At 38.1% G+C, this 57,671-nt stretch carries 55 protein-coding genes and 1 tRNA gene (2 of these 56 cut by a window edge); 36 read left to right on the top strand and 20 right to left on the bottom strand.

Annotated features, from left to right (window positions below):
• A protein-coding gene (locus FEE95_RS21295) for a CHAT domain-containing protein (protein WP_138660066.1) crosses the window boundary here: on the top strand, positions 1-1,812 show its 3' portion. It extends 942 nt beyond the left edge of the window; the window shows 1,812 of its 2,754 coding nt (coding positions 943-2,754); its start codon lies off the left edge, out of view; it ends in the stop codon at positions 1,810-1,812.
• Here FEE95_RS21295 and FEE95_RS21290 read toward each other — a convergent pair.
• Together FEE95_RS21290 and FEE95_RS21285 are read right to left on the bottom strand one after the other, a co-directional pair.
• The gene (locus FEE95_RS21290) at positions 1,809-2,546 is read right to left on the bottom strand and encodes a tetratricopeptide repeat protein (protein WP_138660065.1); all 738 of its coding nucleotides are present in this window, start codon (positions 2,544-2,546) and stop codon (positions 1,809-1,811) included. The two genes, FEE95_RS21295 and FEE95_RS21290, sit on opposite strands and share 4 nt — an antisense overlap.
• A gap of 9 nt (positions 2,547-2,555) precedes the next feature.
• A complete protein-coding gene (locus FEE95_RS21285) occupies positions 2,556-3,119 on the bottom strand; it encodes an RNA polymerase sigma factor (protein WP_138660064.1) in 564 nt (187 codons plus the stop codon).
• Positions 3,120-3,337: 218 nt separating this feature from the next.
• Here FEE95_RS21285 and FEE95_RS21280 point away from each other — a divergent pair, with 218 nt between their 5' ends.
• The 5 genes from FEE95_RS21280 (at position 3,338) to FEE95_RS21260 (ending at position 6,302) form a co-directional block, all read left to right on the top strand.
• Positions 3,338-3,712, top strand: a complete 375-nt coding sequence (locus tag FEE95_RS21280; protein WP_138660063.1) for a hypothetical protein — start codon at positions 3,338-3,340, stop codon at positions 3,710-3,712.
• Positions 3,713-3,733: 21 nt separating this feature from the next.
• Positions 3,734-4,294 (top strand): hypothetical protein, encoded by a 561-nt coding sequence (locus FEE95_RS21275; protein ID WP_138660062.1) that lies wholly within the window; start codon positions 3,734-3,736, stop codon positions 4,292-4,294.
• 117 nt (positions 4,295-4,411) lie between these two features.
• The gene (locus FEE95_RS21270; protein WP_138660061.1) at positions 4,412-4,948 is read left to right on the top strand and encodes a hypothetical protein; all 537 of its coding nucleotides are present in this window, start codon (positions 4,412-4,414) and stop codon (positions 4,946-4,948) included.
• 166 nt (positions 4,949-5,114) lie between these two features.
• On the top strand, positions 5,115-5,666 hold the full coding sequence (locus tag FEE95_RS21265) for a hypothetical protein (RefSeq protein WP_138660060.1): 552 nt from the start codon (positions 5,115-5,117) through the stop codon (positions 5,664-5,666).
• Between the two features lie 132 nt (positions 5,667-5,798).
• The gene (locus FEE95_RS21260; protein WP_171037113.1) at positions 5,799-6,302 is read left to right on the top strand and encodes a hypothetical protein; all 504 of its coding nucleotides are present in this window, start codon (positions 5,799-5,801) and stop codon (positions 6,300-6,302) included.
• A 31-nt stretch (positions 6,303-6,333) separates the two neighbouring features.
• Here FEE95_RS21260 and lipB read toward each other — a convergent pair whose 3' ends face one another.
• Both lipB and FEE95_RS21250 read right to left on the bottom strand, forming a co-directional pair.
• On the bottom strand, positions 6,334-7,050 hold the full coding sequence (gene lipB / locus FEE95_RS21255; RefSeq protein ID WP_138660058.1) for a lipoyl(octanoyl) transferase LipB: 717 nt from the start codon (positions 7,048-7,050) through the stop codon (positions 6,334-6,336).
• Between the two features lie 222 nt (positions 7,051-7,272).
• On the bottom strand, positions 7,273-7,428 hold the full coding sequence (locus FEE95_RS21250; protein WP_138660057.1) for a YqaE/Pmp3 family membrane protein: 156 nt from the start codon (positions 7,426-7,428) through the stop codon (positions 7,273-7,275).
• Between the two features lie 97 nt (positions 7,429-7,525).
• Between FEE95_RS21250 and FEE95_RS22445 the strand changes: the two genes are divergently transcribed.
• The 9 genes from FEE95_RS22445 (at position 7,526) to FEE95_RS21205 (ending at position 19,896) form a co-directional block, all read left to right on the top strand.
• A complete protein-coding gene (locus tag FEE95_RS22445) occupies positions 7,526-8,578 on the top strand; it encodes a response regulator transcription factor (RefSeq protein WP_138660056.1) in 1,053 nt (350 codons plus the stop codon).
• A 105-nt stretch (positions 8,579-8,683) separates the two neighbouring features.
• Positions 8,684-9,244, top strand: a complete 561-nt coding sequence (locus tag FEE95_RS21240; protein WP_138660055.1) for a thioredoxin family protein — start codon at positions 8,684-8,686, stop codon at positions 9,242-9,244.
• A gap of 165 nt (positions 9,245-9,409) precedes the next feature.
• Entirely contained in the window at positions 9,410-11,098 is a 1,689-nt protein-coding gene (gene lysS / locus FEE95_RS21235) for a lysine--tRNA ligase (RefSeq protein WP_138660054.1), read from the top strand.
• 74 nt (positions 11,099-11,172) lie between these two features.
• Positions 11,173-13,905: a PSD1 and planctomycete cytochrome C domain-containing protein gene (locus FEE95_RS21230; RefSeq protein WP_138660053.1), complete on the top strand. Its 2,733-nt coding sequence runs from the start codon at positions 11,173-11,175 to the stop codon at positions 13,903-13,905.
• A gap of 1 nt (position 13,906) precedes the next feature.
• Positions 13,907-15,415, top strand: coding sequence for a DUF1501 domain-containing protein (locus FEE95_RS21225; protein WP_138660052.1), 1,509 nt, complete (start codon positions 13,907-13,909; stop codon positions 15,413-15,415).
• 230 nt (positions 15,416-15,645) lie between these two features.
• On the top strand, positions 15,646-16,524 hold the full coding sequence (locus FEE95_RS21220; protein ID WP_138660051.1) for a sugar phosphate isomerase/epimerase family protein: 879 nt from the start codon (positions 15,646-15,648) through the stop codon (positions 16,522-16,524).
• A gap of 23 nt (positions 16,525-16,547) precedes the next feature.
• The gene (locus FEE95_RS21215) at positions 16,548-17,942 is read left to right on the top strand and encodes a c-type cytochrome domain-containing protein (protein ID WP_138660050.1); all 1,395 of its coding nucleotides are present in this window, start codon (positions 16,548-16,550) and stop codon (positions 17,940-17,942) included.
• 10 nt (positions 17,943-17,952) lie between these two features.
• Complete coding sequence (locus tag FEE95_RS21210; RefSeq protein ID WP_171037112.1) at positions 17,953-18,414, top strand: DUF1801 domain-containing protein; 462 nt, start codon at positions 17,953-17,955, stop codon at positions 18,412-18,414.
• A gap of 51 nt (positions 18,415-18,465) precedes the next feature.
• A complete protein-coding gene (locus FEE95_RS21205) occupies positions 18,466-19,896 on the top strand; it encodes an SLC13 family permease (RefSeq protein ID WP_138660048.1) in 1,431 nt (476 codons plus the stop codon).
• 63 nt (positions 19,897-19,959) lie between these two features.
• Here FEE95_RS21205 and FEE95_RS21200 read toward each other — a convergent pair whose 3' ends face one another.
• Entirely contained in the window at positions 19,960-20,358 is a 399-nt protein-coding gene (locus FEE95_RS21200; RefSeq protein WP_138660047.1) for a hypothetical protein, read from the bottom strand.
• 635 nt (positions 20,359-20,993) lie between these two features.
• Between FEE95_RS21200 and FEE95_RS22205 the strand changes: the two genes are divergently transcribed.
• From FEE95_RS22205 to FEE95_RS21160, 9 genes are all read left to right on the top strand, one after another.
• Positions 20,994-21,146, top strand: coding sequence for a hypothetical protein (locus FEE95_RS22205; RefSeq protein WP_171037111.1), 153 nt, complete (start codon positions 20,994-20,996; stop codon positions 21,144-21,146).
• 192 nt (positions 21,147-21,338) lie between these two features.
• Positions 21,339-25,235 carry a thrombospondin type 3 repeat-containing protein gene (locus FEE95_RS21195; RefSeq protein WP_138660046.1) on the top strand — a complete coding sequence of 1,299 codons (3,897 nt, stop codon included), beginning with the start codon at positions 21,339-21,341 and terminating at the stop codon, positions 25,233-25,235.
• A 327-nt stretch (positions 25,236-25,562) separates the two neighbouring features.
• On the top strand, positions 25,563-25,715 hold the full coding sequence (locus tag FEE95_RS22200; RefSeq protein ID WP_171037110.1) for a hypothetical protein: 153 nt from the start codon (positions 25,563-25,565) through the stop codon (positions 25,713-25,715).
• Positions 25,716-25,932: 217 nt separating this feature from the next.
• Positions 25,933-26,364 (top strand): hypothetical protein, encoded by a 432-nt coding sequence (locus tag FEE95_RS21190; RefSeq protein WP_138660045.1) that lies wholly within the window; start codon positions 25,933-25,935, stop codon positions 26,362-26,364.
• A 1,183-nt stretch (positions 26,365-27,547) separates the two neighbouring features.
• Positions 27,548-28,081, top strand: a complete 534-nt coding sequence (locus tag FEE95_RS21180; RefSeq protein WP_138660044.1) for a hypothetical protein — start codon at positions 27,548-27,550, stop codon at positions 28,079-28,081.
• 104 nt (positions 28,082-28,185) lie between these two features.
• Complete coding sequence (locus tag FEE95_RS21175) at positions 28,186-28,812, top strand: CPCC family cysteine-rich protein (RefSeq protein WP_212748472.1); 627 nt, start codon at positions 28,186-28,188, stop codon at positions 28,810-28,812.
• A 127-nt stretch (positions 28,813-28,939) separates the two neighbouring features.
• Entirely contained in the window at positions 28,940-30,064 is a 1,125-nt protein-coding gene (locus FEE95_RS21170; RefSeq protein ID WP_138660043.1) for an FG-GAP repeat domain-containing protein, read from the top strand.
• A 26-nt stretch (positions 30,065-30,090) separates the two neighbouring features.
• Complete coding sequence (locus FEE95_RS21165; RefSeq protein WP_138660042.1) at positions 30,091-31,029, top strand: MBL fold metallo-hydrolase; 939 nt, start codon at positions 30,091-30,093, stop codon at positions 31,027-31,029.
• A 40-nt stretch (positions 31,030-31,069) separates the two neighbouring features.
• A complete protein-coding gene (locus FEE95_RS21160; RefSeq protein ID WP_138660041.1) occupies positions 31,070-31,963 on the top strand; it encodes an alpha/beta hydrolase fold domain-containing protein in 894 nt (297 codons plus the stop codon).
• On the opposite strand, the gene FEE95_RS21155 is transcribed toward FEE95_RS21160, so the two are convergent.
• The 5 genes from FEE95_RS21155 to FEE95_RS21135 form a co-directional block, all read right to left on the bottom strand.
• Positions 31,956-32,354, bottom strand: a complete 399-nt coding sequence (locus tag FEE95_RS21155; RefSeq protein ID WP_138660040.1) for a LytR/AlgR family response regulator transcription factor — start codon at positions 32,352-32,354, stop codon at positions 31,956-31,958. The genes FEE95_RS21160 and FEE95_RS21155 overlap by 8 nt on opposite strands.
• Before the next feature lie 153 nt (positions 32,355-32,507).
• Positions 32,508-33,785, bottom strand: a complete 1,278-nt coding sequence (gene hemL, locus FEE95_RS21150) for a glutamate-1-semialdehyde 2,1-aminomutase (protein ID WP_138660039.1) — start codon at positions 33,783-33,785, stop codon at positions 32,508-32,510.
• Between the two features lie 3 nt (positions 33,786-33,788).
• The gene (locus FEE95_RS21145) at positions 33,789-34,649 is read right to left on the bottom strand and encodes a glucosaminidase domain-containing protein (RefSeq protein WP_138660038.1); all 861 of its coding nucleotides are present in this window, start codon (positions 34,647-34,649) and stop codon (positions 33,789-33,791) included.
• Positions 34,646-35,551, bottom strand: coding sequence for a 1-aminocyclopropane-1-carboxylate deaminase/D-cysteine desulfhydrase (locus tag FEE95_RS21140; protein WP_138660037.1), 906 nt, complete (start codon positions 35,549-35,551; stop codon positions 34,646-34,648). Before FEE95_RS21140 ends, FEE95_RS21145 begins: the two co-directional genes overlap by 4 nt.
• 21 nt (positions 35,552-35,572) lie before the next feature.
• Positions 35,573-35,896, bottom strand: coding sequence for a hypothetical protein (locus FEE95_RS21135; protein WP_138660036.1), 324 nt, complete (start codon positions 35,894-35,896; stop codon positions 35,573-35,575).
• A gap of 233 nt (positions 35,897-36,129) precedes the next feature.
• Here FEE95_RS21135 and FEE95_RS22195 point away from each other — a divergent pair, with 233 nt between their 5' ends.
• The 3 genes from FEE95_RS22195 to FEE95_RS21125 all read left to right on the top strand — a co-directional run bounded on the left by FEE95_RS22195 (position 36,130) and on the right by FEE95_RS21125 (position 38,813).
• Positions 36,130-36,288: a DUF5522 domain-containing protein gene (locus FEE95_RS22195; RefSeq protein WP_171037109.1), complete on the top strand. Its 159-nt coding sequence runs from the start codon at positions 36,130-36,132 to the stop codon at positions 36,286-36,288.
• A gap of 79 nt (positions 36,289-36,367) precedes the next feature.
• Positions 36,368-36,955 carry a DUF4136 domain-containing protein gene (locus FEE95_RS21130; RefSeq protein ID WP_138660035.1) on the top strand — a complete coding sequence of 196 codons (588 nt, stop codon included), beginning with the start codon at positions 36,368-36,370 and terminating at the stop codon, positions 36,953-36,955.
• A 106-nt stretch (positions 36,956-37,061) separates the two neighbouring features.
• A complete protein-coding gene (locus FEE95_RS21125; protein ID WP_138660034.1) occupies positions 37,062-38,813 on the top strand; it encodes an aromatic amino acid hydroxylase in 1,752 nt (583 codons plus the stop codon).
• On the opposite strand, the gene FEE95_RS21120 is transcribed toward FEE95_RS21125, so the two are convergent.
• The 5 genes from FEE95_RS21120 to alaS form a co-directional block, all read right to left on the bottom strand.
• The gene (locus FEE95_RS21120) at positions 38,810-39,445 is read right to left on the bottom strand and encodes a mycothiol transferase (protein ID WP_138660033.1); all 636 of its coding nucleotides are present in this window, start codon (positions 39,443-39,445) and stop codon (positions 38,810-38,812) included. The two genes, FEE95_RS21125 and FEE95_RS21120, sit on opposite strands and share 4 nt — an antisense overlap.
• Positions 39,446-39,539: 94 nt before the next feature.
• Positions 39,540-40,154, bottom strand: coding sequence for a DUF4230 domain-containing protein (locus FEE95_RS21115; protein WP_138660032.1), 615 nt, complete (start codon positions 40,152-40,154; stop codon positions 39,540-39,542).
• Positions 40,155-40,219: 65 nt separating this feature from the next.
• On the bottom strand, positions 40,220-41,182 hold the full coding sequence (locus tag FEE95_RS21110; RefSeq protein WP_138660031.1) for a GSCFA domain-containing protein: 963 nt from the start codon (positions 41,180-41,182) through the stop codon (positions 40,220-40,222).
• 12 nt (positions 41,183-41,194) lie between these two features.
• The gene (locus FEE95_RS21105; RefSeq protein WP_138660030.1) at positions 41,195-42,241 is read right to left on the bottom strand and encodes a hypothetical protein; all 1,047 of its coding nucleotides are present in this window, start codon (positions 42,239-42,241) and stop codon (positions 41,195-41,197) included.
• 69 nt (positions 42,242-42,310) lie between these two features.
• Positions 42,311-44,929, bottom strand: coding sequence for an alanine--tRNA ligase (alaS, locus tag FEE95_RS21100; protein ID WP_138660029.1), 2,619 nt, complete (start codon positions 44,927-44,929; stop codon positions 42,311-42,313).
• A 99-nt stretch (positions 44,930-45,028) separates the two neighbouring features.
• Between alaS and FEE95_RS21095 the strand changes: the two genes are divergently transcribed.
• From FEE95_RS21095 to FEE95_RS21075, 5 genes are read left to right on the top strand one after another with little or no spacing between them, the layout of a single operon-like run.
• Positions 45,029-46,006, top strand: a complete 978-nt coding sequence (locus FEE95_RS21095; RefSeq protein ID WP_138660028.1) for a M23 family metallopeptidase — start codon at positions 45,029-45,031, stop codon at positions 46,004-46,006.
• Complete coding sequence (locus FEE95_RS21090; protein ID WP_138660027.1) at positions 46,006-46,335, top strand: MerR family transcriptional regulator; 330 nt, start codon at positions 46,006-46,008, stop codon at positions 46,333-46,335. The genes FEE95_RS21095 and FEE95_RS21090 overlap by 1 nt, the downstream gene beginning before the upstream one ends.
• Before the next feature lie 57 nt (positions 46,336-46,392).
• The gene (locus tag FEE95_RS21085) at positions 46,393-46,992 is read left to right on the top strand and encodes a LemA family protein (protein ID WP_138660026.1); all 600 of its coding nucleotides are present in this window, start codon (positions 46,393-46,395) and stop codon (positions 46,990-46,992) included.
• 9 nt (positions 46,993-47,001) lie between these two features.
• Complete coding sequence (locus FEE95_RS21080) at positions 47,002-47,439, top strand: TPM domain-containing protein (protein WP_138660025.1); 438 nt, start codon at positions 47,002-47,004, stop codon at positions 47,437-47,439.
• On the top strand, positions 47,420-48,217 hold the full coding sequence (locus FEE95_RS21075; RefSeq protein WP_138660024.1) for a TPM domain-containing protein: 798 nt from the start codon (positions 47,420-47,422) through the stop codon (positions 48,215-48,217). Before FEE95_RS21080 ends, FEE95_RS21075 begins: the two co-directional genes overlap by 20 nt.
• Before the next feature lie 2 nt (positions 48,218-48,219).
• Here FEE95_RS21075 and FEE95_RS21070 read toward each other — a convergent pair whose 3' ends face one another.
• The gene (locus FEE95_RS21070) at positions 48,220-48,717 is read right to left on the bottom strand and encodes a MarR family winged helix-turn-helix transcriptional regulator (protein WP_138660023.1); all 498 of its coding nucleotides are present in this window, start codon (positions 48,715-48,717) and stop codon (positions 48,220-48,222) included.
• Positions 48,718-48,829: 112 nt separating this feature from the next.
• Here FEE95_RS21070 and FEE95_RS21065 point away from each other — a divergent pair, with 112 nt between their 5' ends.
• A complete protein-coding gene (locus FEE95_RS21065) occupies positions 48,830-49,759 on the top strand; it encodes a hypothetical protein (protein WP_138660022.1) in 930 nt (309 codons plus the stop codon).
• A gap of 7 nt (positions 49,760-49,766) precedes the next feature.
• On the opposite strand, the gene der is transcribed toward FEE95_RS21065, so the two are convergent.
• The 3 genes from der to FEE95_RS21050 all read right to left on the bottom strand — a co-directional run bounded on the left by der (position 49,767) and on the right by FEE95_RS21050 (position 53,512).
• Positions 49,767-51,071, bottom strand: coding sequence for a ribosome biogenesis GTPase Der (gene der, locus FEE95_RS21060; RefSeq protein WP_138660021.1), 1,305 nt, complete (start codon positions 51,069-51,071; stop codon positions 49,767-49,769).
• Between the two features lie 205 nt (positions 51,072-51,276).
• Positions 51,277-52,161, bottom strand: coding sequence for a GTPase Era (gene era, locus FEE95_RS21055; RefSeq protein WP_138660020.1), 885 nt, complete (start codon positions 52,159-52,161; stop codon positions 51,277-51,279).
• Positions 52,148-53,512, bottom strand: a complete 1,365-nt coding sequence (locus FEE95_RS21050) for an alanine/glycine:cation symporter family protein (RefSeq protein ID WP_138660019.1) — start codon at positions 53,510-53,512, stop codon at positions 52,148-52,150. Before FEE95_RS21050 ends, era begins: the two co-directional genes overlap by 14 nt.
• Before the next feature lie 298 nt (positions 53,513-53,810).
• Here FEE95_RS21050 and FEE95_RS21045 point away from each other — a divergent pair.
• The 3 genes from FEE95_RS21045 to FEE95_RS21035 all read left to right on the top strand — a co-directional run bounded on the left by FEE95_RS21045 (position 53,811) and on the right by FEE95_RS21035 (position 56,158).
• Positions 53,811-53,883 (top strand) — tRNA-Met (locus FEE95_RS21045).
• A gap of 54 nt (positions 53,884-53,937) precedes the next feature.
• Positions 53,938-55,344 carry a tyrosine-type recombinase/integrase gene (locus FEE95_RS21040; RefSeq protein ID WP_138660018.1) on the top strand — a complete coding sequence of 469 codons (1,407 nt, stop codon included), beginning with the start codon at positions 53,938-53,940 and terminating at the stop codon, positions 55,342-55,344.
• Position 55,345: 1 nt separating this feature from the next.
• Positions 55,346-56,158, top strand: coding sequence for a hypothetical protein (locus FEE95_RS21035; protein WP_138660017.1), 813 nt, complete (start codon positions 55,346-55,348; stop codon positions 56,156-56,158).
• A 286-nt stretch (positions 56,159-56,444) separates the two neighbouring features.
• Here the strand turns inward: FEE95_RS21035 and FEE95_RS21030 are convergent, their stop codons facing one another.
• Positions 56,445-57,671, bottom strand: partial view of an SUMF1/EgtB/PvdO family nonheme iron enzyme gene (locus FEE95_RS21030; RefSeq protein WP_171037108.1) — the 3' portion only. 1,137 nt of this gene lie beyond the right edge of the window; only the last 1,227 of its 2,364 coding nucleotides appear in the window; the start codon falls outside the window, past its right edge; it ends in the stop codon at positions 56,445-56,447.

Raw genomic sequence — 57,671 nt, 5'->3', positions numbered from 1 at the left:
AACTCTGGAAATTCTGATGTCCGGAATGCTCACGATGAAAAAGGAACCATTTATATGCTCTTAGGTAATTATAAAAGAGCTTTACAAAGTTATGACCTCGGTGTAAAAGAGCTTAACAGAAAGGATAAATCGTTCATAAAACTTCTAAAAAACAAATCAATTACCCAAAATAAAATCGCTACCAAAGAAACTTTCATCTCTTCTATTAATTTAGTGAATGAAGGTGTTCAAGTTTTCAATGACATCAAATCAACTTTTAAAAGTCAGGAAGATAAGCTCGCTCTTATTGAAGATGTATTTCCCTTACTAGAGTCAGGAATAGAAGCCGCCTTCAAGATTTACGATACAACGAAGGAAGAAAAGTACAAAGAAATTGCATTCAATTACTTGGAAAATAGCAAATCAGTTTTACTATTGGAAGCTCTGTTAAGTACTAAAGCCACAGCGTTTGCAAATATTCCAAATAATCTGTTGGAAAAAGAACGTCAGCTCAAATCAGAAATTAATTATTTGAAAAAGCTGCTCAATAAAAAATCGGAAGATCCAAGTAACCAGGAGGAGCAACTCTTCGAATTTCAACAGGAGTATCGACAACTAATTACTCAATTTGAAACAAATTATAAAGGATATTACGACCTTAAATACAACACTAAAACACTTTCTCTTCTCGAAACACAAAAGCTATTAAAACAGGATGAAAAATTGATTTCCTATTTCTATGGAAATGATGCCATTTACGCTATTGCAGCAGGTAAGACCTCAAGACAATTCGAACGTATTCCTATAGATGCTGCCCTGGAGAATACGATTAAGCAAGTGCATAAAATGCTAGGGAATTCGAAATCAGATGTAAGCAAATTGAGTAAGGCTTCTTATAAACTCTACAAGAATTTAGTAGCCCCATTCGTAACATCGAATAAGAAAAAGAAGTTAATCATTATTGCAGATGGACTCCTAAATTACATTCCATTTGGTGCATTAAATACAGAAGAAAACGGCCTTTCTTACCTTATGGAAAGTCATGCTATCAGTTATGCCAATTCTGCAACTTTATATGCCCAGCTTAAGGATCGTAATAAAAAAGAAGGTAATTTGCTTGCTTTCGCCCCCAAGTTTTCAGGAGAACAAGTCCAAGTGGACCCTAGTAGGGACAAGCTGCTACCTCTTCCGCATAATACTCGTGAAGTTCAACAAATACTAAACTCCTTCCCGGGACAATCATATCTTAATGAAAATGCCTCCCTTCAAAACTTTACGTCCAAGCTTTCCGAATATGGAATGGTACATTTAGCAACCCATGCTGTTTTTGATGATACGGCCCCTGAGTACTCCTATTTAGCATTTTCAAATGCTGATAATCAAGAAAACTTACTCTATGTAAGCGATCTTTACAACCTGCAAATTGATGCAGATTTGGTCACTTTAAGTGCTTGTGAAAGTGGAGTTGGAGAACTAAAACGAGGAGAAGGATTTTTGAGTCTAGCACGTGGATTTTTCTACAGTGGTGCTTCTAGCCTCACCAGTACCTTATGGAAAATCAACGATGCTTCAACTACAACATTAATGGATTCTTTCTATAAAAATCTATCCAATGGAGATACTAAGGACGTTGCAATGCAGAAGTCACAAATATCTTTTTTAGAGTCCAACAGACAAAACGGCTTGGCCCACCCCTATTATTGGTCAGGTTTTATAGTTTCTGGAAATACAGAACCTTTATCCGCAACAAATTATTGGTTTTGGATAGAACTGGGAATTCTACTTTCAATAGTCGCAGGGTTTATGGTTTTCGGAAAGAAAAACAAAAATTAGTTCAGTTCCTTTAAAATGACTAAGGCTTTTTCCTTATTAAAATCATACCCTTCCGTGAGTTTTTTAAGCTCATGTTCCGCACCTTCCTTATCTTTTTCTTTTAGAGCGATCATGGCTAAATACCAATGCGATTCCCCTATGAAAGTATCTGCCTTTGTTATTGTCTTTTCGAAGTACTCCCTGGCTTTTTCATTTGTCCCGGAATTTAAATAAGACTGCGCAAGGTAGAAATCGACATAAGGCTGCCGTTCCTCTGAAGGCATTTGGTTGAATTTTTCAATCGCGAGAAAGTAATTTCCTGATTCATAAGCCACGAAAGCCTCTCTTTCCAATGACCCATTTGTATCACCACGTGTAATAGTGAAAACAGTATTTGGATATTCCCGAAAATTAGCGGCATACAAATCTTCATACTTGCTTGAAGACCCATCTTGGTAACCCATCCAAGCTAGTCCCATTAAGATAAGAACCGAAGCCGCAATGGCAAGGTAGCGATACGATTTTTTTGGAGTCGATTTGGGAATTTCCTTAACTATTTCCTTTTCAAAAGAAACTAATCTGGACTTTAAATCCTGGTTCTCTTTATTCTTAATGGCGCGCTTTAAATCTTGCTCAAAATCGAACTTTGCCTTAAAATCTACATCAGATTCCAATAGTTCATTGAATAGCTGCTCCTCGTCTTGTGTAAGACGATTAGAAAAATAATTTGTTAATAATACTTCCTTATCCATCATCAATCTATGTTAATTTGCTGCTATACGCTCTCTGAGGGTTTTCATGCAACGCGATTTTGCGGCCTTGACTACATTCTCACTATTATATTCGGCATACTCCATAATCTCATTTATTGTAAACCCTCGATAATAAAAGAGTTTTAAAAGTTCTTGGCATTGTTTTCCAAGCGTTCCAAAATATTTTTGCAACAACTCTTGCTCAGGGGTAAGACCATCTTCTTCGATTTCTAAAGTGCTTACCAATTCATCTTCTTCACCCACTAGGGCCAAATCAAATTCAGAGCTTATCTTTTTTTTGTTTTTCTTCATCTGATCGAATATCAAATATTTACCAATTCCGAAGAGATAGGTGGAAATACTACTGGTAAAACTTTCGACTTTTCCGTTCATTATGTTATTGTAAAAAATCACATAGGCATCTTGGTAGATATCAATGTTTTCTTCTTCCGATAAATGATACCGCCGTGCCCAGTTCAAAAACTTATCCCTGTTTTCTTCATATACCCTTCTAAGAATCTGATCAGATCCCTGTTTCAATTCTTCAAGGGTAATATCTAGTTGCTTCTCTTTCACTTTAATTGTTTGGAGGTTGAAAAGGTTAACACGGTTCATAGCTAATTTAACATTTTTTAAAAAAGGAAGGCTTTAAAATCCTCAAATACAGCTCAAAATCAAGCAATTGTAGGTTTCCCATTACAAGCACCTATTTATTAAAATACCCTTTCTGTTAACCTTCAGAATATCTATCCTATTAAGAAGTGTAAATCAATAAAATCCTAAATATCAGAAAAATGAAAACTATTAAAGTCACATTATTTGTTTTCCTATTCGGAATTCTAATCGGTCATTCACAAACTGATAACAAACCATCAAACCCTAAAAAGGAAAAAAAAGAAATGAATCTACTTGATGAGCAGACCAAAATTTTAGGTCAAATATTCGAACTAGGTGGAATGGAAGAAGAAAACCCAATCGGAGGTTCTAAAAATTACCTGGAGCTAATCGAAAAAAGCGAAATGCCACCTGAACAGAAAGAACAACTTCGAGAAATGTATAAAGTCTATGATTTGAGTCTTGACCCTAAGAAAAAAGACTCTCTAAAACTAATGGTAGACAAAATGCTGAAAAATGCCATAGAGAAGACTCAAAACGATTCAAAACAATAGAAATCCATAAAACAGATAATTATGAAAACTAAAAGAAGAACATTTAGACAATTTATAAAAGCGGCATTTATTGCTCTAGTTACATTCGGAATTCAAAGTTGTGAAACTGAGATTCCACCAGAGGATATAACACCGCCAGAATTCTCTTTTCAGATTAATGGAGATGGTTTTTACCATGTCTTTGATCAAGACTCAGATTACGACAATATAAGACTGGAGCTAAAGGCTGGAGCGACCTATGATTTTACCTACACTGTATTTGATGAAGGCGGTTTAGCAGGCGCATATTGGAGTAGAGAGGATGTTTGGAAAATCCGAACTACGTTTAGAGGGCAGCCTCTCTGGAGTAATTACTATGGCCATAATGGTATTTATGGCAGCATTAACTGGTCAGGAGATAGGTCTAATCCCGTTTCAGGCGCTACCGTAACCGGTTTTTTCGAGGTACGTGACGAAGGATATGATACAACTTCCTTTACGTTTAGTGCTGTTGATTTTGGAGGAGATGATGAAATGCTAAATCGTATTCAAAAAAGACTACGTGTTCGAATTTCAGATGGACCAACACGAATATTACGTTAACGGTCAACTTAAAACACGAGGCAGCAACCTTAGGTTTTTATACATGTATATTAACCTTTATTCCCTCATTAGAGATAAAATATAACAATCGAATCAATCCTTATAAAAACAAAAATTATGAAAAAAGCGATTCAATTTTCAATGATATTCCTATTGGTACTATTTACACAAAGTTGTGAAACTGAGATTCCGCCAGAGGATTCGACGCCACCAGAATTCTCATTTCAAATCACCGGTGACGGACTCGATCAGACCTTTAACCAAGATACTAACTTCAATAGTGTTGAACTAATGCTTAGACGCGGAACAACCTATGATTTCGTGTATACAGGTACTGACCAGGGCGGTATGGATCGAATCGCTTGGTATACATATCACAATGGTAGAGTGACAATCGAGACTACTGCGGAGAGCCCATGGAGATTTAGAAACGACGACCCCTGGAACAGTACTTTGGAATGGACAGGCGATAAAGACAACCCTTTAACAGGAAGTATCGCAACTGGAAGCATTACAACTCAAGGGTCTGGAACTGATGTTAATTTCCGGTTTTCAATTTCCGATTATGGTGGCGAATCGGAGATTCCTAATCGCATTTGGGAAGACCTAAGAGTTTATGTTGGCGCCCATACAAGCAGGGTAAGGAATCGTTAATTATCTAAAATCGTTAAAACAAGGTATGCCACGATAAGTCCTTGATAACTATTGATTAACTCACTAAAAACTGAGGCCATAGCTTCAGTTTTTTTGTCTTGATGTTAACCTTTTCTGTCAAACGACCATAAAAAAGAAAACAAGTGAAATCTTTAAAACTATAATTATGAAAACAAAAATAGTCAGGAAAATAATTCAATTTTCAATGCTCTTAGTATTTGTAGCATTTACGCAAAGTTGTGAAACCGAAATTCCACCGGAAGACCCAACTCCTCCAAAATTTTCATTTCAAATACATGGAGATGGTTTTTTCCACACCTTTAATCAGGATACTGATTTTGAGAATATCGAGTTACGTCTCAAAAGAGGTACTACCTATAATTTTACCCTCGCAGGAAGTGACGATGGCGGCTTAGAACGTATTCAATGGATTATTAGCAATAGTAGTCAAATATTTATCGATGTGGACATAACTAGCCCATGGACTTACACAAACACTTCTACAAGCTCACCGACCATAAGTTGGTTTGGTGACTCTGGGAATCCTTTAACCGGAAGCGTAATTACTGGCAATTTTAAGACTCCTCCTTCAACTGGGTTTTCAAACTTTCAGTTTAATGTTGCCGATTTTGGAGGAGAAGGAAGGGATCCGAATTATATTTTGAAAAGACTTAATATTTACACAGGGTCTCATCAGACTAGAATAATAAATCGCTAATCAACATAGTCAACCTATATATTAATAAACGTTAACCTTTTCAATCCTTTCACATAAAAAGGAAAACAAGTACAAATTCTAAAGATTATAATGATGAAAACAAAAACAGTTAGAAAAGCAATTCAATTTTCAATGCTAGTACTACTAGTGATATTTACGCAAAGTTGTGAAACTGAAATCCCACCTGAAGATCCTACGCCACCAGCATTATTATTTCGAATTGTTGGAGATGGGTTTGAGCACAATTTCGACCAAGATACCGATTTTGACAATTTGGTACTAAACCTAAATATCAATGCAACATATGAATTTACACTTATAGGAACCGATGCTGGTGGTGTAGAGAGAATCCAATGGTTTAACTATCCTATTTGGTCGGTAATAGTCAATACAGGAATACCTGCTGGATGGAGCGAAACCACATCCCATGGTTTTGAGTGGGTTGGAGATGCAAGCAACCCCCTTACAGGAAGTATTTTTACAGGAACTATGAGCGCAAGCGAAATGTCAAACGGTCCAGCTATGTTTCGTTTTATAGTTTCTGATTTTGGTGGCGACGGAAGAAGTCCAAATCGAATTTTAAAAGAGCTTAATATGTATATTGATGACCATCCTACAAGACTAATCGAACTCTAGTCTGCGTCAGAAGATAAATAACAACCTCGGTCTATACCGAGGTTTTTTGTTTTATAAGCTCAGCCTCAAAAAGCACTTCAAAATGCCGTAGTAATTTCTGTTTTACTTCTTCAATATCAATTTCTTGTTTTCCTAATTCCACATTCAAAGAAGTAACCGCCTTATCTTTTATTCCGCAGGGAATCATTAAATCAAAATATCCTAAATCGGAATTCACGTTAAACGCAAATCCATGCATCGTTACCCAGCGTGAAGCTCTGACACCCAAAGCACAAATTTTTCGAGCGAAGGGTGTTCCGACATCCAACCAAACCCCCGTTTCACCATCCGAACGTTGTGCTTTCAGTCCGTATTCAGACAAGGTTAAAATGACCATTTCCTCCAATAGCCTGAGGTATTTGTGTATATCGGTAAAGAAATTATCTAAATCTAAAATGGGGTAACCTACTATTTGCCCAGGACCGTGATAAGTAATATCTCCCCCACGATTTATTTTATAGAACTTCGCTCCCTTTTCTTCGAGTTGTTTTTCATCCACCAGAAGATTTGATAAATCGCCACTTTTGCCCAAGGTAAAGACGTGAGGGTGTTCAACAAATAAGAAATGATTAGGCGTTTCGAGATTCGCTTCTTCCCTTCGATTTCTTATCTTGAGATTTAAAGTTTCTTGAAAAAGTTGTTCTTGGTAATCCCAAGTTTCTTTATAGTCTTTTCTGCCTAAATCTTGTAAAACGACCTTCTTGTTCATCGTAGCAAAGGTAATAAATTACGAAGGTGCAAGATCCGGGCTTTGAAAGGATATTCATGTTTGTTTCAACACAAGCTCCAGAAAAATTAAAACCCTGCCTGCCTGCAGGCAGGCAGGGTTATCGAGTAAAATGAAAAAGGGTAAGACCTCCTCCAAAGTTCCCCCGAAAAGGAGAAAGTCAAACCCTAAAAAAACCATTATATTATTTAACTATGAAGATATCTAATTTGGATTGTTCAAAATAACCAATGCGGCAATGACTCCGGGAACCCATCCACAGAGAGTAAGCAATAGAACAATTAGAAATGAACCACATCCTTTACCGATTACTGAAAGGGGTGGAAAAATGATGGCAAGCAATACTCTTAAAAAACTCATATGATTTGGATTTTGATTGATGATGTACTTATATGTAGCAAATGTATCCATAATGTTACAAAATCTCCTATTTTAGAGGACTATAAGTGTAGATTTTATGACTCAAAAGCTAGTTTTCATTCTAATTTTCCTATTTGGCTTTATAAGTTATTCGCAATATAGTTTTGAAGGACAAATTGCAGATAATGTAGATGGAAAAACGGTTTACCTATCCATTATTGAAGACTATCGAAAGCTTTCGCGACCGTATCTTGAACAAATTATTAAAAAAACAAGTGTTGATTCTCTCGGATATTTCAGGTTTCAGGGTGATAATCTATCCATGGACAATCGCATTTATCGTATTCATGTGGATGAATGTTCCGAAACGACATTAGATTCGAATCATTTCTTAGGAAAGTGTGAAAACAGCAGGAGTATTCTCTTTATCGCAAATAATTCTGATACCATACGCTTTCCAACTTCCTTTGCCGATGAGGTTTTATGCGAGATTAGCTCAACGAATGATAAGTCGGAGGCCTTTCTCCAAATCGATGCTTTAAAAGAGGAGATGGCCTTTGATTTTTATGATTTTAGAAGTGAAGCGAATCGTAAATTAAATTCCAGAAAATGGTTTCAAACTTTGCAAGAATTTGGGCTGAAACTCGATGAACCTTTGGTAGAACTCTATATTTTTGATTTTCTATCGGATAAGCGAAACGAAACCTATTCCTATTATCTAAAGGATGTGGCGAAAAACGATTATTATGAAAATCTGAGCCAAAGGCTTGAAGAAAAATACCCAAATACAGTTTTTACGGAATTGTATCAAACCGAAATAGCCACAGACCAACAAATAGCGAATCAAAACAAATCTATCTACTCCAATTGGAAATGGATTCTAGGAGGCCTTTTAGCGCTTTCCATACTACTTAATATCTTCTTGCTTTTCAGGCATAAATCCCTCCAAAAGAATCACAAAAACAGCACTTTAGGGAAATTAACTGCCCAGGAACAAAAAATCGTCAATGAAATCCTGAAAGACAAAACGAACAAAGAAATTGCCTCAGATTTATTTATCAGTTTAAGTACGGTCAAAACACATATCAATAATCTCTACAAGAAATTGAATGTTTCTTCCCGCGAGGAAATCAAGTCCCTCTTTTCGTAAAACTAAATTTCCACCGGGGGTCTAGTCCCTATTTCCATCCCGTAAAACTCTATTTCGATTCTTATTTTGAACAACTTTCGGTCCTGAATTTTAAAACCGAAAATTATGAATCCGTTTATTTTAGTACTGCTACTAGCAACCCTTTCAACTTCAGTATCAGCCCAACAAATCAATCAAGAAATCAAAATCGAGGGCAATCAGCCCTATATGGTCGGTAAAATCGACCTCAACGGCCTCACCTCTAATTCCTATCAAAGTTGGTATGATACAAATCATAAAGCCTACGAAGTAGATACCAAAACCCTTTCATCCATCAAAAACGAACTGACCAAACATAAAGTCTTAGTATTCATGGGCACTTGGTGCGGCGATAGTAAAAGGGAAGTCCCTCGATTTATAAAAACTTTAGAGGCGGCAGATTTCCCCATGGAAAACCTAAAAATCGTTGCAGTTGACCGAAGAAAAGAGCATTATAAAAAGAGTCCCACCGGAGAAGAATGGGGACTAAGCATTAAACGCGTACCGACTTTTATTTTCTATAAGGATGGTAAAGAAACAAATCGAATTATTGAAAGTCCGATCGTATCTCTAGAGGAAGACATTAAAACCATAGTTACTGGTTCAGAATATATTCCAAATTATCCGAAGTCATTGCATTTTGATTAAATGTGGTTGGAGGCTCGATGCACGAAGCGCGAAGTTCTATTTCGAAATGGTTCTTAAATGGGAATCACCTTGCACCGTGCTTCGAGCACCCAACCTTTTTTCAAACCATTTCCCTTTTAATTTACCCTTCCGAAACCCTATATTTGCGCCTTAAATAAGAGCGCAATGCAATTGTCGGAACAAGAAATCATTAGAAGAGAGAAATTGGCCAAATTACGCGAGATGGGTATTGACCCTTATCCTGCGGCTTTATACCCTGTAGATGCTACATCAGAAAGTGTCAAACAGAACTATAAAGAGGGAAAAAAGGTCGTGGTTTCAGGTAGATTAATGTCACGACGAATTCAAGGGAAAGCTTCTTTTGCTGAATTGCAAGACAGTGCTGGTCGAATTCAAGTGTATTTCAATAGAGATGAAATCTGCACTGGTGAAGACAAAACGCTTTACAATGATGTCTATAAAAAGCTATTGGATATCGGAGATATCATCGGAATCGAAGGTGAGCTTTTCACTACGCAAGTAGGCGAAAAAACGATAATGGTAAAGAACTTTACCATTTTATGTAAAACGCTTCGTCCACTTCCCCTACCAAAGCAAGATGCCGATGGAAATGTCTACGATGAATTTAATGACCCTGAGCTGAGATACCGACAACGGTATGTTGATTTGGTGGTGAATCCGCATGTGAAAGAAACTTTTATTAAGCGTACGAAGATTACAAATAGTATCCGTCAGTTTTATAATGAACGTGGATATTTAGAAGTAGAAACTCCAATTCTTCAGCCTATACCAGGGGGAGCGGCAGCACGACCTTTTCTGACACATCACAACGCACTTAACATTCCATTGTACCTGCGAATTGCAAATGAGCTTTATTTAAAGAGATTGATTGTTGGCGGATTTGACGGTGTCTATGAATTCTCAAAAGATTTCAGAAACGAAGGAATGGACCGTACCCATAACCCAGAGTTCACCGTAATGGAGTTATATGTCGCCTATAAAGATTACAATTGGATGATGGATACGACCGAACAACTACTAGAAAAAGTAGCCATCGATGCGAATGGCACTTCAAAAGTTACTGTCGGAGAAAACGAGATTGAATTCAAGGCGCCCTATGCAAGAGTTCCTATTTTGGAAGCCATAAAGATACATACAGGAATAGATGTTGCCGGAATGGATGAAGTTGAGCTTCGTAAAACTGCCAAAAAACTCGGACTAGAAGTTGACGAAACCATGGGTGTCGGCAAACTAATCGATGAGATTTTCGGAGAGAAATGTGAGCACTTTTATATTCAACCTACTTTTATTACCGACTACCCGAAGGAAATGAGTCCGTTGACAAAAGAGCATCGTGATAACCCTGCTTTGACCGAACGTTTTGAGTTGATGGTTAATGGAAAAGAATTAGCGAATTGCTATTCAGAGTTGAACGACCCCATTGACCAACGTGAGCGTTTTGAAGAACAATTACGTCTTTCGGAGAAAGGGGATGACGAGGCCATGTTCATTGACCAAGACTTTATTCGTGCTTTGGAATATGGAATGCCGCCTACTTCGGGAATCGGAATCGGCATTGATCGTTTAGTCATGCTATTGACCAACAATTCGTCGATTCAAGAAGTCTTATTCTTCCCTCAAATGCGCCCTGAAAAGAAAGCTGTAGAGTTGACCGATGAGGAAAAAGTAATTCTTTCCATTTTAAAACCAGAAGGTTCGATGGAGTTGGCAGCACTCAAAACCCAGGCTGGACTCAGCGGTAAAAAATGGGATAAATCAATGAAATCACTTTCAAAACATGGACTTACCAAAGTCAACAAAACGGATGAAGGACTTTTTGTTGAGATGAACTAAATATTTATAGTCATTCCAAGTTGCAAGGAATCTCTTAAAAAGATTCCTATCTTTAATGGTCGATTGTCTTGACCATGAGGAAGTTCTATCAATACATATTTATATCAACCATTGTCTGGATTTTGTTGCTTTTAGGGAGTTGTACTTCTTCCGAAAAGGTAGATTTCAGTACGCAAATCAAGCCCATTCTTAACAATAAGTGCATTACCTGCCATGGCGGCATTAAAAAGAATGCTGGTTTTAGCCTACTCTTTGAAGACGAAGCTTTAGGAGACACCGAATCGGGTAGACCTGCCATTATTCCAGGAGATGCTTCAGGTAGTGAGTTGATTCGAAGACTTCATGAAGACGACCCTGAACTTCGAATGCCCTATGAAAAACCAAAACTATCAGAGGAAGAAATCGATTTATTGACCCGTTGGATAGACCAAGGTGCAGAATGGGGAGAACATTGGGCCTATTCGCTGCCTAAAAAGGTTGATGTTCCTGTATTGGCCCAAGAAGCAGGCTTCGCTTCTAATTCATCCTCAGATTTTATTAAAAATGGCATTGACAATTTTGTTGCCGCGCGATTGGAAAGTGAACAATTAGAACCAAATGTTCCCGCGGAAAAAAATACCATAGCTCGTAGAGTTGCCTTGGATGTAACAGGTCTACCCCCCAACGAAGAACTGTTCACCGCATTTTCTTCTGGCAACTTATCTTATGAAAGTTTGGTAGATAGTTTGTTATCCAGAGAAACCTATGGAGAAAAATGGGCAAGTTGGTGGTTGGATATGGCGCGTTATTCAGATACCAAAGGCTATGAAAAAGATATGGGGCGGAGTATACATGAATATCGTGATTGGATAATCAAATCACTTAACAAAGATATGCCCTATGATCAATTTACAGTTGAGCAATTAGCCGGCGATTTGCTTCCAGAACCCTCGGTAGATCAATTGATTGCTACTGCCTTTCATAGAAATACCATGAACAATGACGAAGGTGGAACTGATGATGAGGAGTATCGTGTGGCATCTGTCATCGACCGTGTAAATACCACTTTTGAAGTTTGGCAAAGTACGACCATAGGATGTGTGCAATGTCATAGTCATCCGTATGACCCCTTTAAGCATAAGGAATACTATAATTTAATGGCCTTCTTTGATAATACACGCGATGAAGATATGCCGAGTGAAGCGCCTGTCTTAAAGTTCTATTCTCCGGAAATACAGCAAAAAGTAGATAAAATCAATGCTTGGGTTGCTGAAAATGGAAGTGAAAAAACAGTGCGACAATATCAAGATTTCCTCTTGTATAACGAACCCGTTTACAACTCCCATCACTTAAAAGATATTCAAAACGGCTCATATGATGACCACGCTTCAACCGTTCTTTGGGACGATGGCTCTGCCAAATACGAAAACGTTTCTTCGAACGGGACTACGGCCTTATATTTTAAACACCGTTCTGGAATCAATGGAACTACTCTGACTTTCCGGAAGAATAATTCCAAAGGTGAAATTCTTGCGCAAACAAAAATCAATAAAACACAGGGAAGCATCATTCGCAAAATTCCGTTCAAAAATGTGGATGAGAAATTCGACCTCTATATCGAAACAAATAATAATGGAGTTGCCAAAGAGGTCAATATTCTGAATCTCTATTGGGTTGCGCTTCTGGATGATATTCCTGGGAAGGGAAAAAGTGGATATGCATCCATAAATAATACCTTGGTAGAAGTACTTAATACCGATACCCCTACCGTGCCTATCATGATTGAAAACCCAGAGCATATGAAACGAACCACTCAGGTTTTTGAACGTGGAAGTTGGTTGACCAAAACCGATACTGTCGAACCAAATACGCCTAAAACCCTCAACGAATGGAATGCAGATTGGCCAAAAAACCGATTAGGACTTTCGCAATGGATAGTGAGCAAACAAAATCCATTGACCGCACGGACTTTGGTGAATCGCGTCTGGCATCAAATCTTTGGGCGCGGATTGGTTTCCACGATTGAAGATATCGGTTCACAATCAGAACCGCCCTCCCACCCTGCCCTTTTGGACTGGTTGGCGTTGCGATTCATGAATGAACATAACTGGAGTATAAGATCGCTAGTTAAGGAAATCGTGATGTCGGGTACCTATCGACAAAATTCTGAAAACAGTCCTGAGCTCTATCAAAAAGACCCGAATAATGAATTGTATGCGCGAGGCCCAAGAATCCGTTTGAGCGCTGAACAAATTCGAGATCAAGCCTTAGCCGTTTCGGGGCTATTAAGTTCAAAAATGTACGGCCCTGGGGTAATGCCGCCTCAACCTGAAGGAATTTGGGAAACCGTGTATAGTGATGCAAAATGGATTGAAAGTAAAGGTGAAGACCGTTATCGTAGAGCTGTTTACACCTATATGAAACGTACTAGTCCGTATCCATCTTTTATGAGTTTTGATGGAGGTAGTAGAGAAGTTTGTTCGATACGCAGAACCGTTACCAATACCCCTTTACAGGCCTTGGTTACATTGAATGACCCTGTATATTTAGAAGCTTCCCATGAGTTGGCAAAAGCAATGCAAGTCTCGGTAAATCCCGAAGAAAACATCACTTTAGGGTTTGAAAAAGCAACATACAGCAAAATAACGCCTGCAAAATTAGAAGCACTGAAAGAACTGTATGAAAACTCATTATTAGAATTTGAGAATGATAAAGCAGCTGCAGAACCCTTCTTTCATTTACAGAAGAAACCAAGTGCAGAATTGGCAGCATTAACTATTGTGGCCAATGCGATTATGAATCTGGACGAGTTTTTAACCAAGGCATAATATGGATAATCTGGAAGGACTTATACAGGAATATTTGCAACGGGAAGCGCAGTCTAAAACTCGAAGGCACTTTATTAAAAACTGTGCCCAAGGTATGGGTGGGCTAGCCTTAAGTTCCATTTTTATGGGATGTGATCCGTTGGAAAGTCCGAAGAAAAAAGCTGCCATGACTTTTTCGGAACGGGATTTGAATCCACTGGCGACTTTGGCGCCTCCGTTTAGTCCGAAGGTAAAATCGGTAATTTATCTACATATGGCGGGTGCTCCTTCTCAGTTGGAAATGTTCGACCATAAGCCCGAGCTACTAAAATTAGACGGACAAGATTGTCCTCAGTCATTGCTGGAAGGCAAAAAATTTGCCTTTATAAAAGGGACTCCGAAATTGCTTGGACCTCAAGCAGAGTTCAAACAAGAAGGGGAATCCGGCAATTGGGTTTCTAATTTTATGCCCCATTTCAAAAAAGTAGTTGATGACGTTGCCTTTTTAAAAGCGGTACATACTGATCAATTTAATCATGGTCCTGCACAACTATTCATGCACACCGGAAGTGCTCGATTGGGAAGGCCAAGTATTGGCGCCTGGGCCACATACGGACTTGGTTCTGAAAACCAAAATCTTCCCGGTTTTGTAGTGCTGACTTCAGGTGGAAATACACCAGATGCTGGAAAAAGTGTTTGGGGAAGTGGATTCTTACCATCCGTCTACCAAGGCGTGCAATGTCGTTCAAAAGGTGACCCGGTACTTTATCTAGAAGACCCAGATGGTGTTTCCCGAAACTTGAAAAAGAGCACTATTGACGCCATCAATAAAATCAACAAGGAGGAATACGCGAAATACGCTGATCCGGAGATTCTGGCACGTATCAATCAATACGAAATGGCATATCGCATGCAGATTGCTGTTCCGGAAGTAATGAATATCAATGATGAGCCCGAGAATATCAAGCAAATGTATGGGGTCAAACCTGGCGAGGAATCCTTTGCAAACAACTGCCTTTTAGCAAGAAAATTGGTTGAGGACGGTGTCCGTTTTGTGCAGCTTTTTGATTGGGGTTGGGATACACATGGAAACATTCGTGAAGGCTCAATTGATTTAGGGTTACGAAATAAATGCCGTGAAATTGACCGCCCAATCACCGCTTTGATTATGGATTTAAAACAACGCGGGTTATTGGATGAAACCCTTATCGTTTGGGGTGGGGAATTCGGTAGAACGCCAATGCAGGAAAATAGAGGTAACAAAAAAATGGCCTACAAAGGACGCGACCACCACGGAGATGCTTTCACCATGTGGATGGCCGGCGGAGGTATCAAAAAAGGAGCCTCCCACGGAAAAACCGATGATATCGGCTTCTCCGGAATTGAAGGACGTGTATCAGTGCATGATGTTCATGCAACGATTTTGCACCTTCTAGGTTTTAATCATGAGCAATTCACCTACCAATTTCAAGGAAGACCGTTTCGATTGACCGATGTGGAGGGGGAAGTTATTAAGGAGATTTTGGCGTAAAGAAAATGGAATGTGAAATAGCTCCTTCCCCATGCAGGGGAAGGTGGCATCCATCCGCCAGCGGGCGGATAGGACGACGGAAGGGGTAGAACGCAAACCATGGGTAAAAAATTGAAGTTCCAACAAAACGCAATAGCTTGGGCTTTCAACCCACCCCGTCTTCTCCAAGGCGAATCCACCCCTCCCAGTCCAGGGCGAGGAGCTCTAAAAACAAAACCAAAAAATAACCAATGAAAAAACTTTTACTTCTAATATTTACCTTCACTACCCTTTTAGGATTCTCCCAACAAAAAGGAAAACTAGAATTCTTCAACACCGATTGGGGTAGAACAGTTTCTTGGGACACATTTTGCGAACGCACTAAAGCTTCAGGTTATGACGGAATCGAAATCTGGTTTCCTCCTAACGAAGAGAGTCAAAAGCAATTAAAGGCCGCTTTGGAAAAGCATAAGCTCAAAGTTGGTTTTTTAAATGGAACGAATAAATCCCTTCCCTTTAAAGAAAGTCTGAAACAATACACCGACCATTTTAAAACCTTACTCTCTTGGAATCCTGCTTATATCAATTGCCATACCGGAAATGATTTTTTTTCCATGGAACAAAACAAAGCTTTTATCGATGTGGCAAACAAAATAGCAGAGGAAAGTGGCACATCCATTTATCATGAAACCCATCGCGGTCGATTCAGTTACAACCTACCAGATACGGAAAAATATATGACGGCAATTCCCGATTTAAAACTGACCTTGGATATTAGCCATTGGATGGTCGTACACGAATCTCTATTGGAAAATCAAGATGAGAACTTAAAGGAAGTCATCAGTCGTTCGCATCATATTCATGCACGAGTCGGTCATGCGGAAGGACCTCAGGTAAACGATCCAGAAGCACCCGAATGGGAAAGAGCCCTGAATCGTCATTTGGATATCTGGGAAAAGGTAATTCTGCAAAAATGGGCAGAAAACTACAAACCCTTTACGATTACCTCAGAGTTCGGTCCGCCCGATTATATGCCAACTTTGCCGTATACAAGAGTTCCTGTTGCCGATCAATGGAAAGCCAATGTTTTTATTATGCAGGCCATCAAAAAAAGAATGAACGTTCAATGAATAGTATTTATCTTTAGTATGCAATGGATGTTCTAAAACAGCTTTTAGGTCGCTTACACCCTATCATCGTCCACCTTCCCATAGGGTTTATCATTTTGGGGTTACTCCTGCGTTGGTACGACAGAAAAAGAAACGAGTTCGATCATGCCATTCCCTTAATCTTTCTTTGGGCTGGTTATTCTGCAGTCTTAACCTGTATTACTGGTTACGCCCAATACATTGGGGAGGGCTATACCTTTGAAACGGTTAAGTGGCATTTGTGGTTGGGAATAACAACAGCTCTTTTTTCTTTTCTAATGTACTTCAAATTCGGAAATACCGAGACATTTGCATGGGTAAAAACCATACCAATAGTGGTTATGACCTTATTGATGTTCGTATTGGTATCTGCTACAGGACATTTAGGAGGAACCATCACCCATGGCGAGGATTATTTCGTAGAACCGCTTCCTAACAATATCAAATCTGCATTGGGTTTTGAAACTTTTGAAGAAAAGGAAATTGCTCTTACAGAGGAAACTTGGGAAGATGCATTAATTTATGAGGACGTCATTAAACCAATTTTGAATAACAAATGTGTTAGCTGTCATAGTCCTAAGAAAAGTAAAGGCGAATTGATGCTTCATAATGAAAAAGTGATTTTAGATGGAGGCGAAAATGGAGAAGTGTTAAGTATAAACAATGCTATCGAAAGTGAACTTTTTCGCCGTATCACTCTTCCAAAAACAGATGAAGAACATATGCCTCCAAAAGACAAAACTCAACCAAGCAAAGAAGAAATAAAGTTAATAGGTGCGTGGATTGATGTTGGGCATCCCTTTGACCAAACCATTCAGCAATCTGGATTGAAGAAAGAACTATTTCTATCCTTTTTTCCAAAAAAGAAGGACAATAATTATCCCGAGATAGCTGTAATTGCTGCGTCCCAAGACAGCATAAAAATCATTGAAGCAAAAGGAATTCATGTTGACCCCATTGACAAGACCTCTGACTTTCTCAAAGTTTCATGTATCAATAAGCCTCAATTTTCCGATGCCGATTTCGAATCACTAAAACCCTTGTCTCGGCAAATAGCTGTTTTAGATTTGGGTGGAACACAGGTAACAAATGCTATTTTCGAAAAGCTAGCGACACTTCCAAATTTGACGATTCTCAAATTGGACAATACTACCGTAACTGGAGAAAACATAGAAGTCTTAGGTTCTCTTGAATATTTGAAATCCGTAAACCTTACAAGCACTGACTTTGAGGAGATTCATTTGCAAAAGTTTGAAGATTTTAAACGTTTGAAGAGGGTGTATCTCTTTCAAACTAAAATCAACGATAAGGGAATGCAAACCTTAAAAGACGGACAGATTACTGTTGATTATGGTAATTATGAGTTACCGCAAATCCCTTCAGATTCAATTGTTTACTAAATCTTACCCTATGAAAGCTAATCCTCAATTAACAAAGTTCCTGTCTCCTTATGAAAAATCGATTCAGGGTTTAGTTTTTGAACTTCGTAGGTTTATTTTAAATACAGTTTCGACTACCAATGAATTAATTTGGGATAATTACAATGCAGTCGCTATTGCCTATTCAAAATCTGAAAAATTGAAAGATGCTTTTTGTCATATTTCCGTTTATGCCAAACATGTCAATTTTGGATTTAACCGTGGAGCTGAATTGTCAAAAAGAGATTTAAAACTAGAGGGCAAGGGCAAATTGATTCGTCATTTCAAAGTTGAAAGCATGGATACATTTCCCAAAGAAGAAATTAAAAAGATGATTTATGAAGCAGTAGGTATTTCAGAAAATTTGAATGATGAATTACGTGTTCAATCAGGAAAACCCAAAAGCATCATAATGTCAATTTCAGAAAAGAAAATCCGTCCAAAGAATAACTAAGTTTTCAAAACCAAAAGAAAAAACATAGCTTAGAGCCACCAATCGAACCCTATGCATATCAGTAGCAAACTAGGATTATTTCTCGGACCGATATTATTCCTTATCATATTGAATTTACCCATTGAGCTTGTTTCCGAACAGGGTGATATGGTAATCGCGGTTGCTGTTTGGATGGTCGTTTGGTGGATTACCGAAGCAACATCCATATCAGTTACGGCGCTGTTGCCTTTGCTGCTTTTTCCCTTACTTAAAATCATGCCCGTAAGCGATGTTGGTGCTAACTATGGAAGCCCCATCATATTTCTTTTCTTCGGAGGGTTTGTTCTTGCACTGGCACTCGAAAAAGTGAATTTGCACAAACGCATTGCACTGAACATTATTAGAATTACCGGCACAACACCCAACAAAGTGGTGCTAGGTTTTATGATTGCCACCGCTTCTTTAAGTATGTGGATTAGTAATACTGCTACTACAGTGGTTATGCTACCTATTGCCATGTCTGTTATCAGTCTACTAATAAATGATGAGGATGGTTTTACCAAGAGCGATCAAAATTTTGCTCTATCTGTTATGCTTGGAATAGCTTTTTCAGCAAATGCAGGAGGCATTGCTACGGTGATAGGCACACCACCAAATTCAGTGATGATAGGCCTCCTCGAAAATGAATACAATATTGAAATTTCCTTTCTCAAATGGATGGTCATCGGGTTGCCTTTTTCCATAATAATGATTGTTATCATTTATTTGGTGATGGTCAAAGTCATGTTTCCAAACAAGCAATTGAAATTTGCCGCCTCAAAGGAAGTTATCAATGATGAATTAAAAAAATTAGGCCCAATGAGTGGGAAAGAAAAAATGGTTCTAGCGATTTTCGGAGTTACCGTATTTCTCTGGATTTTCAGAACAGTGATTAATGGAATATTTCCAGAATTAAAATTGAACGATACCATTATTAGCATGTTTGGAGCCATTTCCATGTTTGCCATTCCTTACAATCTAAAAAAAGGAGATTTCATAATCAACTGGAAAGACACTTCAAAACTCGCCTGGGGTATTCTAATACTCTTTGGTGGTGGACTTGCATTGGCCAAAGGAATGGCCGTTAGCGGTATCGTCGATATGGTTTCTGGTGCGATTGCCGAAAGTGATATCAGCATCCTGTTTACAGCCGTACTACTTATCTTTTTGATGTTGTTTATGACCGAACTCATGAGCAACGTAGCCCTTGTAGCGGTATTGGCACCTGTAGTTGCAGGTATTGCAATAGGTTTAGAAATTCCAATACTATATTTATTAATCCCTGTGACGATGGCCAGTAGCTGTGCATTTATGCTACCGATGGCAACTCCACCAAATGCCATCGTTTTTGCCAGTGGATATATCAAAGTACATGAAATGGCGCGTGTTGGTGTGATTTTAAATTTGATTGCCGTGGCTCTTTTGGTTTTACTTTTTCAGTTTGTGATTCCATTGTTGTTTTAAAACAAAAAACCCTCGCTAAGCGAAGGTCTTTTTATAGGTGCTAACTCAAATATGGAGGACTCTTTATTTTATATACGCATTAAAACCCTCCGGTAGATGTTTCTTCGTGTCGAAATCTATTGAAAATGAGTCGTTTTCGTCAATATAGTTGATACTTTGTACATCGGTTGGATAAGCATAGGCATCAAAACCTTTTGGTAGGTATTGCGAAAAATCTTCGATTACCGGTTCTTCTTCTATATATTCCACAGCATTCAAATCAACATACATTTTATATGGATTGAATCCCTCAGGAAGATAATCGGCAACATCGAATCCCAAATCAATCTGCTCATCATCCTCAATGTATTCTACAGTATTAATATCAAAAGCCTCAACTTCTTTACTTGGGGTGCTAGCGAAAGCTCCATTTATCAAGGCTATACCCGCTGCCATACTTAAAATAAAACTCTTTTTGTTCATAACGTTCGTAGGTTAATTTATGAGATAGTATAACGCTATGAACTGGTATTATTGTAAGGGTTACCATTCGTCGATGGTCCTAAAAAACGGCGAATTGAAGTATTCTTAAAAAATGAGTAAGAAAACTAGCAACTCCATATTCTAACATTTGAAGTGTTAAAGTCTTAGCAGTACGCGCTATGAATTTTTACGAGAAAAAAAATAGGTTTTTAGATCCTGAAAACTTTTCAATCTACTATATATCAACCGTTTGTCGGGTTTTTTCTTAAATATTTCCAAAAAAATAAAGCCATTTACCAAGGTAAACAGCTTTATCATTGACTAATTCGCTAATTGAAAAATGAATTTCTACTTAAAAGACGCGGCAAAAAGTAAAATGTTACACCAATAGGCCGAAAATTACCAAATTTAACAGTCCCATTTATATTTCATGACGATTTTGGTTGTAATCACAGCACTCGATAAACTCGATTTTTATTGACCTCTCGACGAACTGATTAGAAAATCCGATGAAGAAAAACACTATTCAACAACATCCTGCATTTTGACATCACAAAAAGCCCATTTCGCAACAATGGGCTTTTTTGTACGCTTATCCGAAGTAGTTTAGCTCCAGAATCAAAACCCAAATCGTTATGAACTATAAAGCAAAAAGTTTCCTGTATTTCGCAAGTTTAGTAATCGCTATTGTTTCTTACTATAACATAGATAATACAAGTGACGTTCAAAACACTGAATTAGCTGAAAACACCATAGAAAATGTTTCTACCCTAGAAACAATTAACTAGAAAATATATTGAACCAACTTTGGTTTCCCAAAAGCCAAACGAAGGTTCACCACGAATACACCTACTTAACAATCAAAAAAGGGCTTGGAAGTATCCAAGCCCTTTTTGCATTTCATCCGTTTGTCTAAAAAATGAAAAGTCTCCAATAAAACAGGTCTCTTTAGCGTTTATTCTGGATAACCTACCAATGCTATGAAGTATTTTTATATTCGAGTACTTTTCTGTGCTCTTTCTTTTTTTAGCCTCACCTGCTTAAATGCACAAGAGCAAAGCCAAAATTCAGTTTTAGTTTCTGATAGTCCGACCACTTTTATTGATGGCTTTTCCAAAGCGAGTAAAACGGGAAAAGGACTAGCTCCAATGACCATTCGATTATCCAGTTCAAAAACACTTGAGCTAAATTTGAATGTTAAAAATCAAGAGCATAAAACAACCTCTTTTATAGGTTCTGTAAATCAGAAAGGTGATGCCTCTTTTAGTTTCACTTACTCCAACGGAAAACTTGATGGTCATATAATAGAAAAAGCTGAAAACAAGGCCTATCGCTTATTTACAAACAAAGCAAACAAAGTTCTTGTAGAAGAAACCGATATCAATGCGATACTTTGTATTGCCTATGAAAAAGCGAAAGGAAGTTCAGATTCACAGCAGAAATCGTCGGGTAAAACAAGCAAACGCCCACCTACAACTTTACAAAGTAGACCAGGGGCTCCTGCCGTAATCTATTTGGATTTCGACGGAGAAACGGTAACGGGAACCAACTGGGTTAGTGGGGGAACAATCAATGCCCAACCCTCTGGTATGTCAGATGCTCAAATCACCATTGCTTGGGAAATTATGGCAGAAGATTTTAGTCCGTTTAATATAAACGTGGTTACCGATCGTTCGGTTTTTGAAGCAACACCTAAAGATCATCGGATGATGTGTATTTTCACACCTACAGATGATGCTCAGCCTGATTCGGGCGGCGTGGCATTCCTAAATTCTTTTTCTTGGAATACCGATGACCCAGCCTGGGTATACAATATCTTTAACGGAAAGCAAGCCGGAGATACCGGTTCTCATGAAATTGGTCACACTATGGGGCTTGATCATGATGGAAGAGGTTCAACAGAATATTATGAAGGTCATGGCAACTGGGCACCTATTATGGGCTTCAGTTTAAATAAAAGTATTGCACAATGGAGTCTTGGTGAATATACCAATGCAACAAACATGGAAAATGATCTTCAAGTAATCGGCGGAGGAGCAAACAATTTTGAATATATCGCTGATGATCATGGCAGCGACTTGAATACGGCAACCGCTATTGAAGCTGATAATGGCGGAAACGTAGATGCCTCAGAAAATACTGGTATCATTCATAAAAGAGATGATATTGATATGTTTTCCTTTTTAGCACAAGCAGGTTCCGCAACTTTTAATTTCAGTCCACATGATGTTCATCCGAATTTGGATATTCAAGCGCGTCTATTAGATGCAAATGGAATTGAAGTTGCGATTAGTAATCCATCGGGATTAGAAGCCACGATTTCAGAAAATCTTACTGCAGGACTTTATTTTCTAGAAGTTCAGGGTATAGGAGCAGGTTCTGTTGACACAGGATATTCTGATTATGCATCCCTTGGGCAGTATTCGATTTCGGGACAGTATACGGTGCAAACACCCGAAAATGATATTGAATTGGTCTCAATTTCCCTTGAAGAAGGAAGCTTGGAATGTGGTAGCATTGCTCCATCCGTAGTAGTAAGAAATGATGGACTAAATACCATTTCAGGATTCGATATTCTATATACTTTGAACAATGGAAATCAAGAAACACAATCCTTTACAAATACATTAGCTCCGCAAGAAACGGTTACCGTAGATATCTCTAACATAACATTGACATCTGTAGGAAATTCAAGCATTGAAATTATTGCTCAAATTACCAATGATGATTTACCAACAAATAATACGATAGTTCGAAATTTCTTTGCAAATACATCTGGAGTCGCTGCTCAAGTAAATTCATTTGAAACCTCGGATGATGCCTTGATTGCCTATGACGAAGCAGGAGATGGCTCTGTTTGGGAAAGAGGAGTTCCAAACGGTGCAGTTCTAAACGCAGCTGCCACAGGAAACAATGCCTATGGAACCATTTTAACCGGAAACTATCCTGATGATAAGAAAAGCTTCTTAGTCACTAATTGCTATGATTTTTCAAGCATTCAAACTCCGGTTTTAAAGTTTCAAATGGCTTATGATATAGAAATCAATTACGACGTACTTTATGTAGAATATTCCCTAGATACTGGTGATAGTTGGAATTTACTGGGTTCTAGAACAAGCCAGCCCAATTGGTATAACAGTGACATGGTCCCAGGCACGAACATCTGTGAAAACTGTCCAGGCGAACAATGGACCGGCACAAATGCCACCATGGCTGAGTATGCCTATGACTTTACAGCCAACTCGGCAACTGAAACCGATTTGACCAATGCGGACAACATCATGTTCCGGTTTGTATTTCATACGGATGGCTTTGTAAACGAAGAAGGGGTAGTCATTGATGATTTTGTTGTTGAAGGAACTCCTGTAGACGATGACGACGACGACGACGATGGAATTTTAGATGTTGATGACAATTGCCAATTGACAAGTAATGCCGATCAATTGAACACTGATGGTGACAGCATGGGCGATGTTTGTGATGATGATGATGACAACGATGGGGTTTTAGATGTAGACGACAACTGTCCCCTAACCCCAAACGCCGATCAGGCAGATGCGGATGGTGATGGAATTGGAGATGTATGCGAAGACCCCAACGATAATGATGGTGATGGTGTTGTAAATGCAAGTGACAATTGTCCCGATACGGCTAACGCCGATCAGGAGGATACTGATGGCGATGAAATAGGAGATGTTTGTGATAACGATGATGACAATGACCTGATTCTTGATGCCGTAGATAATTGTCCACTGACTTATAATCCTGATCAATTAGATACTGATAATGACGGTATCGGTGATGTTTGCGATAGAGATGATGACGAAGACGGAGTTTTGGATGTTGACGATAATTGTCCTTTAATTGCAAATCCCGATCAAGAGGATGCTGACAATGATGGTATTGGTGATGTTTGTGATAGCACTCCTGAAGACCTAGACGGTGATGGCGTTTTGAATGACGACGACAATTGCCCGAATACTTCAAACGCAGATCAATTAGATTCAGACGATGACGGAATTGGAGATGTTTGTGATCCTGATGATGATAATGATACCATATTGGATATTGTAGATAACTGTCCATTAGAAGCAAATACAGATCAAGCCGATTCAGACGATGATGGTATCGGCGATGTTTGTGATACGTCTGACGACGGATTTACCTTACCTGAATCTAACTATTCGTTTATCAATGTTCCATCCTGTGAGGCGAATAAAGGTGGAATTGAAATTACAGCAGTTGAAGATTACAGATATCAGGCTACTTTGTCAGGAAGTGCTTTTGGAATTTCAAAGGATTTCGAAGAATCTGTACTTTTCGAAGATCTAGATGCCGGAATGTATTCCGTTTGCATTACTGTGGATGGTGAAGCTGATTACGTGGGTTGCTTTGATGTTACCGTAGAACCTTCAGAGGCATTCTCTGTACAAACGGCGGTAGACTATTCCCGACTAGAAGTAACCCTAACCTTGACTGGAAGCGAAACTTACGAAGTAACACTTAATGATGAAACCCAAATGGTCTCCGCAAATGAAGTTACCTTATCGCTAACGGATCCTGTTAACAACCTACAAGTAAGCTCTGGTAGAGATTGTGATGAACTTTATGAAGAAAGTTTTGCAGTGAATCCTGAAGTAGCGATTTACCCTAACCCTGTAGAAGGGGATCAACTTACCATTAATTTAGAAGGTGGTGTAGAAACAGAACTAGTTGTATCACTATTCGCACTACGTGGAACAAGAGTATCTTCAAAATTGTATGAAGTGATAGATAACCAGGTAGTGGTAAACGTCAGTCTGCTGGCAAAGGGTATTTATATTCTAAATGTGAGCACCTTTAATAAGACTACTACTTATAAGATTATTAGAAACTAGGTTCTGGAAGCATTACGTCGCACGCCTATCGCAACACGCTCTATAATTTACGCTTCACTTTGCGTTACATAGAGCGTTTGCATATTGCCTACAGCAAAAATGTCACTTAGAGCGCATTCTAGAACCTAGGAACATATCATTTTCAAGACCACTGGAAATTAACAAAAAACACTATCTATCGGTGAAAAGAATATATATCCGATGAGCGAAAATGCTATTCCACAACTTCTTATACTTTGACATCACAAAAGGTCATTTTGACAACAACAGCGTTTTTGGCCTGTTTTTGCGCTGTACATTTGAATCAGAATCAAAACCCCGAATGTGATGAATTATAAAGTAAAAAGTTTTATGTATTTCGCAACACTAGTTATCGCAGTTGTAACTTATTATAACATCGATCGTACGGATACAGTTAAAAACACGGAATTAGCTGATAATACTATAGACCTTGTTTCTACCCCAGAAGCATTGAACTAGAAGATATACTGAACGAATCTTCGGCTTCCCAAAGGCTTTGGACGAGTTCACCACGGACATTCCTACTTAACTCAAATTAGAGGCGCTGAGCAATCAGCGCCTTTTTTGTTCGTTAACTATATACAATGACGTTAAAAAAGTCATAATTAAGCAACCCGAACTAAACCAAGTTGCGTTACAAAAGTCACAGACACATACACATTAAAAAATAAAACAGATGAAAAAAGTAGTAGTATTATTAATGATTTTGGTGGCAACCGCCTCTTTTGCTCAAGAGGGAGGAAAAAGAAAGGGTAAACTAAAAAATATGAGTCCAGAACAGGTAGCTACTCTACAAACCAAAAAAGCGACCTTAGCCTTAGATTTATCCGAGCGCCAACAAGAACAAATAAAGGCGCTTCTTCTAGAAAAAGCCGAAATTCGCGAATCTAAAATGGCTGCTCAAAAAGGAAGAAAAGATGATTTGGGCGAACCCGTAACGGTAGATGAACGTTTTGCACGTGAAAGTGAGCGCTTAGATTATCAAATTGCACAAAAAGAAAAACTACAACAGATTCTTTCTAAAGAACAAATGGCAAAGTGGGAAGAAATGCAAAAACGAAGAGGGCATCGCGGGAAGCAGAAAGGACGTGATAAGTCTAAAAGATAGATATACCTATTGCAAATTTACAACTTATAAGAGCCACGCAATTAGCGTGGCTTTTTTTATCTTTTTTGTAAAAATTAAATAGTTGCAAACACCTCTAAATAATTGTAAACGCTTACATCGTTCTTACCTTTTGATTTCATTGAATTCTAGTTGATTTGAAGCTTTTTTTACGATATTGCGTTTATACACTAGTTGTAGTGCATTTACCCAAACCACCTAAATTATAGATGAGAATGTAATATTGCAGGAATGGTAAACAACTATGGAATGGACCTTAGCAATATTCTGTGATTGAAAATGGAAAAGGATTTTTGATTCTTTCAGAAAACTACTACCTGGAATTTAAAACTAAAATGACGTCAAATCGAAATAATAGGAATTTAAAAATCGTGAGGCTTTACATAATTAGTATAGTCTGTATTATTTGTTATTTCTTGATGGAGAATTATAACGTAATAAACGTACTAGTTGAAAAATCGGTTGAATTTTTCCACATGGAAACTACTTCTAGGTTTAGTACACTTATTTTCGCAGGATTACTTCAATATGGGCTGTTAACAGTTGGAATGTGTATTTTTTTAATGCTAAGTTTTATACTAGTCCGAGAAAAAATTAAAAGCGATTGACCGAAATAAAAACGCACTACAACACAACCTATAAACAATACGGGCTTCGGGCTTAATCGCTGGGTTTGCGTATTTTTATGATGTCCGCAAAATCTTTGGGATTTTGCTTTTTAGTCGGACAAAGAAAAAAAGAAAACAAAAAGATTTCGCTCTGTGCGTGGCGGAAAGCAAACGCTAGTTTGCTCCCGTACTGTTCATAGCTCAACCGTTGCAACACTTTTGCCAAAACTGAATGACAGAAGAGGATATTAAAAAAACTTGGCGGAATTTATTGATACCATTTATAATCGGGCTTGTGGTTTTTATTGTATCTATTTTATTTCATCGATTAGGTAGCAAAAGACCAACACCACAAACAATTAGTCTTTTTGGTTGTGCCTTCGGAATCGTATTTATGGTTTTTCCAGGAATAAAGATGTTCAAATTTAAAAAGTATCTTAAAAGTCCGAACAGAAAATGAAACCTCTATTAAAATGAATCAAATTGAAAAGTGGATTTCTAAAATAAAAAAAACGGAAATACCACGCTTAGTTCAAGCGTTGTAAAGCATTGAAAAAATGAAGGAACTCCTAGAGAAACTAAAACTTGTAGATTCTTTAAAGACAGAACTAGTAATTGAAAAGAGTGACTTTGTACATAAATTGCGAAATATTGTGGATGAAGGAAGTACGGGAATTTTCTCAGATATTTTTGACGTTTTCTCCTCTAGCAAAAATGAATATAAAGGAGAGGTTAGTTTTAATGGATTTAAAATAAAAAGAAGAAGGAAATTCTTTGATATGAACTTTAATATGGCTATCGCCAAAGGCACGTATAATCAAAAAGACGATAAACTAATTATTGACACAGAAATAAATGGGTTTCATGTAATGATGATTCCTTTCTATATTTTTTGCATCATCATTTATGGTGTTTTCATTGTTGGATTTTTATCAGCAGATGAAATTGGAGGGAATGCACCTGGATTTGCTTTTCCATTCATTATTATTCATGCTGCTTTTATGATGGGTATACCATACTTTATAATGAGAAGAAGTACTAGAAGACTCAAACATGAATTGGAAAGAGAGTTCTTCTACTTAACAAAATAAAGATGTTCTACAATACTGTTTATTGTAAATAAGGCGTTCTGAAGTTTAAGAAAGTTCAGTACTATTTACAAACTTGCCATATACAGAACATAAGTTTCACTAAAATGGAAAGAAAAGAAGTTCTAGAAAAATACATAGACTCGATAGTTTCCAACTACTCTGAAGATAAGCGAAAGGAAGAGGTAGAGCAATTGCTTATGGAAAATTGGTCTAATGTAGATGGATGGACTAATCTCCCAAGTAATATTCAAAGGGAATTTATCAATGAAAAGCTTGAAGGGCATTTCAATGACAAAAAGTATGATGAAATACTAAAATTCAAACTTCGTGATGATTTTAAAGGTCTCACAAATGAATATCTATCAGAGGCAACAGGTATTACTATTTCGAGCGGAAGTCCTTCTGATTTAATAGCTTGTCCCTGTTGTGGATATAGGAATTTAGAAAGCAGGAATGAATTTGAGATATGCAAAATATGCTGGTGGGAAGATGACGGACAAGACAATAAGCACGCTGATGTGGTATGGGGAGGACCAAATTACGGAGTTAGTTTGACTCAGGCCAGACATTTTTATTTAACTATTGGAATCTATAATCCAGAGCAAATAGACTTAAAAGAAATTCAGGAAGAAGCTTACAAATTTGCAATTGGAAGAACTTTTGAAATTGATGGAGAATATATAATCGAAAAAGCAGAAAACTGGCGAGGAAAAATAGAAACGAAAACCTAGCGATATTACAGTACATACCCTTCGAGGTAAGCACCGTACACAAATAGTGAGACCTTTAAAAACCAAAAAATTCTTAAAACTCCCTTCATCTCACTAACTTGTAGCTACAACCAAAGTTATAATACCCATGGCGTCTAGTAAAGCAATTCTACTTATCCTTCTAATTTCTAGTAGTTTCACCTCCATTTTTGCCCAAAAAACAGAACTAAAAACAAACGGTCGTCTCATTTTAGGCACCTACGTAGAGCGCACCGCATCGGTTACTGCGGGAGATATTGATGGTGATGGCGACAAAGATATTTTAGTTGCCAATGGAAGACATTGGCCTGGGCAAAATCGCATTTTTATAAACAATGGTCGTGGTATTTTCACTGTGGAGAAAAACTTGGGTTCTTTAAGAGAAACCACTTATGCCACGGAACTAGCGGACTTTGACAATGATGGAGACCTTGATGTTGCAGTCGGAAATGATATGGCGCCACACACTTTATTTCTTAATGATGGAAAAGGTAATTTCATGAAAAGTGGTTCCTTCGGTCAAAGATACTCGTCCACACGAAATTTGACATTGGCCGACTTGAACCAAGATGGATTTATCGACATTTTGATAACCAATCGAGGGCGCCCTAATGAGATTTGTCTGAATGATGGAAAAGGCAATTTTACGGAAACAAAGAATTTTGGAGAATCCAAAGACTCAACCATAGACGTAGAAGTTGCAGATATCGATGGGGATACTGATTTAGATTTAATTTTAGCTAATCGAGATGGACAATCCAACTATGTCTACCTCAACGACGGTAAACTAGGCTTTGATGAAAAAATCGCTTTTGGAACAGGTACCGATGACACGCGTTCGGTCAGTGTGGGTGATATAAACAATGATGGACTTCCAGATATTGTCACCGCAAATATCGGCTCTCCGAACATCATCCATTTCGGCAACGAAGAAAATCCATTTATTCAAACGGTTACTTTTGATAACACTGAGGCCGAAAGTTACGCCGTTACTTTAGCTGACATGGACTCAGATACCGACTTGGATATTATCATTGGAAATTCTGAAAGTCCGAATATGATTTACTTCAACGAAGAAAACGGAAAGATATGGACCGTCTATCAACTTAATAATGAGTCATTGGATACCTATGATATCATTACGGCCGATTTGAACAATGATGGCCGTCCAGATATTATTGAAGCGAATTCCGATGCATTAAATCGCTATTATTTCAACCGTCCTAAAAAATAAGTTCAACTTCATATACCAACCAAATTATGAATACCTCTAATTTAAAATCAACATTTACAAGTTGCTTTATTCTATTCGCTTTTCTGAATTCATTTTCTACAGAGGCTCAAAACCAGCCCACAAAACTAAAATATTTCGGTACAGCAGGTTGGGAGATAACCGATGGAAATATAACTGTGTTAGTAGACCCTTACCTCACTCGAATGAAATTAGGAACAGGACCTGGTGTGAGTGACAAAGACACTCGAAAAACAGTACTACGCTCGGATGTCTTTGTTTCCGATACTTTGCTAATCGACAGTTTGATTACCAAGGCAGATTTTATTCTAGTACACCATTCGCATTTTGACCACCTAGCAGATGTGCCCTATATCGCTAAAAAAACGGGCGCCAAAGTTATCGGTACAGAGACCACATTTAATATTCTTCGTGGGTATGGCATTCCCGAAGAACAATTATATCCGGTAAAAGGAGGGGAAGATTATCAATTTGAAAATTTTTCGGTTCAGGTTATTCCTTCGATACATTCTGCTCTCTATGACAAACACTATATCGACTCTAGAACCTATACTGAACCTCCAAAAACGCCTCTTAAGGTCTCAGAATTTATTGAAGGAGGTTCTTTGATGTTCTTAGCTCGTTTTGCCAAACACAATATACTGACTATGGCATCGATGAACTTTGTGGAACGGGAATTGGTAGGTCAAAAACCAGATATTCTTTTGGCGGGAGTGAACCGCTCGCAATTGGGATTATACAAATACAACGAACGCCTTCTGGAAGTAACGAACCATCCAAAAATCATCATTCCAACCCATTGGGATAACTTTCGTTTGCCCTACGGATTTTCACAACAAAGTGGAGTGGAGCAAAAACTAATTCCGTTTCAAGAAGATGTACAAAGACTATCGCCTGAAACGAAAGTTATCATTCCAAAGCATTTGGGTACAATTACTATTGACTAGTACTATTTAAAGATTCTTATCTGATTTAACAGAATAGCCTATCGCACAAAGTCTAACATACTATCTAACCTTATTAGTACTAAAACTAAAAGGTATCAAAAGAAATTTTAGCAAGGATCCTATTGACTTTGAAAAGATAAGAAAGGAAGATATCCATCGGCCAAAGGGTAAATTTTTAAGACGGAACAATGCAATCGATTTCCGAGTTTCAAACACTCGAATCACTGAGATAAAGCGAACAAAAACCGCTAATTCCCTTCTAATTTTCATTCATGGAGGGGCCTTTATTTCTGGTCCTGCCAAGCACCATTGGGATACGGTACAGGAAATCGCCAAACAAACGAATCATATCATTTGGATGTGTGATTACCCAAAAGCACCCGAGCACAAAATTTCAGATTTATCAAAAAACATTGACTCCATTTACCACAAGGCTTTAGAAAAATACCCAGCAAGACAGATTTCCCTATTGGGTGATTCGGTCGGTGGAACTTTAATTGCCGCACTAACACAAAGGTTAATTGAGAAAAGCACTGAATTACCCAGCAAAATCATACTTGTTTCCCCAGTCATGGATGCCACTATGTCAAATCCTGAAATTGAAAACCTCGAAAACAAGGATCCAATGCTTTCGAAGATTGGGGTACTTAGTGCAAAAAAAATGTGTGCTGAAAACGGTGATTTAAAAAATACAATGCTTTCTCCATTACATGGTAGCTTTGATAAATTTCCTAAAACAATTTTATTTTTAGCGGAAAGAGACATTACATTTCCCGATCAGTTATTGGCTGCTCATAAACTGATTGAAGTTAAAGCCGATATCGAAGTAATACAAGGGGGAAATATGCCGCATATTTGGCCTTTTCTACCTGTTATGAAAGAAGCTAAAACAGCTTTAAGTCAAATAATAAGTAGGTTAAACCAATCTAGCTAGCAACTGTACTAATCGTCTTCTCAAAGGTCAAAAGGTTTTTCAATTCTAAAACTCTTGACACGGCGAGGTCTAAGCGCGAAGCACACAATGGTTTTGCCATAAAATCAATAGCGCCATTCGAATAGGCTTCAATCTCAAAAGATGATCTGGTGGAGTTTACGATTACCTCTACGGAGTCTTTAAATAGCTTTTGAAGTGAGAATCCATCGATTTCTGGCATTTCTACATCAAGAAGTACCAAATCAATATCTTCGCTGTTTACAGCGCTTAAACCTAAAAAAGGATTGGTAAACGTGCCAACGAGGTTTAAGTGCTCGTTTTTCTCAATTAGTTTTGATGAAAGTGCCAGTTGCACTCCTGAGTCGTCGATTACAATAACATTCAGCTTCATGGGACTGGGGTTTTCTGTTTTGGTTTGGTCTTATGCTAACTCTGAACAGCCGTAAAAACTTACATAAAATTGACGAATCGCACAATTTTACGATGAAATACCCTTTTAACCCATAAAATTACTAGGAAGTAATCTTCCCCCAAAACGATTAACCTAGAAAATAGTTGCCACAGCGGAAATCGTTTCATCCAAATCCGCATAGCTTAGGGCATCGTTTAGAAAGTAACTTTCAAAAGCAGAGGGCGGTAGATATATTCCTTTGTCAAGCATTCCACGGAAATACTTTTTAAACATATCATTATTGCCTTTTGCAGAAGAAGCGAAATCAACCACAGGTTCATCGGTAAAGTGTACAGAAATCATACTTCCAAAACGGTTGATTTGATGCGCAACTCCTTTTTCAGCTAGAACACCTGCAATACCTTTATGCAAATATTCCGTTTTGTCAGCTAAACTTTGGAAGACTTCGGGTTTGTTATTCAACGCTGTCAACATGGCCAAACCAGCACTCATCGCCAAAGGGTTTCCACTTAATGTACCCGCTTGATACACTGGACCATCAGGAGCCAAGTGACTCATAATCTCAGTTCGTGCGGCAAAAGCACCAACGGGTAATCCACCGCCAATAACTTTTCCGAACATTACAATATCCGCATCGATTGCCAATGTTTCCTGCGCTCCACCTTTTCCTAATCGGAATCCGGTCATGACCTCATCAAACAATAATAATATCCCTTCTTGTGTACAAAGTGAACGTAATCCCTGTATGAATTCATCCGTAGGAATAATACAGCCCATATTTCCGGCAACAGGTTCTATGATGATGGCAGCAATCTCTCCTTGATTCGCTTGGACCAAAGTTCTTACACCTTCTAAATCATTATAATCCGCAAGCAAGGTATCCTTTGCTGTACCCTGAGTTACACCAGGACTATTAGGGCTACCAAAAGTTACTGCTCCACTACCCGCTTGAATCAAAAAGGAATCAGAGTGGCCGTGATAACATCCTGCAAATTTGATAATTTTATCTTTTCCGGTATAACCCCTTGCTAAACGCACAGCACTCATGCAAGCTTCCGTTCCACTATTTACAAAACGAATCTTATCAATATTTGGCACCATTGAAACGGCCAACTTCGCCAACTCCGTTTCAATTTCGGTTGGCATTCCGAAAGAAGTACCTTTCTTCGCTTTGTCAATGACCGCATTGATTACAGGCTCATAAGCATGACCCAAAATCAATGGACCCCACGAAGCGATATAGTCAATCAAACGATTTCCATCTTCATCATATAAATAGGCCCCTTTCGCCTCTTTGACAAAAATCGGCTCTCCCCCAACAGCTTTAAAAGCGCGAACAGGAGAATTTACACCTCCCGGAATATATTTTTTCGCCTCTTGAAATAGGGCGCTACTTCTTTTGTAAATCATTTGCTAATTGAATTTTTCTGTCTTTACGGTAAGTTCCTGTCCCACGGATATCGTATCACCATACATATAGTTCCAACGTTTCAAATCGTTAACAGAGACTGAATATCTTCTTGCAATGGAATATAAGGTATCGCCTTCCCTAACCAGATATACGGCATTCTTCTTTTTAGGCTTTACTTTTTTTTCTGCTGTTACTTCTTGGCTGGCAACTCGGATTTCCTTTGCTCCTGTTTTGTCAAACTTCGCAAGTCCATATTGTTCAATGAGGGAAATCAATTTTTGCGGATAACGCTTATCTGTAGCATAACCGGCTTTTCGTAGTCCGTGTGCCCATTTTTTATAGTCCGTACTTCGATAGTCAAAAAGAAAGGCGTAACGAGAACGTTTTGTCAAGAAAAGACTGTGGTCACGGTAGGAATACATCGGATGATTGTACTTACGAAAACACTCGCCCTTTTCATCATCATCGTGAAAATCGTAGTCGCCTTGCCAACCGGTGTGGCACTTAATGCCGAAATGGTTATTGGTTTTTCGAGCTAGTTCGCCTTTTCCAAAACCACTTTCTAGAAGTCCCTGAGCTAAAGTGATACTTGCAGGAATTCCGTAGGCTTTCATTTCCCTTTGCGCTACTTCCGAAAACGTATCAATATAATCCTTGGGCTTTTCGAATTCCATTCGAATGAACTTGCCTGTATCCTCAGGCATAGGATAGAGTCCGTCATCTGTTGTTCTTTTCGGAATTGCTTTTTTAGGAGTCGTTCGTGCAGTTTCGGTATTTCGCTTACCATAGGTGACCTTTTGTTTCACCTTACATCCGAATAAAAAAGTACCCAGTAGGGCAACAAGAAAAATACGTTTTATCATAGCTTAATCTGGGGTAGATTTTTCTTTTTCAATTTAGCGTTCATTCCCGAAATACTTTGTAAACCGCCTGTATGAATCGCCAAAATTTTTGTTTTTGGTTCGAAATGGTCTTTTTTGACCAATTCTAGAATTCCGTATAACAGCTTTCCGGTATAAATCGGGTCGAGGGGAATTTGCGTCCGCTCCTTAAAATCATTTATAAAATGGATAAGTTCTGCGGATACTTTCGCGTAACCCCCAAAATGATAATCGCTCTGCAATTGCCAATTTTCCTTCGACGTAAAATTACGAATATCTTCGATTAAAAAATCACCTTTCAGAGCCGGGAAGCCTAAAACTCCTTGTTTTGGAAGGGATGCATTGATGATTCCGGCTAGCGTACCTCCAGTTCCTACTGAGGAGCAAATCATATCAAACTGCGCATCTTCCGGAGTAAGTATTTCTTCACATCCCTTTACAGCAAGGACATTTGAACCTCCCTCCGGCAAAAGATAGAAAGCACCAAATTCTGATTTCAATATATTTATAAAGGCTTCAGAATTTTTATCCCGATAGGCATCCCTTGAAATAAATTTAAATTGCATTCCGTGTTCAGAAGCCAACTTTAGGGTAGGGTTTGTTTCCCATTTTGCGGAAATTTCTTCTCCTCGGATAACTCCTACAGTCTTTAAACCCTGTAACTTTCCCGCATACGCCGTAGCCGCAATATGATTGGAAAAAGCGCCACCAAAAGTCAGCAGGGTATCAAAACCTTGTGATTTTGCCGCTTCTAAATTGTATTTAAGTTTACGGTATTTATTACCGGAAAAAAGGGGGTGAATCAGATCTTCCCTTTTGATACTTAGGGATACTTGTTTCTCAATTAATAAAGGAAGTTGAACCGATTGATTTTCCGTATGCACTTTAGAAACTGTTTTACAGTATCAAAGGTACTTTATAAAGCTGAAAAACTTTCGTTCGTTCGGATAGTTCAGGTTATGTTCATTATGATACGCCTCTTGCTCAAAGCTGATATTTTGATACCCTCGGTAAAAACTCAAATGCCAAAGACTGCGCAGTAGCCATTCAGAAATATAAAATATGTAAAATGGAATTATAAGTAATTCAAGCTGTTGCTTCAAATGAATCTTCTCGTGATTGATAAGTACGCTATCCGCTTTTAAAGAATCGTTCTTTAAAATAATAAAGGGCCAGAAGGACAAGCCAACGTAATTCTTGTAAAAGAAATGTTTAAAGACTAGTATCATAGGTTGATAGTAAAACGTCTATTCACAAAGTTAATTGTTAAAACGATCTTGCCTTGCATAACTCAATTATGTTGCCAACAATTGTATTTGCTCGTTAAAAAACCTTAAAAACCCCACAAAGTGTTTGTTTCGCGGGGTAGAGATTATCGTTATCAACAAAAAATCTACTAATTTCGCTCCTAGCGGAGGGCGAAGTAATTCATATTAGTGGCTTCTAATGACTCCCTTATATTATGAAAGAGATACTACCTATTGAAGAGGGGGACTTTTACTGGTCAGAAGAGGGCTATCGTGTTTTTACAAAGCAATACCATCTAAAAAGAGGTTATTGCTGTGAAAGTGGGTGTAGACATTGTCCTTATGGTTACGACCCTAAAACCAATTCGCAGTAGTGCTCAATAGTCTTCTTCGGCACGGTTTTTGATATTTTTTGAGTAGTTTAAACTTGACGAATTCCAAAAATAATTGATTATGAAAAAATTGAAAATTCTTGCACTCCCACTATTCGTGCTTCTTTTTTTGAGCTCTTGTACTTCTGTACGCGTACTATCCGATTATGATAGAGATGCCAATTTCGGTTCTTATAAATCCTATGCATTTTATAAAACCGGAATTGATAAAGCACAAATTTCTGATTTGGACAAAAAACGAATTCTACGCGCCATTGAAACTGAGATGGGAACAAAAGGATTTGTGAAATCTGAAAATCCTGATATTTTGGTGAGCATCTTCACTAAAGAACGCGAGCAAGTTGACGTATATAACAACTACTGGGGCGGAGGAGGCTTCGGTTGGGGTTGGAGCCCTTGGTATTGGGGTGGCGGTTTTGGTCCTGGTTGGGGCTGGGGCTGGGGCGGAGGCAACAATGTAAGCACCCGTACGCAAGGTTCACTCTATATTGACCTGATTGATGCTAAAAGCAAAGAATTGGTTTGGCAAGGGAAAGGTGATGGCACTTTAAACAATACCAAGAATATTGAAAAGAAAGAAATGCGTATCAAGGAGTTTGTTGCTGAAATAATGACGCAATATCCGCCTGATGTAATGGCTTCAAAATAATTTACAAACCGCCTTCGGGCGGTTTTTTTGTGCTTTCTCTTAACATCTTCTGCATCTGTTTTCGAATTCGAATTTCGTAACTTTACCTTTAGAAAAACGAAAGTAAGTGTCATACGAAAGTAATCCTATTTTAGACAAGCTTCCTGAACATTTGAAGCAATTTATTAAACCGCAAGACTATAGCGATTACACTGCTATTGACCAAGCCGTTTGGCGTTATGTGATGCGGAAAAATGTGGATTATCTAAGCAAGGTTGCCCACAAATCCTATGTCGACGGGTTAGAAAAAACAGGAATCTCCATAGACCATATACCGAATATGTACGGAATGAATCGAATTCTTGAAGAAATCGGTTGGGCAGCGGTAGCGGTAGACGGGTTTATTCCACCTTCAGCCTTTATGGAGTTTCAGGCCTACAATGTTCTGGTGATTGCTTCTGACATTCGACAATTGGAACATATTGAGTATACCCCAGCCCCTGATATCATTCACGAAGGTGCTGGTCATGCTCCAATTATTGCGAATCCTGAATATGCGGAATATTTGCGTCGTTTTGGAGAAATTGGTTGTAAGGCGATTTCAAGTGCTAAAGACTTTGAACTGTATGAGTCAGTGCGACATCTTTCGATAATCAAAGAGGCAACAGGAACACCTCAAGCCGAAATCGACAAAGCCGAAAAGGACATCGAAAATTTGCAGAATAATATGGGCGAACCTAGTGAGATTGCCCTCATCAGAAACCTACATTGGTGGACGGTAGAATATGGATTGATTGGCACAGTCGAAAATCCGAAGATATATGGGGCTGGACTTCTTTCTTCCATAGGGGAAAGTGCGTGGTGTATGACCGATGAAGTAAAGAAAATACCCTATTCTATTGAGGCAGCGCACACATCTTTCGATATTACCAAACCGCAACCGCAGCTTTTTGTGACGCCTGATTTTGCTTTTCTTAGTCAAGTTTTAGAGGAATTTGCAAACGAAATGGCGGTGCGAAAAGGTGGATTAAGCAGTATTCAGAAGCTCATCAATTCCAAAGAACTTGGAACTATAGAGTTAAGTACTGGACTTCAAGTCTCCGGAAATTTTAAACAGGTGATAGATTTTAAAGGAAAACCCGTATTCTTTCAAACGGAAGGCCCTACTGCTTTATCCTATCGCGAAAAAGAATTGGTAGGTCATAGTGCTGAAATTCATTATGACGGATTTGGTTCCCCCATGGGAAAACTGAAAGGCATCAATTTAGCGATTGAGGATATGAGTCCAAGAGATTTAAAGGCTTACAATATTTTCGAAGGACAGACCATAACTCTAGAGTTTGAAGGAAACATCAAGATATCGGGAGAAATCATTACTGGAACTAGAAATTTAAAAGGTGAAATCATCTTAATTACCTTCCGCAATTGTACAGTCACCCATAAGAAGAAAGTTCTTTTTAAATCCGATGAGCGATTGTATAGTATGGCAGTTGGCGAGCATATTGTTTCTGCTTACAACGGCCCTGCAGATTTGAATAGTTTTGATTTAATTAATCATGAAATTTCATCGACTACTGTGAGCTCAGAAATGTCCACCCAACGAAAAAAACTGGATAGTTATTACAGACAGGTCCGTGATTTTCGGGAGGGCATCAATACCACCATTTCACGTCATAAGGTCTTTGAGCAAATAGCTAACGAATTTCCTAACGATTGGCTTTTATCCGTTGAGCTCTATGAACTAGCAAAAAACAATGGAGATACTGATTTCGCACAAGAAATTGCAAATCATTTGGAAACTGTCAAGTTGAACAATCCCAAAGTAGGGCAATTAATTGATGATGGATTGCAATTGGTCGACGCCAGTTTTGTTGTCTAAACCGCTCGTTTTTTAATTATACGAATCTGACCATTGTGATTTGATTCATGCTCTACAACATGAAACCATTTGCAATAGTTGTTCGTGGGTTGATTGCCAAAAAAGTTGGTTGTGGCATAAAGCCAGGCATCGTCTCGATTCTTAAGTTCATTTAAGGAGTATTCTCGTACCTCAGCCAGTTTGTCTAAATAAAAAGCAGGTGATTTACCTTTGAAAGTGGCCCGGCCTTTATTCCCCAAACTACTTGCGGCATCCCACATTTCATCGGAAACTCCGAAGCTAAGCGCTTTCTTAGGAATACCTTTAAAAGTGTCTATTTGATAATATCGCTCGGTACCCGCCAAATGCATTAACATTGCTCCTATCGAATTCGAATCGTCGTCTAAGAGAAAATCCAATTCTTTCTGACTAATATTTCGTACACCCCTTATAACAGTATCTCGCATCCAGTCCATCATAGAAACTAGAATGCTTACCTCGCTTGTGTATCCTGATCGCCTTCCAAATTCGTGAATACCTAATTCCTTTGAGGCTTTTGGAGGTTGTGCAATACCCAAACTGGGTAAAAGTAATCCGGCGCTTAAAACTCCCGTTGACTTTAAAAAATTTCTTCTGTTGTTTGTTGTTTCCATGATTTGTCATTTTTTGATTCCTTATGAATTTAAAAACAATTTGCCAGTGGAAAATGCTTGTTTGCAATAGTTTAACGAAATGAAATTTCTGAAGTCAGTCTTTAAAGAATATTTCGGAAAAGTTTTCTTCCACCTCTTGATTCTCATAGATTAGTTTCCACTCCATCGAATTGGTCAACATGTAGAATTTTGACAATTCGCTTAGTAAGCGGTTTTTGGCGTTACTTTTTAAAGTTGAGGCCTCAATCTTTTTCATCAAAGAAGCATTTACATTTTCCTTGATTTTGTTGTAATCCGAAGCATCAAACGGATTTAAATAATCGGCAGTAACATCATAGTACTCAAAATCGGGGCTAATCTTGATTTCAGGCTCTGGAATACTTTTGATATGAAGGGTTTTATCTTCTTCATCAACTTCAAAATCAATTTTAACTAAATCATAGGCTACCGTAACCTCAGCATTCACGACAACCAAAGCCTTTTTATCGGCAGTTATTAAAGGCCCGAAAAGCTCTTGTGAATCCTTGTAATTGTAGACTTCTGCAAAATGCCCTTCAGTGACAATAAGTTTTGAAACATTAGAAATCTCCTGTTGAATGAGCATTGAATTCTCTTGAAGAATAGATTTATCTTTTTTTTCTTTTGAGCTCGAACGGAAGATTATTATTCCTGTTAAGATGATTATAACTGCAATTAGGATTTTTTTCATTTCATCTAAAATAGTGATGATTACTTGAGATACCTCTCTCAATCCCTCCTTATTAGGAGGGAAGTCTAATGTTCAAATTTCATAAAAGGATACTCCTCTTGAAGATACGTAATTTTCCTTTCGAGGGATTTCATAAAGCTTTGATGCTGCCCTGAATCAGGATTGTAAGGTCGGTGCTGCAAACCCTTTTGAACCGTGTCTACTTTTTCCATGGTAGTATATGCTGTTAGTGAAATCCAGACTTCTTTAAATTTTTCCCAGATGTAGTCGATGGCAATTTGATTTGGATGTATCATATCAGCTTCGTAGAAACGGTAGTCACGGAGTTCGTCCATCACGAGTTCATAACTTTCAAAATACGAAGTTCGAGGTAGGAAATACGAAGTTTCCATGATTTGATGAATTGCCGAAATCAGATGGGCTTTACTTCTTTGGTTTTCCACAAAGCCGTCTTTCAGGTGTCTTACCGGTGAAACCGTAAAAATGAACTTCGCATTTTGATTTACAGATTGGACACATTGAATGGCATTTTCCAAACTATTTTGAATCTCTTCTGTAGAAAGTAATTCTTTCGAGAATTCCTTCTGAGGTACTTTATGGCAATTGGTAACGACCGTGTCAGTTTCTATATTCTGATAGACCCAAGCAGTCCCCAAGGTAATTAGCACATGTGTTGCTTTGGTAATTTGTTGATACGTTTTCTCCAAACCGGAATTTAGTTCCTCGAGTAATTCTTTTTTGGATGAATTACTTAAATCGGAATGTGAATCAAAGCAATGCCAACGTTCGTTTAAAAAGAAAATGTCTTTTTCCGAGTAGATTTCGCTTTTAACTGCTTTTGAGATCAACTTTTCAATTGCCAAAGGATGAAATAAGATTCCGAATGGGTTTTGCAAGGATTGGAATTTGAAGTAATCTAACTTATCTCCAATATTTTCTGCAAAACAAGAGCCCAAAATCAATAGCTGGCTTTCGTAACCAATTTGATTTTGGGCTCTTGTAAATGGAATTTGAGTTTGGAGTTTCATACTCCAAACTTACTACTTTGCTAAATTCTTTTTTGATTTAGCAATTACCTTGCTTAAATGTTCTAAGTTTTTCGCTTTTAAGTTGTATCCTAATCCTGTAATATAATCTCTAAAAACTACATCTCCAGTTTTAGCGTTTACGATTTGAACAAATCGCTCCGCGTTCATTCTAACATAACGCATATAGTAAAACTCCTTACCGGATATTATGGCATTATCTAAATCATCCTTGTTAATGAGTTCATAGTCATAACCATACCCTTTCAAGAGCTTTTCAACTTCCTTTTCGTCTCTATCGGAAATTCCAGCTGTCCAAGCATTAGTCTTCTGAGTAATATATTCAGGTATGAAAAGTTTTGATGATGCTAGTCTAGCTATTTTTTCAGCTTCAGCGTCCTTTTTATACATCCAGTATGTCTTTTCTCCAGCAATTAGAGCATTGGACTTTTGCAGATAGTTTCTCAACATTCCCTTCGTGTAATTGAAGAAAACATCTTCAGTGTAAATACTCTTTACGATTTCATCATCTTTTTTAGTCAGTGCTATTCCAACAAACTCCGCAGTTGGAAAAAGATAAAACTTAAGAATAGATTCCCTATTCTCATTAAAAATAGCTTTCAATTTTTTCTTTTTCTTCTTATCTGATAAATCAGGAGAAAGCTTTGCAAGCTTCTTACCGATTTCATCGGCATCGTACATCGCTACATCAAAATAGGTGTGAAGAGATGCAGATTTGGTCATCCCCATCTCTTTTTTAACCACTTTAAAACCAGTTAATGCAGCAAACGAATAATTCCCTTTGTGCATCTCCATGAGATTAAAATCTTCATGAGAGATTAATTTATATGGAGTTACAGTCCACGTATCTTTTAGAATCTGCTCATACTCAGAAGCGTCGATTACATCTGATAATACAAAAACGGTGGTTGTTGATTTAAAACGTTCTAGCGTCTCTTTTTTGAGGTCGGCTGGTTTTCCACGATGTTTTGCACCAAAGGAAATTTGTGAATGCCCTACAAAACTTACAAAGGCAACTAATAAAATAAGATAATTTTTCATGGTTAAATGTTTAAATTGGTTTGTATAAAACCATACTTAACCTCGATTATTGTTGTAAAGAAGCCTTTTTTAATTCTTCAAGTATTCCCTTGCCTTGTCCAAAGCCTCTTGAATACCTCCAGGTTTTTTACCCCCCGCAGTAGCAAAGAAAGGTTGTCCGCCACCACCGCCTTGAATGTATTTACCAAGCTCACGAACTATGGTTCCCGCATTTAGGTCTTTAGAAGCTACTAACTCTTTAGATATATAGCAGGAAAGTAGTGCTTTGCCATTTTGTTCCGTTCCGAAGAGAAGAAAGAGCTTGTCTTTATTCTGCCCCATTTCAAATGAAAGGTCTTTAATGCCAGCGGCATCTAAATCTACTTTTTTAGCCAAGAATTGAATTCCATTGACTTCTTCCAATTCGTTTGCCAATTCTCCTTTAAGGTTCCTTGCTTTATCTTTTAAGAGCTGCTCGACCTCTTTTTTTAGTCTCGCATTCTCCTCTTGTAAAGCAGATACAGCTTTTAAAGGGTCTTGCGCATTATTCAAAACATCTTTGATTTCGAATAAAGTTCTGTTGTTTTCGAAATAGAAGTCTTTTACGGCATCTGAAGTAATTGCTTCAATTCTCCGAATACCTGCGGCAACAGCACCTTCTGATTTGATTTTAAAATGCCAGATATCACCTGTGTTCTTGACATGAGTCCCGCCACAAAGTTCTATGGATTGTCCAAAACGAACTGTTCTTACGGCATCTCCATATTTCTCACCAAACAGAGCCATAGCACCTTCCTTTAGCGCCTGCTTCATAGGAACACTTCTGTTCTCTTCAAAGGGGATTTGTCCTTCTATTCTAGCATTCACGAAATTTTCAACGGCCCGCAGTTCATCCACAGTTAATTTTGAAAAATGGGAAAAATCAAATCTCAAATATTTGGAATGCACAGCTGAACCTTTTTGTTCAACATGCGTTCCTAAAATTTCACGTAAGGCCTGATGTAATAAATGGGTTGCCGTATGATTCGCTTCCGTTCGTTGGCGTTGTTTTTTATCAACTACAGCTTTAAACGTTCCGTCGGTTTTCTTAGGAAGGTTTTTCGAGAAATGAACGATTTCGTTGTTCTCTTTTTTGGTGTCAATGATGTACACCACATCTCCGTCAGGTGCTTCCAAATAGCCCTTATCCCCTACTTGGCCTCCACCTTCAGCATAAAAGGGCGTTAAATTGAAAACCATTTGATATTGTTCTCCGTCCTTCTTGGAAGTTACCTTTCTGTATTTTACAAGATTGACATTGGCTTCCAAAAGGTCGTATCCAACAAATTCTTGTTCTATATCACCCGATAGAATCGTCCAATCTTCTTTTGAACTGGCCGAGGCCGATTTGGAGCGATTTTTCTGTTCTTGCATGGCCACATAAAATCCTTCCTCATCCAAAGTATATCCTTTTTCTGAAAGAATGAGTGCGGTCAAATCCTTTGGAAATCCATAAGTATCATACAATTCAAAGGCTTTTCTACCGTAAACCTCTTTTCCTTTGGTATTGGCAATAACCGAATCTAACAAGACTAAACCTTGCTCAAGCGTCTTTAAAAAGGAATGTTCTTCCTCTTTAATGACATTCTCAATCAACTGCTTTTGCTGTTTCAGTTCTGGGAAAGCATCTCCCATCGTATTTGACAATACATTCACCAAACGATACATAAAGGGTTGCTTGGTATCTAAAAATGTGAATCCGTAACGGATGGCTCTTCTAAGAATTCTGCGAATCACATAACCAGCACCGGTATTACTCGGTAGCTGCCCATCTGCAATCGAAAAAGATACTGCGCGAATATGGTCGGCAATAACACGAATAGCAATGTCAGTCTCCTCTTTTTTACCGTAATCGGAATTGGTAATTGTCTCTATTTCACGAATGATAGGTGTAAAAACATCCGTATCATAATTGGATTCCACACCTTGTAAGGCCATACAAAGGCGCTCAAAACCCATTCCGGTATCTACATGTTTCGCCGGAAGCGATTCTAATTTCCCATCAGCCTTTCGATTGTACTGCATGAAAACCAGGTTCCAGATTTCTACAACTAGGGGATGATCTTCATTCACCAAAGTAGCTCCAGCGATATTTGCCTTCGCCTCCGCAGAGCGGAGGTCCACATGAATTTCAGAACAAGGTCCGCAAGGCCCTTGGTCACCCATTTCCCAGAAATTATCCTTCTTATTGCCCATGATGATTCGATCTTCAGGCACGATGGCTTTCCATAGGTTAAAAGCTTCAGAATCCATCTTCAAATTATCCGCGTCATCGCTTCCTTCGAAAACGGAAACATAAAGACTGTCTTTATCTATTTTACACACTTCAGTGAGAAACTCCCAAGCCCACTCGATTGCTTCTTTCTTGAAGTAATCACCAAAACTCCAGTTGCCCAACATTTCGAACATGGTATGGTGATAAGTATCTTTTCCTACTTCCTCTAAATCATTATGCTTCCCACTTACACGGAGGCATTTTTGAGTATCCGCTATACGTGGGTTTTTAATCGCACTATTTCCTAAGAAAAACTCCTTAAAAGGAACCATACCTGCATTGGTAAACATCAACGTTGGATCGTCTTTGATGACCATAGGTGCTGAAGGCACAATTTTGTGGCTTTTTTCTTTAAAAAAGTCTAGAAATTGATTCCTGATTTCTTTGGAAGTCATATAAACTGGTAAGTTTTACAAATTTTAACTATTTATACAAAACAATTTTTATATTTGTTTGTTCTGTAAAAACGACACAAAAATAGGTAAAATACATTCATGTCTAAAGTAAAGTACTATTACGATCCTGATACGCTCTCCTACCGAAAGATAGAGCCAAAGAAATCAAGACGCTACCGTAATATTGGACTTTTTGTGTTGGGTTCTGCCCTATTCGGACTTTTCTGCTTGATTTTATTGTTGAACACTAACTTAGTAAACACTCCTAGAGAACTTTCTTTAGACCGTGAGCTAAAGAATTATGAACTTCAGTTTGAGCTGTTAGATAAAAAAATGCAGCAAATTGAAGAAGTATTAGCAAATATAGAGGATCGCGATAATAATATTTATCGTTTATATTTTGAAGCCAACCCAATACCTGAAGAACAACGTCGGGCTGGTTTTGGGGGTGTTAATCGCTATAAATCTTTAGAAGGCTTTAATAATTCTGAAATGATTATAGCCACCACCAAACGTTTGGACATTATTAAAAAGCAAATAGCAATTCAGTCTAAGTCATTGGAAGAAATTGCCTTATTGGCCAAGGAAAAAGAAAAACTTTTGGCGGCAATACCAGCTATTCAACCTATCAACAATGAAGAGCTGACACGAATGGCTTCAGGTTACGGTTATCGTTCAGATCCATTTACAAAGGCACGTAAGATGCATCGTGGTATGGATTTCACAGCACCAAGAGGAACGCCTATTTATGCTTCTGGTGATGGCAAAGTAACCCGGGCAGATAACAATTCTTCAGGCTATGGAAAGCATATTCGTATCGACCATGGGTATGGTTATATGAGTCTTTATGCCCATTTGAGTAAATACAATGTGAAACGCGGACAGAAGGTAAAACGTGGTGACCTTATTGGCTTTGTTGGAAGTACAGGTCGTTCCGAGGCACCTCATTTGCACTACGAGGTTTTTAAGGATAAAGAGCGAATCAATCCTATCAATTTCTATTATGGAAGTTTATCCCTGAAGGAATTTGAAAATATGCTGAAATACGCAAACCAAGAAAATCAATCACTCGATTAATGCATATAGAGCTACCTGAGAAACGATATTACGGTATTGGTGAAGTCGCCAAGGCATTCGGAGTGAATACTTCACTAATTCGTTTTTGGGAAAAAGAGTTTGATGCGCTTAAGCCTAAGAAAAATGCAAAAGGTAATCGAAAGTTTACTCCTGAGGACATTAAGAATCTGCAGCTGATCTATCACCTCGTTAAAGAAAGAGGCTTTACTTTGGAGGGAGCAAAAATACACCTAAAGGAAAATAAGAAGAAAACACTTGATAACTTTGAAATCATTGCGAAGTTGGAACGCATCAAGACCGAGCTTACCAAAATCAAGGAACAACTATAGAATTGTTCCTGTAACATTCTATTTGTATTGAACACTAACCATTAAAACACTACACTTATGAAAAAAGGATTAATCGTATTAATCATACTTGGAATTCTCGCTTTTTTACTAGGAAGTTGGTATGTAAACACAAACAACGAACTTGTTGAAATGAAAGGGCAGGCTACCTATCAATGGGCGAATGTTGAAAGTTCATACCAAAGAAGAAGCGATTTAATTGGCAATCTTGTTAAAACTGTTCAAGGGGCTGCCGATTTTGAAAGAGGTACGCTTAAAGATGTTATTGAGGCTAGGGCAAAAGCAACGGCAACTAATATAGACGCGAATAATTTAACTCCAGAAAAATTACAAGCTTTTCAGCAGGCCCAAAGTGGTCTAAGTGGTGCTCTGGGAAAATTAATGGTTGTTGTTGAACGCTATCCAGAATTAAAGGCCAATCAAAATTTTTTAGAACTTCAATCGCAACTAGAAGGCACTGAGAATAGAATTAACGTTGAGCGCAATAAGTTTAATGTGGAAGCTGGGGAATACAATATAAAAATTGAAAAAATACCAACAAATATTATTGCTGCCATTGCCAATTTTGACCCTCTAGCTCTTTTCAGTTCGAATCCTGGAGCTGAAAACGCGCCAGATGTAGATTTTGATTTTGATTAATCAGTCTGAATGTCTCGCGTAGAAAAGCTTTTATCAGATAATGAAGAACAAGAAATTGTTCAAGCCATTCTTGAGGCAGAAAAAAACACTTCAGGAGAAATTCGAGTTCATATTGAATCGCACACACGACTAAAGCATTTTAATCGTGCCAAAGAGGTATTCCATTTGCTTAAGATGGATAATACTAAAGATGAAAATGGCGTATTGATTTATGTAGCGGTCAATGATAGGAAATTTGTCATTTATGGTGATAAGGGTATAGATGAAGTTGTTCCTGATAATTTTTGGGATACCACACGCGATGCCATTCAGGACCATTTTAAAAAAGGGAACTTTAAACAAGGAATCATTGATGGTGTGTTAAGCACTGGCAAACAATTGGAAAATCATTTTCCATGGCATCATGGTGACATAAACGAACTGAGCGATGAAGTATCTAAAGGATAGCCTTGTCGTTTTTCTTTTTTTGTCCTGCGGATTTTCATTCGCCCAGTTTCAGATTCCTGAAAAACCTGAGCTGCAAACCAGTGTTTATGATTACATTGACTTATTACCCGCAGGTCAAGAAGAAGCTTTGGAACAAAAACTTATTCGGTATTCCGATAGTACTTCTACACAAATTGTTGTTGCCATAATTAGTTCAACTGAGGGAGAAAACATCAATTATCTCGGAGCACAATGGGGCCAAAAATGGGGAATTGGTCAGGCAGACAAAGACAATGGAATTTTAATTCTTCTCGCGCGAGACGACCGCCGGATTGCTATTAATACAGGTTATGGCGTTGAAGGTTCTTTAACCGATGCAATGTCTAGAAGAATAATTGAAACTATAATCGTTCCGCAATTCAAGCAAAACGATTACTACGGGGGACTTGATAAAGGTGCCGATGTTATTTTTCAAGTATTAAGCGGTGAGTTTAAAGAGGAACGGACTTTTGATACTTCCGAAGGTTTTCCCTTGGGAAGCTTTTTACCTTTTATCATCTTTTTTGTTATTCTAATTATCTTATCAAGTCGCAATCGAAGAGGTGGCGGCCGTAATGGAGGAAAACGCTCAACCGGACTAGACCTGTGGGACATCATTATTTTGAGCAATATGGGTCGCAGTAGTGGTTCTGGTGGCGGATTTGGCAGTGGCGGTGGATTCGGCGGAGGCTCAGGTGGCTTTGGCGGAGGTTTCGGCGGTGGTGGCTTTGGAGGCGGTGGTGCTTCTGGGGGGTGGTAGCTTCAACCTAATTCAGTTAACATTTTCTTCAATAAAGTAGCTAAAGAAGCTCTTTCGGCCTTGTTTAGTTTACGCACCGAATCATTCGCTTCTTCGAACCGAATCTCAATGGCTTTATCAATAACTTTTTTACCCTCTTTAGTGAGCCCAGCTCTTTTAATACGACCATCTTTTTTATCAGGAGCCCTGTATATCAGGTCGAGTCTGGTCAGTCTATCCAACAGGGCAGTCATTGCTCCGGAGGTAATCAAAACGGACCTCATGAGTTCCTTTGGTGTAAGTTCGTATGGTTTACCAGATCTTCTCAAAGTGGCTAATACATCTAAATCAGTATAGTATATTCCACTGTCTTTTAACGCCTGGCCAGCACGTTTTTCAAGTATTTTTCCCAATTTCAAGATCCTGCCGACTATATACATTGCTTCAGCATCCAATTCGGGTCTTTCCTGGTGCCATTGAGAAACCAGGTTATCGATAATATCTTCTTGCGATTCTTTCATAACACTTAAATGGGTATAAAATAAAAATACGAAAATATATCTTTACATAAAGATATATTTTATATATTAGCAAAGTATCTTGATATAAAGATATTTTTAAAATTATAGAATCATGAAAAAAATAGCTCTAAAAATATCCGTCATAATAGGTTTGTTCTTAACAATTGGGTTTGGTTATTTGGAAAAAGAAAAAAGAACCAAACATGGCTTTAAGAAAATATCCATTAAAGAGGTAAACTACTCTCCTACTGTTTTTCCAGAAGACACGACCAAGCTATGGATGTCTGAGGGTTCAATTGCAAATGACACAGTGCTTATTATGGGTGATGGCGGGCCAACGAACCAACTGGGTTATGATTACAATGGCAAAATTGATTGGATGTATTTGAACAGTTTCAAAAACTATCACTTTGTCAGTTTGCACCAGTCAAGCACCTATAATCCTGATATCTTTAATTGGCAAAAGTCCTTCACCCTGGAAGATGGTATAAAGGAAATAGACAATTCATCGGAAATGATGTACCGTGCTATCAAATATTTTAAGGACAGAAATAAATATGTTGTGGTAGCTGGTCATTCTTACAGCGCTTTTGTAGTTCCACATTATATAGCCACCAGGCCTTCTCTAGCGGATAAATACTTTATGATTTCAGGTAGATTGAATGCCGATTCGCTTCAAACCTTTTTTCAATTAAAAGGTCATAACTCCAAATTTGAGAAAGACGGGAAAACACTTAGAGAGCCTGATACCACCAGAGCAAGACCTTCTCGAACAGAACGTTATTATAAGATTAGAAAGGCAAGTGAAATGCTTAAGGCAGGATTAGGCATCCGTAAATTTACGGAAGAGCTAAAGACCAAAGACCTATCAAATTTAGTGGTGTTCTATGGTAAAAGAGATCAAAATGTTGGCGCCTTAAGTGAAGTAGAGATTCGTTTCTTAAAATCTAAGAACGCAAAAGTAATGTCATTTGGCACTGATCATTACGGAGTAACCAGAGAAATTATTGATTTAATGGATGGCGGAAAACTCAGTTTTTGAGCATTTTTTATTTCTTCCGCATAAAAATCGATATTGGCACTCCCATAAAATCAAACTCCTCACGAAGCTTATTCTCTAAATAACGTTTATAAGGTTCGCGAACATATTGAGGAAGATTGCAGTAAAAAGCAAATTGCGGATAATGCGAAGGTATCTGCATGCAAAACTTAATTTTCACAAATTTACCTTTGTACGCTGGTGGCGGGTAATGTTCAATAATAGGTAACATGGTATCATTGAACTTGCTGGTGGGTATTTTTCGACTTCTATTCTCGTAAACCTGAACAGCAGTTTCAATTGCCTTGAAAATGCGCTGTTTCGTCAATACAGAAATGAAAAGAATAGGTACATCGACAAAAGGCTCAATGGCTTGTTTTATTTTTTGGGTATACTGCTTCATGGTATTGGTTTCTTTGTCTTCTACCAAATCCCATTTGTTGACCAAAATTACAATGCCTTTGTTGTTGCGTTGTGCTAGCCAAAAAATATTTGCTACTTGTCCGTCAAAACCTCGAGTAGCATCTACAAGAAGTAAACATACATCTGCATGTTCTATAGCACGAACCGAGCGCATTACGGAGTAAAATTCCAAATCTTCTTTGACCTTTGCCTTACGCCGGATTCCTGCGGTATCCACTAAGTTGAATTCAAACCCAAAGCGGTTGTATTTGGAATCAATACTGTCCCGCGTAGTACCAGCAATATCTGTTACAATGTATCTATCTTCTCCTATCAACGCATTAATAAAAGATGACTTTCCTGCATTTGGTCGTCCAATAACTGCAAATCTTGGTAATTCGCTTTCATCCTTCTCACTTTCAGGAAGCACCTCAACCAATGCATCTAACAAATCGCCTGTTCCGCTACCGTTGATACTTGAAAGGGTGTAATAATCCCCCAATCCCAAAGAATAAAACTCGACAGCATCTTCTGCTCGTTTGGCGTTGTCTACTTTATTTACTGCTAAAAAAACAGGTTTATTAACACGTCTGAGAAGTTTTGCCACGTCTTCATCCATTCCTGTAACTCCATCTTCAACATTAACCATAAATATAATGGCATCGGCCTCCTCAATCGCTAATTCTACTTGCTTATCGATTTCTTGTTCAAAAATATCATCACTTCCTAATACATATCCGCCCGTATCAATAACTGAAAACTCCTTACCGTTCCAGTCACTTTTTCCGTAGTGACGATCGCGCGTAACACCACTCACGGCGTCAACGATAGCTTCGCGTCGTTCGATTAGTCTGTTGAAAAAAGTGGATTTCCCTACATTCGGCCTTCCCACAATGGCTACGATAGCACTCATGTTTTTATTTTTGGAGGTGCAAAAATACTGCTAAATTATTGAAGTACTAGGTTTTACTTGATAATCAAGATTTAAATACTCCGAGGCCTGCCTACCGGACAGGCAGGTTTGCCTCGATTTTAAGGTTAATCCCCTACGAATGTCTCAAGGGCTTGCTCTAAAATAGGTTACGCAGAGATGAAACAATAATCGAAAGGGTTTTCGACTAATTATTATATCCAAAGCGTTTCAGCTGTCTGGCATTACTCCGCCAGTTCTTATTCACTTTTACATAAAGTTCCAAATGCACTTGTTTTCCGAAGAACTTTTCGAGGTCTTTTCTGGACTCTACTCCTACTCGTTTTAGGGCACTTCCTTTGTGACCGATAATAATCCCTTTTTGAGAATCACGTTCCACCATTATTACCGAACGCATTCGAATGATATCCTCATCTTCAAAAAACTCCTCAGTATCTACCTCCACGGAATATGGAATCTCTTTTTTATAATGAATCAGGATTTTCTCCCGAATAGTTTCATTTACGAAAAACCGTTCGGGTTTATCGGTCAATTGGTCTTTTGGATAATAGGGAGGTACTTCAGGAAGCAACTCAATAATACGCTCAAAAACCCCTTTTACATTAAAATTAGACAATGCAGAAATTGGATGTAACTCAACTGTAGGGAGTATTTCTTGCCAATATTGCGCTTGTTCTTCTAACAATTCTTGAGTTGCCGTATCTACTTTATTTAGCAAGAGTAAAACAGGAATCTTACTATTCTTTATCTTTTCAAAGAAAGCTTCATCTTTTAAAGCCTTCTCCCCTATCTCAACCATGTACAACAAGACATCAGCATCTTCAAAGGCAGATTTCACAAAGTTCATCATGCTAGACTGCAACTCGTAGGCGGGTCTAATAATTCCTGGTGTGTCAGATAAAATTACTTGAAAATCATCCCCATTAACAATACCTAAAATACGGTGTCTTGTAGTTTGGGCCTTTGATGTTATTATGGATAATTTCTCTCCCACGAAAGCATTCATCAAAGTAGATTTACCCACGTTGGGGTTTCCGATGATGTTAACAAATCCTGCTTTATGCTCTGCCATCTTTCAATTGTTTAAAATACTCCCTCGCTTTTTCATTCACTTTAGGAGCCAACAAAAGTACGGCAATCATATTCGGAATTACCATCAAGGCGTAGGATAAATCAATCAAGTTCTTGACCAAATCAAGTGACGCCACAGCGGCAAAAATTATCATGGCTACAAAATAGACGTTATACAATTTTCCAATTTTCGCATTGGTTAAAAAGGACAAACTTTTTACCCCATAATAGGAATAGGTGAAAAGCGTGGACAAGGCAAAGGCGGTAACTATTATCATTAACAAATCGTCACCAAATCCAAAAAGTGTAGTTTCAAAAGCGGATAAAGTCATTACGATGCCACTGGAATCTTCTAAATAAGCACCACTCAAAATAATGACCACTGCAGTCATGGTACATACCAATATGGTGTCTATAAACGGTCCCAAACTTGCTACCAAACCTTCCTTAATAGGATTATCAGTCTTCGACTGCCCGTGATACATGGGTGCGCTTCCTAAACCTGCTTCGTTAGAGAACATAGCACGTCGCACTCCTATTATAACCAAGCCCCAGAAACCTCCAGTTACAATAGTATCAAAATTCCATGCTTCGGTAATAATCATTTTTAAAGAAGGAAGTACTTGTTGAGCATTCAAAACCATAACAACAATTACGGCAATCAAATAAACTAAAACCATAAAAGGAACAATCGCAGAAGCTACCTTGGCTATTTTGGTCAAGCCTCCAAAAATTACGAAAGAAGTTATTATTGCCAGAACAATACCAACGCTCAATTTCCAATTTAATTCGCTCATTTCGAAAAGTGTACTCGATGGCTCAATAACGCTCATAAAGGTCTCGGTAAATTGGTTAGCTGTAAATACACCAAGAAACCCAAAAAGCCCACACACTGCAAAGAACCCAGCCAATGGCTTCCACTTTTCACCCAAACCTTTAGTGATATAGTACATGGGACCACCTTGAACTTTTCCTTCAGAATCAACCCCACGGTACATTATCGAAAGACTGCACGAGTAAAACTTTATACACATACCAATTAAAGCGGTCATCCAAATCCAGAAGACAACTCCGGGACCTCCATCATGTATTGCAATGGCAACCCCAGAAATATTGCCCAAGCCTACGGTAGCTGCTACCGCTGCAGAAAGGGCTTGAAAAGAGCTGACATCTCCTTTAGCATTTTTATCGTCATATCTTCCTGCCGTAATGGCGATAGCATGACCAAAAAAGCGATAAGGTAAAAACTTGGAGTAAAAAACTAAAAACAAACCGCCAACTATCAGCAGCAAAAACATAGGCCATTCGGTAAACGGAATGGTTCTTGAGAGAAAATCATTGATTGCTTCCATAGAAAAGTATAAGTCCGAAGGTATGGATTTTAACTAATTGTTCGGTTTTGACAAAGAAAAATATTCCTGCAACAAGTCTTGATAAAACAAAGAAACCGTTGTATATTTGTCGCCCGTTACAAATAGTAGCGCGCCTTTATCTCGTCAGCTTAATGACCTGAAGTTGCAAAAACAAGTGAGATAAAACCCATATCGCGGGGTAGAGCAGTACCCTTCGACTTCGCTCAGGACAGGGTACCTACTCAGCCTGAGAATTGAAATGGGAAATTAGTGTAGCGATGCACTTTCTAACATACATCGCGGGGTAGAGCAGTAGGTAGCTCGTCGGGCTCATAACCCGAAGGTCGCTGGTTCGAGTCCAGTCCCCGCTACTAGGCCTAAGGCCATTAAAACCAACGGTTTGTATGCGTACAAACCGTTTTTTTATGCCTTCTATTTCCGTACTTTTACTAAACGTATACGAAAACGTATACGGTTTCAACATGAAATCGAACTATTCAGAGCCTAAAATCTACACTGGGGGAATTGATCCAAAGCAATGGTCAAAACTCTCCAAAGCCGACCAGAGAAATGCTTTGAAAAAGGATTGGTATCTCTATTACTCCTTTCGCGATCCCAAAACAGGGAAACTTAAAAGACAATCGCCCATAAAGGGAGGTGCCAATCGATTCCATAACAAAAGGGATAGATTCGGGTTTTTAAAAGTTCTACAGCGTAATCTTCTAATATTGCTCGATGCAGGGTTCAGTCCATACTCTGACAATACCGAACTCATGGATAAGTTCTTCAATAAAAAGAATGACCACAACAACCAAATTGTTGCCAAAACAACAAAAACTGTTATATCATCTCCCAAAAACGATAAATCAAGTGAAGAGGAGCAAAAAGAAGCAACAAAAACTGTCGAAACAGCAACAAAAGAGGTAACAACTTCCGTGGCGGAAGCCTTTGAACTAGGACTTAAAATCAAAAGAAGAACACTCAACCAAAACTCATACCCCAAATACAAAAGCACCATACTCCGTTTTCAAAAATGGTTGAATACCAAGGGCATTATCCAAATAGAAGATGTCACCAAAAAAGCAGTTGTTGAATACCTGAACATAGTTTTAGAGAATACCTCAGCCCGCAGTAGGAACAATGCAAGAACAAACCTGAGTTCATTGTTCACCACTTTGGAAGACAACGAAATCATCAGGGAGAACTTTATACACAAGATAAATGTACTTAAAACAGTCCCTGAACGAAACAAGACTTTCACCCCGCAACAAATAGTAGGAATAAACAGTTATTTGGATGAACACGACCCCCTACTGAAGCTGTTCATCCAGTTCATTTCCTATAATTTTTTAAGACCCATAGAGGTCTGCCGTTTGAAAATCGGGGACATCGATGTTTTGGACAGAAAAATATATGTTCGTGCCAAGAACAAACCTGTAAAGATCAAGATCATTCCAGAAATATTGTTGGCAAAACTACCTGACCTTGTTAAGATGGACAAAAATTCAGATTTGTTCACCCCATATGAAATAGGAGGGGTTTGGGATACTTCAGAAACCGATAAGAGAAATTACTTTTCCGGTCGCTTTAAAAAGGTAAAAGACAATTTTGGACTTGGAAAGAATTATGGTCTCTATAGTTTCAGACATACCCATACCACAATTTTATATCGAGAATTGGCAAAGACCTCGACTCCTTTGGAGGCCAAAAGCAAATTAATGCTCATTACAGGCCATACAACATTAAAAGCTCTGGAAGCCTATCTTAGGGATATCGATGCGGTATTGCCACAGGACTATTCCCATTTATTCCAAGAACAACAAAAAGGGTAATATGAAGTATTTTGGTTCAATAGAACAGGAACAATACAAAAAACTATCGGAACAGGAACAGGGGGAATACCTGTTTTCCAAGGGACTGTTTGTCCGAATAGACAGCTTCACCCTACCTATGGATGGAACACCAGTTCCTATTCTCAGGTCCGAAACAACAAAACAAATAGTCCCGAACAAAATAGTACAACAAGAGTTCTATTCATTCATCCTTCAACAATATGAACCGCTCATTTCGAAACAATTCTACAATTTCTCCATAACCTTCAATGAAGAGAAATATGGGCTGAAAAAATCGAAACAGAAGCAAATCGCGTTAAAGTATTTCAAATTTTATTTTGACCAGATAGCAACAAAAGGTTTGAGGGTCATAAGCGAACAGAAGTTGGAAAACGGGGAAATTGTTTTAGAGAACATGAACAAACTTCCCTTTTTAGAAACAAAACGCAACGCCCTGAAAAGTGATTTAAGCAAAACTATTGCATTGCAACAATTTCTCTTCGGCAACAAAGGATATTTTGTTGCAGAACTCATTGAAGAAATTGATATACTCAAGGAGGTCATAAAATTGGAAGGTGCCTATAAAATCCTTTCCAGCTTGAATGGTAAGTACAATTTTGAACAAAACGAAACCTACCCGATGGTTGAGAAGAACAACCAACAAAAAGTCACCACTAGCAACAACAATAAAACCATTGTTGAAAAGCCTGATCCGGATTTCGAAGAAAGGATTCTAAAAAAATCACCAATAGTTTCTGATGAAGAGGCAATTGAATACTTATTGCAATCTGTTTTTGGGAAGGTTAAGAGTTAAGACAAAGGGTTGTGAAATTTTTTCGGTTCCTAAATTATTAGGGGCATTCACAGAGTACTTGTCGCAACAAGCTGACACACAATAGGTAATCTAGTTCTACTCCGGTATTTTCCACTCAGTAAATAGGGCTCTTAGAGAAATAGGAGGTTTTATTTTTGAAAATTGCGCTCTTCTCACACTCTTTTCCTTTTTTCTCAAACCTTAACAATTGAAATGCCAAGTGGCATTCGTTATTCCGGAACATAGCGAGCTAAAAAATAGAACTTATGCTAGCAGTAAATAAAATCTAATGTAATTCTTTACAGCATCTGAATCCAACTGCATTGCTAAATGTCAAGATTTTGGCAATACCTTTAGAAGATCCTTTTATAGCACGTAATGGATTATCAAAAGATCCACCGCAAATTACTACCTTGCTGTAGTCCTCACTTACCGTTGAAGAATATTCCCAAATATTTCCGCACATGTGACGAATACCAAAATCCGATTTGTTTTTTTCGAAAGTGTCTTTTCCCACAGGATTCCCGCCTCTAACATTACCTGATTTATCAAAATGGTCTTTCCATTTATCATATACAACCAATAATTCATCAGCCCAATAATCTGCAGAATTTGCCGCGGATATTTCTACAGAATTGCCCCAGGAAAATAAGTTGCCATATTTTCCTCTAGTTGCGCATTCCCATTCAAAAGAGGTTGGCAATCTCTTCCCCATAAAACTAGCATAAGCATAAGCACTCCAGTAGGAAAGGCAAATAGCGGGATAATCCAAGAATTTCTCATCAAAAAAATAATCCTTTTCCTTTAGCCGAGTATATTGTGGTGTGTGTGAAAATCCTGTGGGTTGTAAACTATGTTCAAATTCCTTGATATCAAATTTCTTTACCGCTGATAAAAACTCGTTATATTCTTTAACGGTAACAAAATATTCATCAAAAATCAGATTTTTATCTAATTTTCTAATTTTTGTATTGTCATACTCTCCTGTAACATAGTAACCTTTGTCCACCAATAATTCACTAGGATGATATTTATTAAAAATATTAAAATAGGATCTATCATTATTCATTTCGTTAATGTAGATTCTTATTTCGTCTGAAATGGATATACAGTCATCAATTAAAACCGGATTATTTACATAGGCAAGGGCAAACATAAATTCTAAATAATTTTTATGCTTAAATTTAATTTTATTCTCTCCAAATTCGACAAACAACTCCCGAAAAGCCATATTTTTCAATGACGGAATATTATCAATAAACAGGTCTTGCCCAAAAAAAGTGAACAATTGAAGAAGTTCAAAATGCAAAACATTCTTTTGATATGATTGACTAAAATAATTAACGAAATCCTGAAATGTCTTACTGTTGGATTTTACCAAATCATCGGCAAGTGTAATTAAGTAGTTGTATATCAGTTTTGATTTTGAAAACTTGTTATTTTTAAAGCTAAATGAGGTTAAGGACTGATTGATTGGTATATTTTCAAGCAGACGATATTCCAATGGTGTAAT

Source organism: Maribacter algarum (ex Zhang et al. 2020), assembly GCF_005885635.1.
Classification (GTDB): domain Bacteria; phylum Bacteroidota; class Bacteroidia; order Flavobacteriales; family Flavobacteriaceae; genus Maribacter_C; species Maribacter_C algarum.
The sequence above is the reverse complement of the archived record's forward strand: the minus strand, read 5'-3'. Positions and strand labels throughout refer to the sequence as shown.

Bases quoted from the DNA above. Each gene is read 5' to 3' on its own strand.
- FEE95_RS21075 (WP_138660024.1), top strand. From the start codon at position 47,420: ATGAAGTATCTAAAGGATAGCCTTGTCGTTTTTCTTTTTTTGTCCTGC.
- FEE95_RS21195 (WP_138660046.1), top strand. From the start codon at position 21,339: ATGAAGTATTTTTATATTCGAGTACTTTTCTGTGCTCTTTCTTTTTTT.
- FEE95_RS21215 (WP_138660050.1), top strand. From the start codon at position 16,548: ATGGATGTTCTAAAACAGCTTTTAGGTCGCTTACACCCTATCATCGTC.
- FEE95_RS21165 (WP_138660042.1), top strand. From the start codon at position 30,091: ATGAATACCTCTAATTTAAAATCAACATTTACAAGTTGCTTTATTCTA.
- FEE95_RS21090 (WP_138660027.1), top strand. From the start codon at position 46,006: ATGCATATAGAGCTACCTGAGAAACGATATTACGGTATTGGTGAAGTC.
- FEE95_RS21145 (WP_138660038.1), bottom strand. From the start codon at position 34,649: ATGATAAAACGTATTTTTCTTGTTGCCCTACTGGGTACTTTTTTATTC.
- FEE95_RS21210 (WP_171037112.1), top strand. From the start codon at position 17,953: ATGAAAGCTAATCCTCAATTAACAAAGTTCCTGTCTCCTTATGAAAAA.
- FEE95_RS21250 (WP_138660057.1), bottom strand. From the start codon at position 7,428: ATGAGTTTTTTAAGAGTATTGCTTGCCATCATTTTTCCACCCCTTTCA.
- era (WP_138660020.1), bottom strand. From the start codon at position 52,161: ATGGCAGAGCATAAAGCAGGATTTGTTAACATCATCGGAAACCCCAAC.
- FEE95_RS21110 (WP_138660031.1), bottom strand. From the start codon at position 41,182: ATGAAACTCCAAACTCAAATTCCATTTACAAGAGCCCAAAATCAAATT.
- FEE95_RS21085 (WP_138660026.1), top strand. From the start codon at position 46,393: ATGAAAAAAGGATTAATCGTATTAATCATACTTGGAATTCTCGCTTTT.
- FEE95_RS21230 (WP_138660053.1), top strand. From the start codon at position 11,173: ATGAGGAAGTTCTATCAATACATATTTATATCAACCATTGTCTGGATT.
- FEE95_RS21130 (WP_138660035.1), top strand. From the start codon at position 36,368: ATGAAAAAATTGAAAATTCTTGCACTCCCACTATTCGTGCTTCTTTTT.
- FEE95_RS21135 (WP_138660036.1), bottom strand. From the start codon at position 35,896: ATGATACTAGTCTTTAAACATTTCTTTTACAAGAATTACGTTGGCTTG.
- FEE95_RS21205 (WP_138660048.1), top strand. From the start codon at position 18,466: ATGCATATCAGTAGCAAACTAGGATTATTTCTCGGACCGATATTATTC.
- lipB (WP_138660058.1), bottom strand. From the start codon at position 7,050: ATGAACAAGAAGGTCGTTTTACAAGATTTAGGCAGAAAAGACTATAAA.
- FEE95_RS22200 (WP_171037110.1), top strand. From the start codon at position 25,563: ATGAATTATAAAGTAAAAAGTTTTATGTATTTCGCAACACTAGTTATC.
- FEE95_RS21260 (WP_171037113.1), top strand. From the start codon at position 5,799: ATGCTAGTACTACTAGTGATATTTACGCAAAGTTGTGAAACTGAAATC.
- FEE95_RS22445 (WP_138660056.1), top strand. From the start codon at position 7,526: ATGACTCAAAAGCTAGTTTTCATTCTAATTTTCCTATTTGGCTTTATA.
- der (WP_138660021.1), bottom strand. From the start codon at position 51,071: ATGAGTGCTATCGTAGCCATTGTGGGAAGGCCGAATGTAGGGAAATCC.
- FEE95_RS22195 (WP_171037109.1), top strand. From the start codon at position 36,130: ATGAAAGAGATACTACCTATTGAAGAGGGGGACTTTTACTGGTCAGAA.
- FEE95_RS21170 (WP_138660043.1), top strand. From the start codon at position 28,940: ATGGCGTCTAGTAAAGCAATTCTACTTATCCTTCTAATTTCTAGTAGT.
- FEE95_RS21290 (WP_138660065.1), bottom strand. From the start codon at position 2,546: ATGATGGATAAGGAAGTATTATTAACAAATTATTTTTCTAATCGTCTT.
- lysS (WP_138660054.1), top strand. From the start codon at position 9,410: ATGCAATTGTCGGAACAAGAAATCATTAGAAGAGAGAAATTGGCCAAA.
- FEE95_RS21105 (WP_138660030.1), bottom strand. From the start codon at position 42,241: ATGAAAAATTATCTTATTTTATTAGTTGCCTTTGTAAGTTTTGTAGGG.
- FEE95_RS21220 (WP_138660051.1), top strand. From the start codon at position 15,646: ATGAAAAAACTTTTACTTCTAATATTTACCTTCACTACCCTTTTAGGA.
- FEE95_RS21080 (WP_138660025.1), top strand. From the start codon at position 47,002: ATGTCTCGCGTAGAAAAGCTTTTATCAGATAATGAAGAACAAGAAATT.
- hemL (WP_138660039.1), bottom strand. From the start codon at position 33,785: ATGATTTACAAAAGAAGTAGCGCCCTATTTCAAGAGGCGAAAAAATAT.
- FEE95_RS21050 (WP_138660019.1), bottom strand. From the start codon at position 53,512: ATGGAAGCAATCAATGATTTTCTCTCAAGAACCATTCCGTTTACCGAA.
- FEE95_RS21265 (WP_138660060.1), top strand. From the start codon at position 5,115: ATGAAAACAAAAATAGTCAGGAAAATAATTCAATTTTCAATGCTCTTA.
- FEE95_RS21035 (WP_138660017.1), top strand. From the start codon at position 55,346: ATGAAGTATTTTGGTTCAATAGAACAGGAACAATACAAAAAACTATCG.
- FEE95_RS21040 (WP_138660018.1), top strand. From the start codon at position 53,938: ATGCCTTCTATTTCCGTACTTTTACTAAACGTATACGAAAACGTATAC.
- FEE95_RS21225 (WP_138660052.1), top strand. From the start codon at position 13,907: ATGGATAATCTGGAAGGACTTATACAGGAATATTTGCAACGGGAAGCG.
- FEE95_RS21070 (WP_138660023.1), bottom strand. From the start codon at position 48,717: ATGAAAGAATCGCAAGAAGATATTATCGATAACCTGGTTTCTCAATGG.
- FEE95_RS21155 (WP_138660040.1), bottom strand. From the start codon at position 32,354: ATGAAGCTGAATGTTATTGTAATCGACGACTCAGGAGTGCAACTGGCA.
- FEE95_RS21200 (WP_138660047.1), bottom strand. From the start codon at position 20,358: ATGAACAAAAAGAGTTTTATTTTAAGTATGGCAGCGGGTATAGCCTTG.
- FEE95_RS21275 (WP_138660062.1), top strand. From the start codon at position 3,734: ATGAAAACTAAAAGAAGAACATTTAGACAATTTATAAAAGCGGCATTT.
- FEE95_RS21280 (WP_138660063.1), top strand. From the start codon at position 3,338: ATGAAAACTATTAAAGTCACATTATTTGTTTTCCTATTCGGAATTCTA.
- FEE95_RS21065 (WP_138660022.1), top strand. From the start codon at position 48,830: ATGAAAAAAATAGCTCTAAAAATATCCGTCATAATAGGTTTGTTCTTA.
- FEE95_RS21120 (WP_138660033.1), bottom strand. From the start codon at position 39,445: ATGGAAACAACAAACAACAGAAGAAATTTTTTAAAGTCAACGGGAGTT.
- FEE95_RS22205 (WP_171037111.1), top strand. From the start codon at position 20,994: ATGAACTATAAAGCAAAAAGTTTCCTGTATTTCGCAAGTTTAGTAATC.
- FEE95_RS21095 (WP_138660028.1), top strand. From the start codon at position 45,029: ATGTCTAAAGTAAAGTACTATTACGATCCTGATACGCTCTCCTACCGA.
- FEE95_RS21270 (WP_138660061.1), top strand. From the start codon at position 4,412: ATGAAAAAAGCGATTCAATTTTCAATGATATTCCTATTGGTACTATTT.
- FEE95_RS21190 (WP_138660045.1), top strand. From the start codon at position 25,933: ATGAAAAAAGTAGTAGTATTATTAATGATTTTGGTGGCAACCGCCTCT.
- alaS (WP_138660029.1), bottom strand. From the start codon at position 44,929: ATGACTTCCAAAGAAATCAGGAATCAATTTCTAGACTTTTTTAAAGAA.
- FEE95_RS21240 (WP_138660055.1), top strand. From the start codon at position 8,684: ATGAATCCGTTTATTTTAGTACTGCTACTAGCAACCCTTTCAACTTCA.
- FEE95_RS21175 (WP_212748472.1), top strand. From the start codon at position 28,186: ATGGAAAGAAAAGAAGTTCTAGAAAAATACATAGACTCGATAGTTTCC.
- FEE95_RS21115 (WP_138660032.1), bottom strand. From the start codon at position 40,154: ATGAAAAAAATCCTAATTGCAGTTATAATCATCTTAACAGGAATAATA.
- FEE95_RS21180 (WP_138660044.1), top strand. From the start codon at position 27,548: ATGAAGGAACTCCTAGAGAAACTAAAACTTGTAGATTCTTTAAAGACA.